Genomic DNA, 57,671 nt, shown 5'->3' with positions numbered 1-57,671 from the left:
CGCAGTCAACGCGGAGGTGTGCGCAGGCTGCGGGCAATGTGCGGCCGCCTGCCCCACCGGAGCGGCATCCTACGCGCTGCCACCCGCCGATACCCAGTTGCAGATCCTCCGCGCCATGTTGCGCGCCTATCGCGAGGCCGGCGGCACGCATCCGGTCCTGCTGCTGCATGACAGCCAGCACGGCACGCCGCTGATCGATGCGCTCGCCCGCCATGGCGACGGATTGCCGGCCAACGTGCTTCCCCTCGCCGTCAACGAGCTGACGCAGGTCGGCCTGGAAGCCATCATCGGCGCCTTCGCCTATGGCGCGGCTGCCGTGCGGCTCCTGCTGCGCGCCAAGCCACGACACGACGTGACCGGATCGTTGCTGACGATCCGGATGGCCGAGACCATTCTCGCCGGACTCGGATTTGACGGCCGCCGCGTGAGCACGATCGAAACCGACGATCCCGACACTCTGGCCGAGCAACTGACGGGGATTGGCCCCCTCGCCGGCCTCGAAAATCCCGCGACTTTCCTGACGGTCGGCAAACGCGGCGATCTGCTTCGCTTCGGCTTGAGCGAACTGCATCGCCTCGCCCCCAAGCCGGTTGACGTGATCGCCTTGCCCGAGGGTGCACCGATCGGTGCGATCACCGTCGACGTCGGCGGTTGCACGCTGTGCCTGTCCTGCGTTTCGGCCTGCCCAACCGGCGCGCTCCGCGCCGATCCAGACCGCCCCGTCCTCAAATTCGTGGAGGACGCCTGCGTGCAGTGCGGTTTGTGTCAGAGCACCTGTCCTGAAAAAGTCATCAGGCTCACCCCGCAGATCGATTTCCGGGCAAGACGCGCGCCGGCGCGGGTGATCAAGGAAGAAGAACCTGCCCTGTGTATTCGCTGTGGCACGCCGTTCGGCGTCAAGAGCACGATCGATCGGATCGCGACCAAACTCGAGGGACGGCATTGGATGTACCCTGCCGGGGACCGCCGGACCGAGGCCTTGCGGATGTGCGCCGATTGCCGGGTCATCGTCATGAGCGAACAGCAGTTCGATCCGATCCAGGACGTGCCGGAACGCGCGCCGCCACGAACGACGGATGACTACCTGCGTCAACGCGAGAACAAGGACTAGCCGCATGCCTCGATTCATGAAGGTTCTGTCGACGTGCCTTGTCACCACTGCCCTTGGCGGCACAGCGGTCGAGGCCGCCGCCCTTACCAAAGCAGAAAAGGTTGCACTCAAGCAGGCGGTCGTCGCCTGCAAGGCCGAGGCGAAGGGCAAGAAGATCAAGTGGCTGTCACGCCGCAAATACGTCAACCAGTGCGTCGTGGCGGCGCTCAAGGAGCATCCCAGCATTAATATCGCCCGCATGCTCAAGGAGAACCCGGAGCTGACGAAAATTCCAGTGGAGCAATGGCCGGGGTATTAAAGCCTCATATCTTCGCTTGAGGACGCCGCGAGGCGGCTAGCGCCAACGCGGGCTATTTCGACGTCGCACGCGCCAGGAAGTCCGTGAGCGCGCGGCGATCTTCGGCCGAGCCGATCTGCTGCTCCGGCATCTTCGTGCCGGGCGTATAGGCGTTCGGCCCGATCTCGAACAATTTTGAGACGGTCTCCGGCGTCCAGACGATGTCCATCGTCTTGAGTGCGTCGGAGAAGCGATAGCCCGGCAGCGAGGCGATCTTCCGACCGAACAGTCCGGCAAGGGTCGGACCGGCACGCTGCACCTCCGTCTCCGACAATGTGTGGCAGGCGACGCAAGCCCTGAAGACTTCGGCGCCGTGATCGCCGCCATAAGCGGCGAGCGGGTCCCCCGGCGTGCCCTCCACGTTCGATCCGGCCGCCGCGCCGGTCAGTGCGTTCCAGCGTCTGATCTTGCCGTCGGCGCCGCCGGTCAGAAGCGTCACGCCATCGGGCAGGAATGCAACCGACCAAACCGGCCCGCCCAGCCCGGCGAGCGTGCGCAGCACGCTGCGCGCCTTGCGATCGACGATCGCCACCGTGCCGTCAATAGCCGCCGCGGCGATCAAGGCGCCGTCATGCGAGACCGCCAAGGCGACGATCGGCGTGGCACCGGCCATGACCTCGCCGCTTGCCTTGCCGTCGGCCGACATCATGCGCAGCTTGCCGTCCGCTGCGCCAGTGACGATTTCGCCATCAGGCGAGATCGCCACGGCATTCAGCGGCGACGGCACCGTGACGACCTCGGCGCTGCCGTCCGGCAGGCGCCAGATCCGCACCGTCAGATCGTAGCCCACGCTCACCAGCGATTGTCCGTCGGGGGCAAAGGCCACGCCATTCACGTTTTGCGAGTGACCTTGCAGCACGCGCGAGCCCCCGTCGGACAACGACGAGAGCCGCACGGTGTGGTCCCACGAGGCGGATGCGAGCTTCGATGCATCCGGCGAGACGGCGAGCCCGACAATGGGTCCCGCATGGTCCGCGAAGACCCGGTCCGGCTGCGACTGGCCCGACGTCCAGATCGCAATCCGGCCATCCGCACCGGCCGTTGCCATTCTTCCATCGCCGAGGAACGCGACCGCATTCACCGCACCCGAATGGAAGCGAAGGACCTGCTCCGCAGACTCGGTTGCCAGCGACCATCGGATCGCCGCAGTGTCGAAGCTGCCCGACAGAACCGTTCTGCCATCGCCTGAAACGGCGATCGCGCGGACAGGTCCGCCGTGTCCGGCCAATTGCGCTTGCGCGGGTTGCAGCGCAAGAAGCAACGATGCCGTCACAAGGAGCGTGGCGAGGCGCAAAATCAAATCCATGGCCGTCGGAGACTCTCGCAGCGAAGCCCCCAAGCCATTCTGCCCGTTTTTGCTGCCCGGCCAAAGTGCTCCCCTGGCGTCCATCGGCCCCGCCGGCGATCATTCTGGAAATCTGGCGTGTCCATGGGCGACGGGCTTGGCCCTTGGCAACAACGTGCCCATTTCACCAGTAATCAACAAGGGAGCTCGTATTCGGTTTGGGGTGCGACAAGCGGCGCCTTGAAGAGCGGCCCACGCGGTCGCAGTCTTGGTAAAGGCGCCTCACAATCGAGGTCGAACATGCAAATACATCCGAAAGCATATCTGCAGTTCATCTCGCGCATTTGGCATTCTCGCGTGTTGCCGCCGCGGGATCGCAATCCCACCAGCCGGGACGCGTCTCCACTGCTGATCTACATCGCTGCGGTGTTGGCGCTGCTACTGGCAATTCTGATAGTCGATCGCCACGGTGCGCCGTTTCAATTCCCGGAACATGTCGGCGATCCCGCTGAGATCAACCCGATCTTCATGAGTTTTTGAAACACAGCGCGCGACGGGGGCTGCGTCAGCGAACAAGCCGCCGACGCGTCGCGCTGTTCAACGCCAGACGATTTCCAGCCCGCTCATCCCGAACCGAATGCGTTCGGATGCGACGGCACTATTCTCTCTATTGCTGAGTTCCCCTCGGAAACACCAGCGATCGATCGTCGAAATCTTCAACCGGCAGCTTGTCTTGTTCTTGCACAGCGGGCATCCCTGCCACTGATGTGTGGCTCACGGACGATGGATGCGATCTCGGGACATTCGTTGCAGCCAGAAAAAGCGCGAGGGCGGTCAGGCCGGCGATCATCAGGAGCTTCATGCGAACCTCCGTTGGTTCTGAGAGATTCCTGACTAGTGCAGGACTCGACGTCCCCCTGTGAGATCGCTCACAACTCTCCTTTTGTTGATCAGCGCTGGAGCCGATGCGCTCCGGCTCCAGCCCCTTCCCAACCCGCCTATGGCAAATCTTTCGGGCGCGGCCACAAGCCGCCTTCGGACCAGGATTCGGATTCATCGGGCGACAACGGATCCGCGCCACCGCCGGTTCGTGCGGGATCGACGTTGAGCCATCGGCGCAATTCGAGCTTGCCGATCTGGTTGCGGTGGACCTCGTCGGGGCCATCGGCCAGTCGCAACAAGCGAGTCGTTGCGAGTGCTGCCGAAAGGAAATGGTCGTTATTGGTGCCGCCTCCCCCGAACGCCTGGATCGCCCAGTCAACAATGGTCTGCGCCATGTTCGGCGCGACGACCTTGATCATCGCGATTTCCTGCCGCGCGGCCTTGTTGCCGACCGTGTCCATCATGTAGGCAGCTCTGAGCGTCAGGAGCCGCGCCTGGTCGATCTTCATGCGCGCTTCGGCCACCCGCTCGAGCGTCACGGTTTGCTCGGCGAGAGGCTTGCCGAAGGCGACACGTTTCAGCGCGCGCCGGCACATGCGCTCGAGCACGCGCTCGGAGAGGCCGATCAACCGCATGCAATGATGAATGCGTCCGGGCCCGAGCCGACCCTGCGCGATCTCGAACCCCCGCCCCTCGCCGAGCAGCATGTTGGCGGCCGGCACGCGTACATTGGTGAATATCACCTCGGATGCACGATCCGGTACGCCGTAGAAGCCGAGCACGGGCAGCGAACGGACGACATGCACGCCGGGCGTCTCCTTCGGCACGAGGATCATCGACTGACGCTTGTGACGATCCGGATTCTGCGGATCGGTCTGCCCCATGAAGATGATGATCTTGCATCGCGGATCGGTGGCGCCGGTGGTGTACCATTTGCGACCGTTGATCACGTAATCGTCGCCGTCACGGACGATCGAGCTGGCCACATTGGTCGCGTCGGACGAGGCAACGTCGGGCTCCGTCATCGCAAAGGAAGAACGGATCTCGCCGGCCAGCAAGGGCTTCAGCCAGCGTTCCTTCTGCGCCTCCGTACCGTAGCGCAGGATGGTCTCCATGTTGCCCGTGTCAGGGGCGCTACAATTGAAGACCTCGGGAGCAAGATGCGAGCGCCCCATGATCTCGCAAAGCGGGGCATATTCGAGATTGGTCAGCCCGTCCTCGTGAGCGGGCAGAAACAGGTTCCACAGGCCGGCCTGTTGTGCGCGCGGCTTCAGTTCCTCGACAACCGGGTGCACAGCCCAGGGCCCGAGCCGCTCGGCCTCCTGATAATATCGGCGCTCATTCGGATAGATGTGCTCCATCATGAAGCGCTGGAGACGCGCGGCCAGTTGCTGGCTGCGCTCGCTTTGGGTGATATCCACGTAGATTCTCCTTACCGGCCGCGCAGGCCGTCCCTGAGCGTGTTTCGGGTGATTTTTCCGGATTCCGTCTTCGGCAGATCGTCCAGCACGCGAATGTCGACCGGGCACTTGTAGGCCGCCAGTCGCTCGCGGCAGAAGCGCGAGAGCGCGGCGATGTCGATCACGGTGCCGGGTTGAGCGGAGACGAAGGCGACCACCGTCTCGCCGCGATAGGGATCGGCGGCGCCGACGACGGCTGCCTCGCGCACGCCCGGAAAGCCATAGATCACGTCTTCGACTTCGCGCGGCCAGACCTTGAAGCCGGAGGCGGAGATCATGTCCTTCTTGCGGTCCACGAGGTAGAACCAGCCGCTCTCGTCAAAGAAGCCGACGTCGCCGCTATGCAGCCAGCCGTTGGTCAGCACCTCGTCGGTTTCCGCCGGCTTTCTCCAGTAGCCGGCCATCACGCCTGAGCCACGCACAACCACCTCGCCATGCGCGCCGGGTCCGAGCGGGCGGCGCTCGTCGTCGACGACGATCGCATCGACGCCCGAAGTCGGCCTGCCGATCGACAGCGCGCCTGAGTCGGGATCGACCGGAATCCGACCTTCGTTGGGCGCAAGATGGCTTGCAGAGGTCAGTTCGGTCATTCCATAGGAACTGCGGATCGCCCGTCCAAACCGTTTCGCAAAGGCATCGATGACCGAGGGCGCGATCGGCGCGCCGCCGGAATAGATATGTACGAAGCTCTCGAAATGCCGGCTCGTTGCGTCAGCCTGGTTCATCAGCGCGATGTACGCGGTGATGGCACCGACGATGAATGTCGGCCGCCATTCAAGGAAGGCATCGAGCGCGACCTGGGGCTGGAAGCGATAGGTCAGCACCATCGCTGCACGCGCGGCAAACGCCGCGACCATCTGGATTTCGAAGCCGGTGATGTGGAACAGCGGCGCGACTCCAAAGATGCGCGACGTGCCGTTCAATTCGAAATGATCGCAACAGATCAACGCGGTCGCCACCAGATTGCGATGCGTGAGCATGGCGCCCTTTGGAACGCCCGTGGTTCCGGAGGTATACAAGAGAAGGGCGATGTCGTCGGAAGTCAGAACCGGCGCCGGTGGTGCGGCTGCATTTTCGGCGAAAACCGTCGCCAGCGCCCGGGCCTGCGGAGCTGCGCCCGGCACCGGCAGCACCCGGACATCGTTTCGCAGCTGGAATTCCCGAGCGCCGGTCCAGAACACCAGCTCGGAATCGACCGAACCGGCGGCCAGGAAAACGTTCTCCCATTGATCGTCGTGGCAGATCACCGCCTTCGGCTCGCAATCCCCGAACAGCTTGCGAAGCTCCGGCGTGCGGTACATCGGGTTGAGGCTGACGACGATGGCCCCGACCTTCCAGGCCGCTACGCTGACGATGACGAACTGCGGCACATTCTGAAGAATGACGGCGACCCGATCGCCGCGCCCGACTCCTTTTTGCGCGAAGCGGGCAGCGAGCCGGTCGCTGAATCGATCGATATCGGCATAGGTCTGCGTCGCATCGAAATAGAACACCGCCGGGGCCTCGCGCGGCGCGGCACGAAACAGATCGAGCGCCGTCCGCCTTCCGGGATCGGGCGGCTCGACCGACGATTCCCCGAGCCGCGCGCGCAGCCGGCCCGCGGCTTCATCGTAAGCGTGCGCACGCGACACGGAATCCAGGCCGACAGTCATCGCCGCTTGCCACCAGTGTCGTAACGATGGCAGCCTCGTCCGGCCCGGCGGCCGCTATAGCGCGCCGCCACCTGGCGCCGCAGGAACCGTGGCGAAAGGCGTTCGCCGCCACTACTCATTGGCACTTTTTCCTCGATAGACCGAGCCGAGACGCGCATGCGGTGGCGCGGCACGGCTTGCGAAGGGCGGTTGGGCCGCCCCACTCTCTTTTGCTTGAATGACAACGCGCGTGCGCCGGATGTGGAGGCGCACCAGCACCTGTGCAGCTTCGACATCGCGCGCCCGGATCGCGTCCATGATCAGGACATGCTGAGGATCGGAGAACGGAAACCCGTCCTTGGCGTAGGTCTCGCTCACAAACTGTCGCCGGAAATGCTGCGTGCTGTTCCAGAAGCGTTCGACCATCGCCAGCAGTTGCGGCATCCGCGCCCGCGAATAGGTGCGCAGATGAAACTCCCGGTCAAGCTGGATGTATTCCTCGAGGGTGGTGACCTGCTCAAGTTCGCGCACAATGCGGTCAAGCGTCTCGATATCCTCGTCGGTCAGATTTGGAACGCTTTCGCCGATGGCGAGCGGCTCGACCGCTTCACGGATCTTGTAGATCTCGATCGATTCTTCCGAATTGACGTCCGCAATCCAGGCGCCACGGTTCGGCGCCATCACGACGAGCCCCTCGTTCTCGAGTTGCTTCAGCGCCTCGCGCACGGGAATGCGGCTGGCCCCAAAATGAGCCGCAAGGAGTTCCTGCCGAATCCGCGTGCCCGGCCGCATCTCGCCGCTCAGCACCGCGCTGCGAATCTCGCTTGCGATCCTCTCGCTCATCAGGCGACGGGACTCCGGATCGTCCTCATTGCCGTCCCGCGTCATGTCCTTCCAATGGGGAGGCCGCTGATAAGGACTCATGAAAGGCCCTCCTTCAATGAATGGCCGCGTACATGATCTTGTCCTCGGTCGCATCGGCCCGTGCCATTTCCTCGACGATACGTCCGCCACGAGCGACAAGGATCCGATCCGAGATAGCCAGAATCTCCGGCAGATAGGAAGAAATAACGACAACCGCCTTGTTCTCGCGCGCCAGCCTGCGAATCGCCTCGTGAATTTGTGGAATGGCGCTCACATCGACGCCTCGCGTCGGTTCGTCGAAGATGACCACCGTAGGCTCCTGGGCCAGAGACTTTCCCACCACGACTTTCTGCTGGTTGCCGCCGGAATATTCGACAATTTTCAGCGTCCGCTTCAATGCGGAGATCGAGAGCGCCGAGATCCATTGATCGGCGATCCGCTTCATCTCGCGCGTAGAGTAAAGGAACCGCTTGACGCGCGGCGACGACAGATAGCCAAGATAGATATTCTGATCCACCGTCATCGTCTCGAAGAAGCCGTCGACCTTGCGGTCCTCGGTGATATAGGCGATTCCGTCGCGCACCGCCTGCCGCGGCACCCGGTAGCGGATCGGCTTGTCCCGCAGATAGATCATCCCGCCGCGCAGGAAGTTGCGCTTGCGGGCGCCGCTGACGATCTGCGCGATCTCGGAGCGTCCTGCCCCGACCAGCCCGAAGATGCCGACGACTTCTCCATTGAACACCGAGAACGACATGTTCTTGACGATGCTGCCCATCGTCACGTTTTCGACCGAAAGCACCTTCTCACCGCGGGAGGCATGCGGCTTCGGCGCATCCGGATCAGCCCCGTGGGTCGCGTACTGCGCTGCCGTTTCCTCACGGCCAACCATCATCCGCACCAGGGCGTCACGCGTGACGTCCTTCGCCGGTACAGTGGCGACCAGCTTGCCATCGCGCAGCACGGTGATGCGATCGGCAATGTTCAATGCTTCTTCCAGCGCATGCGAGATGAAGATGATCCCGGCGCCCTTCTCCTTCAGGGTGTTGAGAAGATGGAACAGATGCTGGGTCTCTTCAGGGGTCAGCGATGCGGTCGGCTCATCGAAGATGAAGACCTGGGCGTTGTGGCGAACCGCACGCACGATCTCGACCATCTGCCGCTTGGCGGTTCCGAGATTCTCCACCAGCACCAGCGGGTCGACGTTGAAGTTCATCGATTGCAGCGACTGGGTCGCCGCGATGTTGATCTTGCTGTAGACCGTGACCCACTTCTCCATGCCGAGCTCAAGGTTCTGCGCCACCGTCATCGAGGGGACCAGGCTGGATTCCTGGTAGACCATCGCGACCCCACCCTCGAGCGCTTCCTTCGGCGACGCGAACGAAACCTTGCGTCCCTGGATCAGGTAGTCGCCGGAGGTCAGCACGATCGCACCGGCAATCGCCTTGCAGAGCGTCGATTTCCCTGCGCCGTTCTCCCCCAGCAGCGCGTGGATTTCGCCCGGCCGCAGATCGAAATTGACGCCATCGATCGCGTGCAGACCGCCATAGACCTTGCTGCCATTGACGATCCGCAGCAGCGGGGTCCCTGCCTGTTGTTCCGCCGGCATAGCGTTCATCCTTCCTGCATGCCGCGACCAGGCGGCAGTTCGACGAGGCAATCGCGTCCCTTGGACACCGCCAGCACGCGCGAGCCGATCGGGCGGACGGCGGTTATTCCATGAACCCGACCATCGACGCGGCTGTGCAGCGTCTCGGTCGCCGCGCCCCTGGCGTCGAGCCGGGCGACGAGGCCATAGGAACGCGGCGGCGCCCACGGCTTCTGGATGCCGAGTTTCTTAATGCGGCCGATCTGGGTCGGTTCGCGCGGATTGAGGCGGCCATCCAGCGCCGGCCCGATCCAAAGCTCCGGTGGCACCGTCCGCATCATCTCTTCGCAGAATGCCCGCTCGCGCAGGACGAATTCGGTCAATTGCGTGCGCAGCGCGAGGAAGGCCATCCAGACCTCACCATTCTCGCCTCGGGCAAGACGCGCCGGGTAGCCGGTATGATTCTTGACGATCACGCGCCTGTCGTCACCCGTGCGTGAAAAAGCGGTCAGGCGGTGGGTCCAGGATTCGGCGACCCAGACCTCCTTGCCGTCGCCGGATACGACCAAGCCGAGCGGCCATGCGAGCTTGTCCGCACGCACGCTCGCACTGCCGAGCGAGGAATTGCAGGCGATGAGCCGGCCCGAGGGGGCGCGGTTCTGCATCAGGTCGGTCAGCCAATGCTCTGGCCGATTGTTTCGCGAGCCGTCGGTCAGGTAGATCGCCCCGTCCGGCGCGACCGTCACCGACAGCGGACAGGCAATCTTCTCACCACCGACGCTTTCGAGCTTGCCGATGATCTCTCCAGCCGGCGAAAGCGCCACCAGCCCCACGCCGGAGACGCAGGCGAGCAGCCGGCCGTCCGGCGTGCAGGCAAGCCCGCCGACCGGGCCGTCGAGCGTCGCGAACTCCGTGCGCGTGTTGAAGTCGTCTCCCGTGCAACGCAGGACGTGGTTGCCGGTCGAGACGTAGAGCGCACCGTCCTGCCCGAGCGCAATGTCGTCCGGTCGCTCGATCTCGTCGCCGAGCTGTCGGGCCTGATCGAGCCGCTGGTTCGGGGAGAAGGCGCCGTCGAGCACCGGAATGCCGTGAATTTCCCGGTTCGGGGACAGCACGCGATCGATGATATCGCCAAGCAGAGACATGGCTCAGGCCCTTCCCCAATAGGACTTGTGCGCTTCCCAGGTCGGGTCGGCGTCCTGCAGGCGGATGCGGCCGATGCGGTTGTTCTCCAGACCCCCGATATAGAGATAGCCCTTGTGTTCACGGACCGACGTGATGGTCGGATGCGAAAGCCCGCCCGGATCCCAGAGCGATTCCGTCACCACGCCGTTGTCGTCGAACTTGACCACGCAGCCGTAGTTGATGCCCGGACACAGCCATTCGTCCGGCGGGATCTGCTTGACCATGCGGGTGCGGAAAACAGGGTTGCGCATCGCAAGGTCGTAGACCGGCGTGCGCAGGCCGACGAAGGCGAGCCAGTACTTGCCGTCGGAGGCGCGGTTGATGTTGTCGCAATAGCCCGGAAGGTTGTCGATCAGGATTTCGCTGGTGCCCGCCTTCGGGCCGGCGATCCAGAAGCGATTGATCTGGCATAGCCAGGTGCTGGCCCACAGCACCGACTGACCGTCATGCGAAATGCAGATGCCGTTCGGGAACGTCAAGTTCTTGAGGACCGTCCTGGTGGTGCCGGTCTTCGGATCGTGGCAGATCAGCCGGCCGTTGCCGCGCCCCTCAAAGCCGTCGAGCGCCCAGTCGGTCAGTTCATAGCGGGTCGAGGCCTCGCTGAAATAGATCTTGCCGTCGGGCGCGACGTCGAGGTCGTCAGCGAGATAGAGCCGCGAATCGTCCTTGAGGCGTGTACGCGTGCGCGTGGTGCGGTCGGTGACCTTGAAGACTGAACGATCGGGCTTCACACCGTAAACGCCCATGCCCGCGATGCAGACGAGCAGGTTCTGATCCCGATCGAACGCTAACCCGAGGGGCCGGCCGCCGATGCGTGCGAATTCCTCGCGCACGGTATAGTCAGGCGCGAGAAAGCGGATGATCGAACCGTTGCGGTTGACGGTGTAGAGGTTGTCCTTGCGGTCAAGGATGATGTCTTCCGGGCCTTCGATCATGTTGAGCGCGATCGCTTCCGCGTTCTTCAGGCGATCGTTCTCCGCGAACGGCGTGCCGCTGCCCCGCTCGACCGACGGCGGCGGCTCGAAATCAACCCAGCTTGGGGTGACGTAGACCTTTTGCAGCACCTTGCCCTTGTTCTTGACCCACTTCACGTTGAAGCCGACCGCAAGCAGCAGGATGATGCCGATGATGGCGGTCGTCAGGTTGCCGGAGATGCCGAGCCGGACCATGCCGCTGGTCAGCACGAAGATGATCGCCGCGCCCATGACGGCGCGCGCGATGGTGCCGCGGCCGCCGGCCAGGCTGATGCCGCCGAGAACCACCGCGGCCAGCGCGTTGATCTCCCAGCCGACGCCGGTGTCGGTGCCCGAGCTGCTCTGCCGCGCGGCATAGAGGATCCCCGCCGGCGCCGCGATCGCGCCCGACATCACATAGGCGGAGAACAGCACGCGCTTGACGTTGACGCCGGCGTGGCGGGCCGCCTTGCGGCTCGACCCGACCGCCATGATGTGGACGCCGGGCTTGACGCGCGTGAGGAAGAAGTGGGTTCCGACCGCAAGCAGGATCAGCACCAGCATGTTGAAGGGAATGCCGAGAACCCTCCCCGAGCCCATGAAGTCCCACGTACGGGACCCGCTGTCGATGCTCGCGAGTTCGTTCGTGAACGCGACCGTCACCTTGTTGTAGGCGGCGCGGACGATGATGAGGACGACGAGGGTCGTCAGGAACGGCCGGGTCTTGCCGTAGGCAATCAGGCCGCCGTTGATCGCGCCCATCGCCGCGCCGAACAGGACGACAAGCACGATGGTCACGGGCAGCGGCAGCCCGAGGATGAGGTACAGATAGAGCGCGAGGAAGTTCGACATCGCGAACACCGCGCCGACCGACAGGTCGATGCCGCCCGACAGCACGGAGAAGGCCATCGCGACCGCGACCATGCCCTGCTCCGCGAAATTCCGCATCAGTTCCTGCAGGCTGCCCGCCGTCAGGTAGCGCGGGATCATGATCGCGAAGGCCAGGAAAACCGCGATCGTCAGCGTGAATGGAATGATCGGCTCCATCCAGCGCTTCTCAAGCAGTTCGCCCAGGAACAACTGGGGCGAATGGCGGTGCCAGGCTCGTTGCAGGCTCTTCATCAACAGACTCCGGCGGGCTCGGCTCGGAAGCGGCCGAACGGCGGGACGACGCAGGGGATTGGGATCGACAGCTCCGGCCTGCCCGCGCCGCAGTGGGCGCGGGCGCCGGAACGACTTACTTCGCGCCCTTCGGGATGCTGAAGCAGTACATGCGATCGTCCTTCGACTTCACCCAGGCGGGAGTCGTGTAATAGGCGATGTTCTTCGCGCCCGGCTTGTCGCCGCTCTGCAACAGCGCAATCACCGCGTCGGCGATGGTCTGGCCCTGCACGTCGGCGCGATACGACAGGTTCGCGGAGAACGCGCCTTGCTCAAGCAGATCGCAATCGGCAGGCTGGCCGTCGCTGGCGACGAACACCTTCACCTTGTCGCCCATGTTGGCCGCCTTGATCGCCTGCGCCGCGCCCGCGGTTTGCGGTCCCCAGACGCTGAGGATCCCGCACAGCTTGGGATGCTGCTGCAACACGGTTGTCGTGATGTCGCCGGCCTTGTTGGCGTCCCAGCTGGTCGGCTGCGACGATACGACCTTGATCGACGGGTCGGTCTTGAACACCTCCATCGCGCCATTCTTCATGTCGAGCGAATAGGCCGCGGTCGCCTCGCCTTCAAGGATCGCAACCTCGCCGGAGCCCTTGCCGCCGCCACACTGATTGATGACCTCGCGCCCGATCTTGGTGCCGAGATCCTTGGCATCGACGCCGACATAGGCATCGGTCAGGGTGTTCGACGCCATGTTGACCTGCACGACATAGATGCCGGCGTCCATCGCACGCTTGAGCTCCTTGGCGAGCAGCGTGACGTTCGGATTTTGCACCACGATCACGTCGGGCTTGTCGTTGATATAGTCGCTGACGGTCTGAAGTTGGATGTCGGACTTCATGTTGGCGTCGCGGGTGACGAGCTTGATGCCGTAATCGTCGAAACGATCCTTCATCACGCGCGTCCATTCGGATTCCAGAACGCCCATCCAGACCGGCGACCAGGCCACCGTCTTGCCCTTGAGCGACTTGTCGAATTTGTCGCGCAGCTGGTCGCGCGGCCCGGCCGCCTGCGATGGCGCCGCCACCAGCGCGGCGGTTGCCACCATCGCCGCCAGCCCGATGCCGGCAAACGCCCTTCTGTGCACAGCTTTCGTCATGTCAATTCCTCCCCTGTTATGTCGGCCGACTGTTGCGGCCCGTTGGTTGATGCAGAGCTTTAATCGCCCTGCTTCGACGTCTCCTCGTCGCGCGGATGCAGCCGGGAATCGAGCAGGATCGCGATCAGCAGCACGACACCCTTGACGATGTTCTGGGTCTGCACGTCCATGTCCATGATGGTCATGCCGTTCAGCAGCACGCCGATCAGCAGCGTTCCGGCGATGACGCTCATCACGTTGCCGCGGCCGCCGACGAGGCTGACGCCGCCGAGCACCACAACCATGATGACGTCGAAAATGATCGTCGATTCCGCGACCTGGAGATGCATCAGCGCCGTCTGCGCGACCATCACGACACCGCCGACATATCCGATCGCAGCGCACAGCGCGTACTCGATCATGGTCAGCGGGCGGGTCGGCAGACCGGTCTGACGCGCGGCGTCGGGATTGTCGCCATGGGCATAGACGAAGCGCCCGATCACGGTGCGCGACAGGAAAAGATGCACGACGACCGCGGTGGCCGCGAAGATCAGGATCGAGATCGGAACGCCGCCCCAGATGTTGCCGCCGAGCCGCAGGAATTCGTCATGCCCCTTGGAAAGATAGACGACATAGTGCTGCACCGCTGTGGTGCGCACGATCCCCAGCACCGCCAGGCTCGACGCCAGCGTCGTCAACAGCGGCGGCATCTCGATCACCGAGATCAGAAACCCGTTCAGAATGCCGATGGCGATCGCCATCACGAAGCCGATCAGCAGCGCGACCGGCGTCGCGTAGCCCGAGTTCATCAGGATGATCGCGATCGCGGTGGAAGCGGCAAAGGAGGCGACTTGCGACAGATCCAGTCCACGCCCGATCACGACCACGGCCATGCCGAGCGCGAGAATGCCGAGTATCGAAATGTTGCGCGCCAGCGCGAACAGATTGCCCAGCGTCAGGAAGCCCTTCAGGAAGATCGAAAAAATGACGATCAGGACCGCGCACATCACCAGCACGGCCGTCGTCTGCGTCAATTTCGCCCCGCGCGCGCCCGAACTGCCGGTCACCGGGTCCTCCCAGGATTGATTTTATTGTGGGCGGAAATTGAACATAATGTATCCAGAAGTCAACATCCGTATCCAAGATTTGGACAGTAGCTGGTTTGACCGGAGGAGATATTCACACCTGAAATCCTCCATAACTATCTCTATCTACATAGATAAATGTATATTCTGGCGGCCGCGATCGAAGCGCATTTTCCGAGCTCGATCGGTCCTCTTGAAGCCGACATTGCTATATTGGATACATTCGGCTTGAGAGCCTGTCCCTAAGGTCAACTGGTCCTCATAGCGCCGTCACCCGCGGCGACGGAACGAAGCCGACGACGTTGCGGCAATCGCTCCTGGCCAAGGCCTGAAGATCGTGGCGAAAGAGAATGCCGAGACCGAGCTTTGACGCCGCCTTTCGCCCATCGAAGCCGCGCCAGGTGGAAGCCCGAGCGAACTGACGGCCGGTTTGAATTCTGTCTCGGCGCGCCCATATGCGTGGCAGGTTCGCAATCACTGACGGCACCAGATTGTCCGAGCAACTGTCGATGTTCGATGCGCCCGCCGCAGGACCGGCGGGTCTACACTACGCGCCGGATTTCATCTCCAAAGCGACCGAGGGCGAACTCATCCGCCACATCCGGGCACTTCCGCTTGCCCCCTTCCAGTTCGGACAGTTCGAAGGCAAGCGCCGCGTGGCTTCGTTCGGCTACCGGTACGACTATGGGTCGCGCCGACTGGAATGTGCCGAACCGATCCCCTCCTGGTTAAGCGGCATCGTCGCCGCGATCCAATCCTTCGGCGGCGCGTCGACCGAGATCGGGCAGATCCTGTGCACCGAGTATGATTGCGGCGTCGGTATCGGCTGGCACCGCGACAAGCCGCATTTCGACAGGATTTTCGGACTGTCCCTGGGATCCGCATGCAAGTTCCGCTTCCGACGCCGGACGGAAAACGGATGGGAGCGGTTCACGCTCGATGCGGCGCCCCGATCACTCTACCTGATGGCCGGTGATGCACGGCAGATATGGGAGCACAGCATTCCGCCGGTCGAGGCCCCCAGATACTCGATCACCTTCCGAACCATGGTCGAAACGGTGCGGGGCGCCAAAGCGTCGCGATGACCTTGGATTGCCGGTTCCAGCGCTCCGCTGCGCATCGCCGCATCAACCCTGATCGAGCGCTACTTCGATCCGATCGGAAGACGCAATCATGAGCGGAAGGTGCGACCAACGCCGCGCGAATGGTTGATGGGACGGGGGCGGACGAACTTGGGAAGTTCGTCCGCCGAGAGATCGCGCGCCCCCGGAGTGTCGATCGCGGGGAACGCAGCGGGCGTCTCACGCCGCTTTCGCAGCAGCCTTGTCGGCCGGTGCCGTTTCCATGGCGCGCATATAGAGATCGAGCAGCGATTCGCGCTCGTCACGCTCATCCTGGTCCTGCTTTCGCAGTTTGACGATCTCCTTGAGGATTTTCACGTCGAAACCCTCGCCCTTGGCCTCCGAAAACACTTCCTTCTTCTGCTCGTTCAGTTCCTGCAGTTCAGCGTCCAGATTCTCGATCCGCTCGATGAAGGAACGAATTTTTCCGCCGGGAATGGTGATGTCAGACATGGTGCCTCTTTGTTGAATGAGGCGGTGAAAATGAAAGCAAAGTGATAACCAATGTCTTAAGCTCCATCGGTCCTGTAGCGCGTCTATTCCGCGGCTTGCCGCGGTATTTCAGACCGCGATCCAGCTGATCACGGCCGCGGCCGACGTCCAGAGCGTCCATCCAAGGCCAAGCAGGGACATCACCGCGGCCGCCATTGCTACGGCCAGCAGCAGACCATCTTCCTGCAGGTAAGCGATCGCGATCAGGACGACCACAATCCCGGGAATGACATTGACCAGAGGCAGGGGCCAGCCCGCCAACAGACCCAGCAGGAACACGACCAACCCAACAAGCCGGTCAGTCACGTCATGGCGCGCGTTCCAGCGCGGCCGGCTGATGTTCTCGATCGCGCGCAGCAGCGGGCCCGCCCTGACGGTGAACCGCTTGAATCGCTTGAAGTCGAACGGCCGCTTCGACAGGAAGCGAGGAAAAGATGGAGCACTGTGCCCCAACATCATCTCGACCGCCGGAAACAGGAGGGCCAGCGTCGCAATTGTGGCCACGCCGGGGACGATCACGAGCAGCCCCAGCAACAGCAGGAGCAACCCGAACGAGCGCCTGTCCAGATGGCTGAGGAGCCATTCGAGGTCGACGGGGCCGTCAGGTGCTTGCGCGACGAGTTCTTCGAGGAGCTGGGAAGTACGGGTAGGCGCTGAGAGGGGAGCGGGCAAATGAAGCATTACCCGGTAACATGGTCGAACTCCGTATCGATTGCAACGAATGCCAGAGGCGCCTAGGAAGCATTGATGGACAACGATTCCGACCAGGCGTGGCACGGCCATGCGCCGAACAGCCCCCTGCCCGCCGGTCGCCGCCGCTGGCCGTGGTTTCTTCTGATCGTCGTCGTCGCCCTTGTCGGCGCCGGCAGCGTCTACGCCTGGCCCGAAGTCGCGGCATTGGTCCCCGCCATCAGCCACGAATCGTCCGGCGAGGCGATGACGACGAGCGACAAGGAGGCGTTGCCAACTCTCCTCGCGGCCCAACAGAAGCTCGAGGAAGACCTCGCCGCACTCGATCGGTCGGTAGCCGACGGGCAGGCGCAGTTGAAGGCCATTACCGACCAGTTGGCGGTCCTGACCTCGAAGGTCGAGGAGTTGCAGCATCTGCCCCCGCCGGCAGCGCCGCCGCCACCTGTTACGGCCGAGGTGCCGCGTGCCCCGATCGCGCCAACTACCCCGCAGCCGAGAAAGCCGCCGCCTCGGGCCGTCAGCCCTTCAGGTCCCGTTTCGATTGGCGGCGCACCGCTCAATGTCGCGCCCGGCGGCATAGCCCGTTGAGTTCAGAAATGCCCCAAACCGCATTCCGATATTTGGCTTGGGGTTTGATCCTGGGCCTCTTCATCGTCACCGATACGACGATGGCATTTCGTCCCCACACGTTGATATCGCCAAACGCCGATCGCTTTGTCGCCCTATTCGTTGTCGGAGCCGTCTTTTCCCTCGCCTATCCGAAGCATGTCCTGCCAATCCTGCTGGCACTGCTCGCCGTCATTGTCGGCTTCGAACTCATTCAAAAGCTGCTCGCCGGCAGGCATGGCTACATAAAAGACATATTCGTCAAAGGTGCCGGCTGCTGCGCAGGCGTTGTCGCCGCCACTGCCCTGAGACGCGCGCTTTCAGCGATGTCCAAGCCGACAGGCACCTCCTGACGTCCTGCGCCGCCTTTGCCCTGTTCGACGTTGGCGCAGAGGCACGTGTCGGCAACCTTCGGTCCAATCCATCATCAAACCTGCCTTGGCACGGGCAAGTCCGCTATTCAAATTGGACCGGCTCGGATCCGGGATAGGAATGAGCGACGAACTCGCAGAACGCGCGAGCCGCCGGAGAAAGCTTCGCCTTGTCCTTCCAGGCAAGCCCGACATCCATGGTGTGGACATCGTCATCGAGCGTCTTGAGATCGATGCGATGTCCTTCGAGCGACCAGGGACGGTAGACCATGTCGGACAGGATTGTAATTCCCATGCCGGTTGCGACCATGCTGCGAACCGCTTCGACCGACAGGGTCCGGAAGATGACGTTCGGCACGTACGCGGTATGCTGCCAGTAACGCATCGCGGAGCGTTCGGCTTCATCGACGGTCAACATCAGATAGGGCTCGCTCGCCAGGTCTGCCAGCTTGATGCTGTCCTTGCGAAGCAGCGGATGATTGACGCAGGTCCACAAGCGACGCGGCGAGCGCAACAAGAGCCGCGAGCGAATGGAGTGCCGGTCATGCAAGTTTGCAACCAGCATGATGGCTGCATCGACGCTACCGCTGATCAAGCTCTGCTCGATCGCGTCGCGCGGAAACTCGTGAAGACGCACCGTGATGCCCGGGAATGACCGCCAGAAGCGCGACAACAAGGGCGGCAGGAAATATCCAGCGATGGTGTAGCTGACGGCGACATCGACGGTGCCGTCCACTTGCATTCCCCAGCGATGCGGCCCGCGTATCGCATCCGATACGCTGGCCTCGATCGCGCGGGCACGCTGCAAGAACTCCCGTCCGTCAAAGGTCAGCGTCACGCCGTTCGAGTGACGGTCGAACAGCTTGTGGCCGAGCTCGGCCTCGAGCGCCTTGATGGACGCGGTGACCGCAGACTGCGTCACGCTGAGCGCCGCCGCGGCCGCCGAAACGCGCCCGGTCTCGGCGGTTGCGATGAAATGCCGAACCTGACGGAACGTCAGAGACATAAAAATTTCCGATATCAGCGAACGATATTTCGAATTTTACAATCCCCCGGCGGACCGGAAAAATCAATCCATCGGTTCGCGAGTGAGAGGCATTGAGGTCATGTCCGATGGTTTGGAGTTGGTCGCTCGCGATATCAGCGTCCAATTCGAAGGCCTGAAGGCGCTGTCCAACGTGACCTTGACCGTACCGCGGGGACGTATCGCCGGACTGATCGGTCCGAACGGAGCCGGCAAGACCACCCTTATTAATGTGCTGACGGGTTTCCAGCCGGTTGGCGCCGGAACCGTGGAACTGGAAGGCGAGACGCTGAATGGCATTGCAGCGCACAAGCTGCGCCGCAAAGGCGTGGCGCGAACCTTCCAGTCGGGCCGACTTTTCCGCGACCTGCCGGTGATCGACAACCTTGAGGTCACCGGCGTCGGCCTGGGCCAATCCCGTCCGGAGGCGATCGGTGAAGCCGAGCGCGTCATGGCCTGGCTCGGCATTTCGCATCTGTCCAACACCATCGCCGGCGCCCTGCCCTATACCGACGAGCGCCGCGTCGCGATCGGCCGCGCCATTATGTGCACACCGCGCTATCTGCTGCTCGACGAACCGGCGGCAGGAATGTCGGAGCATGAGAGCCGCGAACTTGCCGCCATCATCCGGCGGATCGCCGGCGAGCTCAATGTCGGGGTGCTGCTGATCGAGCACAATATCGGCCTCGTGCTCGAGCTCTGCGAGCGGATCTACGTCCTCGATTCCGGCGAGGTCATCGAAGCCGGCCCGCCCGCTCAGATCCGTGACAGCGATGCGGTCAGGCACGCCTATATGGGTACGCAGCGCGACGAGCTGCTTCCGGTCGCCGCCGAAGAGGCCGTCGCGTCATGACGCTGCTTGCCGTCGACGACATCACCGTCAGCTATGGCCGCCTGACGGCTCTCCGCAGCCTGACGCTGAAGATCGATGAAGGCGAAATCCTGTTCGTGACCGGCCCGAACGGCGCCGGCAAGTCGACCTTGCTCAACGCCATCGCAGGCGTCGTGCCACCGGGCTCCGGGTCCATCATGATCGATGGCGCAAAGATCACGGGTGCCGCACCCGAAGACATCGCCCGGCGCGGATTCTCCCTGGTTCCGGAGGGACGCAATGTCTTTGGCGCGCTGACGATCGAGGAGAATCTGAAGGTCGGAACCGGCATGCGCGCCGACCGCAAGAAGATCGCCGACGACCTGGATCAGGTCTACGAGGAATTCCCGATGCTGGCCGAGCGCCGCCACACCCCGGCGGGCATGCTCTCCGGCGGCCAGCAGCAGATGCTCGTCATTGGCCGCGCCTTGATGGCCGCGCCCCGCATCATGGCGATCGACGAGCCGTCGCTCGGCCTTGCGCCAAAGATCATCGACCAGGTCTACGAGATCCTGGTGCGGCTGCGGACGCAGCGCAAGCTCACACTTCTAATCGTGGAGCAGAGCTCGACGCGCGCCATGATGACGGGCGGACGGATGGTCCTGATCCGCGGCGGCCGCATCGTGCTCGAGGGCCCTGCGGCCGATATGGTCAGGGATGATCGTCTGAAGCAGTCCTATTTCGGCTTCGGAGATCATTGAGATGCGCGAGCTGCTCCAGATCATCTTCGATGCCCTCAGCCTCGGCAGCCTCTACGCCCTTGGCGCGCTCGGCATCGCCCTGATCTTCGGCGTGATGCGGCTCGTCAACTTCGCCCACGGCGATTTCATCGCGTTTTGCGTCTTCGCCATGCTGTGGCCGTCGATCGATGCGGCGGCGATCGTCTTTGCCGGGCAGCTGCCGTTCTATCTGTTGATCCCGCTGCTGCTCTTGATCGGAGCCGCGCTGTCGATCCTGTCGGAGATCGTCGTCTTCCGCCGCTTCCGCAATGCCAATCCGGCGACGATGATGATCGCTTCCTTCGCGCTCGGCTTCGTGATCCGGCATCTCCTGCTGATGCTGTTTTCCAGCCGGCCGAAGTCGATCACGCTGTGGCCGAGCCTCGGCCTGCCGGTCGAATTCCTCGGCGCTCACATCCCGATGCTCCAGGTCGTGACCATCATCATCACGCTGGCCGTGCTGGTGGTCCTCGTCCTGTTCCTCAAGCGCACGCGCTACGGGCTCGAGATGCGCGCGGCCGCCGACAATTTCACCATGGCGCGCATGCTCGGGGTCCGCGCCAACGGCGTGATCCTGCTGGCCTTCGCCATCAGCGGCATGCTGGCGGCGGCGATCGGCCTGATCCTGGCGACCAATTCCGGCACCGCCGACATCGGCATGGGCGCCAATGTGATGCTGATCGCGTTCATCGCGACCGTGATCGGCGGCCTCGGCAGCATTCCCGGCGCCGTTGCCGCCGGCTTCCTGATCGGTGCGGCCAGCGTCGTGTTCCAGGCGACCCTGCCGCATGACGCCAGGGTATTCCGCGACGCCTTCGTCTACGGCGCCGTCATCGTCGTCCTTCTGGTGCGGCCGCAGGGCCTGTTCGCACCGAAATCCGCCAAGCAGAGGGTCTGATCGATGTCGCAGCGGCCGTCCGTCATCCGGCAAACGATCATCACGCCGATCGTGCTGATCGTGGCGCTGCTCATCATGGCGGCCCTCTCCTATCAATTCGGCAGCCGGGCCTTCAACCGCACCGTGGTCGAGATGTTCATCAACATCATGGTGGTGGTCGGGCTCTACGTCTTCGTCGGCAATTCGGGCCTGCTGTCGTTCGGCCATATCAGCTTCATGTGCCTCGGCGCCTACATGACCGCCTGGCTCACGATTCCGCCGGTGATGAAGTCGATCACGCTCAAGGGCCTGCCGGCATGGCTGCTCCACACCCAACTGCCGATGTGGGTGGCGACGCCGATATCCGGACTGATTGCGGCACTGTTCGCGCTGATCGTCGGGCGGGTCATCATGCGCCTGTCGGGCATTGCCGCCTCGATCGCGACCTTCGGCCTGCTCGGCGTCATCAACAATGTCTATTCGAACTGGGATTCGGTGACGGGCGGACAGGGTTCGATCGTCGGCATTCCGCCCACCATGAATGTCTGGACCGGATGGATCGGCGGCGCCGTGACCATCGCGATCGCCTATCTCTACTCGATCTCGCGCTCCGGACTGGCACTGCGCGCCACGCGAGACGAAGCGGTCGCGGCCAGCGCCTCCGGCATCGACATTGTCCGCGAACGGTTGATCGCCTTCGTCGTCAGCGCGTTCATCATCGGGCTCGCCGGCGCGCTGTACGCGCATTTCCTGAGCATCGTCAATCCCGGCGCATTCTATCTGCGGACGACGTTCATCACGCTGTCGATGCTGGTGGTTGGCGGCATGTACAGCCTCAGCGGAGCCGTCTCGGGCGTGGTCGCGATCTCCGTGTTGATCGAGCTGTTCCGCAATCTCGAGAAGGGCATCAGCCTCGGCGGTCACACCGTCGGCCTGCCGAACGGTGTCCAGGAGATCGCGATCGGCATCATCACCATCGCGATCCTGATGTATTTGCCGACGGGACTGACCCGCAACCAGGAATTCTCCTGGCGTCGATGGCCGTTGCAGCGCCGCCTGACGCCACCGGTCCAGACCGCGCTGAAGGAACTGCACTGACGCTTGTTTGTACAATTGGAGGAGTGGGGATATGCGCTTTACGACATTACTCAGCATCTTGGCCGGAGCATCCGCGCTCTGGTTCACGCCGGCCCGGGCAGCCAACGAGATCGTTGTTGGGTTTGCGACCGCGGCATCCGGATTCATGCAAGCCTACGACAAGCCGGCGCAGGACGCGGCGCTGATCCGGATCGAGGAGATCAACAAAGCCGGCGGCCTGCTCGGCAAGAAGATCAAGCCCGTCTTTGCCGACACCAAGACCGATCAGGCCGAGGGTGCCAAGGCCGGCCTTGCGGTGCTCGACCAGGGTGCCGACCTCGTCATCGTCTCCTGCGACTATGATTTCGGCGCGCCCGCGGCGCTGCAGGCGCAGGCCGCCGGCAAGGTTTCCTTCTTCCTCTGTGCCGAATCGATCAAGGCCGGCATCCCCGGCGTCGGCCCGTTCTCGTTCTCGGCCTCGGTGCTGGCGCCGGTGCAGGGAGCGACCATGTCCGAATGGGCTTACACCAAGAAGAACGCACGCAGCTTCTATCGGCTGCTCGACAGCTGGACCGTCTACAACAAGGGCATCTGCGACGGCTTCGACTGGATGCTGCCGCGCCTGAAGGAGGCCAAGCTGGTCGGCAGCGACACCTTCAAGAACGACGATGCCTCGATCGCCTCGCAGATCACGCGCATCAAGAGCCTGCCGAAGGAGCCTGACGCCATCATGCTCTGCACGATGATGCCGGGCGCTGTCTCCGCCATCAAGCAGATCCGCGCCGCCGGCATCAAGTCGATGATCCTCAACGGGTCAGGTGTCGACGGCAGCTACTGGATGAACGCCGTTCCTGACCTCTCGAACTTCTACGTCCCGGTGCAGGGCTCGGTCTATGGCGACGATCCGAACCCGAAGGTCAACGAGTTCAACAAGAAGTACAAGGAGGTCACCGGCGGTGACCCCTCCAGCCAGTACGTCTATCCGGGCTACGTCCTGATCGACGTCTGGGCCAAGGCGGTCGAACGCGCCAAATCGACCGATGCGGCAGCCGTCGTGGCCGAGCTCGAGAAGATGAACAACGAGTCCACGCTGTTCGGGCCGCGCACCTTCACCAAGGACATCCACCACCAGAACCAGGGTCGCTACCTGATCGTCGACACCGAGGCCGGCAAGCCGCAGGTGATCGACCAGTGGACGATCTCGGAAAAGATCCCGCTCGACTATCTGGTGTCCAAGTAACCCGGCAATGCGCCGCCCTGGGTGCGCCAATCATACCCGGGGTGGCCTTCGCCGGTCATATGCAAAGCCAGTTGGAAGGAAATCAGGAGATGGTCGTGATCAACTGCGACATGGGCGAGGCCTACGGCCTCTACAAGATGGGCGACGACAAGGCATTGATGCCTCATATCGACGTCGCGAACGTCGCCTGCGGCTTTCATGCCTCCGACTTCAATCACATGCGCAAGACCGTGCAGCTCGCCAAGCAATTCGGCGTCAAGGTCGGGGCGCACCCGTCGCTGCCCGATCTGCAGGGATTTGGTCGCCGGGAGATGAAGATCGACCGCGAGGAGCTAGCCAATTGCCTGCTCTATCAGATCGGCGCACTCAAGGCCTTCCTGGATGCCGAAGGCATGGCGCTCAATCACATCAAGCCGCACGGCGCACTTTACGGCATGGCATCGCGCAACGAGGAGATCGCCGAAGCCGTGGCTGATGCCGCCGACGTCTACAAGGTGCCGTTGCTCGGCATGAAGGGAACGTTGCACCAGAAGGTCTACGAGCGGCGCGGTCATGCCTTCGTCGCCGAATACTATGCCGACCTCGACTACAATGCCGACGGCAGCCTGATCATCACCCGTGAGCACGAGGCGAAGGATCCGGCCGACGCCGCCACCCGATGCGCAAGGGCGGTCAATGAAGGCAAGACGCGCACGGTGGCGGGAAACGACATCGTGGTCGGCTCCGATTCGATCTGCATCCACTCCGACACGCCGAACGCCGTCGCCATCGCCGAAGCCGTCCGCGAGGCGGTGCGCCCTTATCTCACCGCGCGCTGAACCGTCGCGGCAACGAACCAAAGACTCTCAAGAGGAAACAATGGCAACGCAGCAGATCTTCTCGCCGCTCCCAGGCATCTTTTATCGCAAGCCCGCACCTGACAAGCCGGTTTACAAGAACGACGGCGACGCCGTCGCCGAGAGCGACACGATCGGGCTTATTGAGGTGATGAAATCGTTCAACGAGGTGAAAGCCGGCATCGCCGGCAAGATCGTCCGCTTCCTGGCCGAGAATGAAGATGCCGTGATGGCCGGCCAGCCGATCGCCGAAATCGACGTTTAGGGCTCTCCGACCAGCCATGGCGATCAAGAAGCTCCTCATAGCCAATCGCGGCGAGATCGCGGTGCGCATCATCCGCGCGGCGCGCGATCTCGGCATTGCAACCGTGCAGGTCTACAGCAAGGCCGACCAGGATTCGCTCGCGGTCAGGCTCGCCGACGAAGCGGTCGATATCGGTCCGCCGCAGGCGTCGAAATCCTATCTCAACCAGGCGGCCATCCTCGCCGCGGCGCGGAACACTGGCGCCGACGCCATCCATCCCGGCTACGGCTTCCTGGCCGAGAACGCCGAGTTCGCCGCCGCTGTCGAAGCGGCGGGATTGATCTTTGTCGGTCCGACCGCGCAATCGATCCGGCTGATGGGCGACAAGGTCGCGGCACGCGAGGCCGCCGCCGCGGCCGGGGTGCCGACCGTCCCCGGCAGCCAGGGGCGGCTGGAGTCGGCGGACGCGGCCTTCGCGCTGGTCGAGAAAACCGGCTTCCCCGTGATGATCAAGGCTGCCGCCGGAGGCGGCGGACGCGGCATCCGCATCGCACGGTCGCCCGAGGAGTTTCAGCATCTGATGCCGCAGGCACAGGCCGAGGCGCTCGCGGCCTTTGGCGACGGCGGGCTTTACGTCGAAAAGCTGATCGAAGGCGCGCGGCATATCGAGGTGCAGGTGCTCGGCGACGGACACGCCGTGATCCATTGCTTCGAACGCGAATGCTCATTGCAGCGCCGCCGCCAGAAGGTCTGGGAAGAAGCCCCCTCGCCCTCGCTCAGCCAGGCTGTGCGGGAGAGGCTCTGCACCTCGGCCGTGGCACTCGCCAGAGCGGTCAATTATCGCGGCGCCGGGACGCTCGAATACCTCTACGACGACGCCACCGGCGAATTCTACTTCCTGGAGATGAACACCCGCATCCAGGTCGAGCATCCGGTCACGGAAATGATCACGGGCATCGACCTCGTCCGCGAGATGATCCAGATCGCCGGCGGCGAACGCTTGCGCATCGGCCAGAACGAGATGCGCGTCAGCGGCCATTCGATCGAGGTCCGAATCAACGCCGAGGATCCTGCCAGAAACTTCCTGCCGAACCCGGGCACGGTGAGCGCGCTCAGCCTGCCTGTCGGCGACGGCGTTCGCTTCGACAGCATGCTCTATCAGGGCTACACGGTGCCTCCCTTCTACGACAGCCTGCTCGGCAAGCTGATCGTGCACGACAAGGATCGGCCGAGCGCCATGAAGAAACTCGAGCGCGCCCTTGCCGAGCTCACCGTCGAAGGCATTTTCACGACGAAGCCCCTGCACCAGGCGCTGGCGCGCGACGCCGACGTCCAGGCTGGACGCTTCCACACGGCATGGCTCGAACCCTGGCTTGAGTCCCATGCCGCCACGCTTGCCACCGCTCAGCCGCCATCAGCTGCGAAGGTCGCCTCATGATGGCGAGAGAATCCGCCCCGTCAGCAACAGGAGGCCGCTAGCATGCAAACTCGATTTTCCTTCGGCGGCGATGAGCACATTTTCGCCGAGGTCGGCGAAGCGATGTCGCTCGAGGCCTTTTTCAAGAGCCTGTTCATCACCAATGCGGTGCGCGATGCCAGGATCAAGGGTGTCACCGAGATCTGTCCGGCGAACGCGTCCTATCAGGTCAAGTTCGATCCGGAGCGGATCAAGCCCGACGATCTCCTCGCCGAGCTGAAGCGGCTGGATTCCGCATCCGAGAAATCGGAACCGGTGATCAAGACGCGGATCATCGAGATTCCCGTGCTCTACAACGACCCCTGGACCCGTGAGACCTTGATGCGCTTCCGCGAGCGTCACCAGGATCCCGACGGCACCGACCTCGAATACGCCGCGCGGATCAACGGCCTCGACAGCGTCGATGCCTTCATCAAGGCGCATTCCAGCGCGCCCTGGTTCGTCTCGATGGTCGGCTTCGTCGCCGGCCTGCCTTTCCTCTACCAGATGGTCGAGCGCAAGCGGCAGCTTCAGGCCCCGAAATATCTGCGCCCGCGCACGGATACGCCGAAGCTCACCGTCGGACATGGCGGCTGTTTCAGCTGCATCTATTCGGTGCGCGGCGCCGGCGGTTACCAGATGTTCGGCATCACGCCGATGCCGATCTATGATCCCAACCAGACCATCAGCTATTTGCGCGACTTCATGTGCCTGTTCAAACCGGGCGACATCGTGAAATGGAAACCGATCGACCGGGCAGCCTATGACGCCGCGGTCGCCGACGTCGACGCCGGCCGGTTTGCGCCCGTGATCCGCGACGTCTCGTTCTCGCTGACCGAGTTCAACCGCGACATTGATGGCTACAACAGCAAGCTCGATGGAGTTCTCCATGGCCGTTAGGGTTTTGAAGCCGGGTCTTGCGACCACCGTCCAGGACCTCGGACGTCCCGGCTATTATCACATCGGCATCCCGCTCTCCGGCGGCATGGACCGTCACGCGCTGGTCGCCGCAAATCTGCTCGTCGGCAATGATGCAGGCGCAGCCGTGCTTGAGGCGGTGTTCATGGGGCCCGAGCTCGAATTCACCGAAGACGCCACGGTCGCCGTCACCGGCGCGGAGCTGCCGCCGAAACTCGACGGCGAGCCGCGCGAGACCTGGACCAGCTTCAAGGTGAAGCGTGGCCAGATTCTCTCCTTCGACTTCCTCAAGCGAGGCGCACGCGGCTACATCGCGGTCGCCGGTGGCATCGATGTGCCCGTGGTGCTCGGCTCGCGATCGACCTACGCACTCGGTGCGCTCGGCGGCTTCAAGGGCCGCAAGCTCGAGGCCGGCGACGAATTGCCAGTCGGCCATGCCAGCGCAACGGTCAAGGACGGCCGCACCGTCGCCAACGATTTACGCGGACAACCGGCGGGAATGCCGACAGAGCTGCGCGCCATGCCCGGCCTCTATTGGCACCGCATCACCGAGGCCGCCGGCAACGGCTTCTTCTCCGACACCTGGAAGGTCGCGCCGGAAGCGGACCGCATCGGCTACCGCTTCAAGGGTGGCAAGGCGCTCGAATTCGTTCCGCGCGAACCGCCGTTCGGCGCCGGCTCCGATCCGTCCAACATCACCGATGCCTGCTATCCCTACGGCTCGATCCAGGTTCCCGGCGGCACCGAACCGATCGTGCTGCATCGCGACGCCGTATCCGGCGGCGGCTACTTCATGGTCGGCACCGTGATCGCCGCGGACATGGATCTGATCGGTCAGCTTCAGCCCAACACGCCGGTGAAGTTCGTCAAGGTCGACATGGATCAGGCGCTTGCGGCACGCAAGAGCCGGACCGAGCTGCTGGGCAAGCTTCGCAGCGCCATGGCGTAATCGCGAGGGCCCTGCCGCATCTGCCAACGGACCTCGGCCGCCGGCGCCGGAGCGATCGCGCATGGTCAAGTCTAAACCTGTGGCTGTCGATTGCGCGCTCGCACATCTGAGGTCTGTGCCACGGCGTGCTCTCCGCCGGACGGCACGAGAGTTGCAGCGGACAGATTCGGGCTGAGAAACACTGCTCATGAGTTGTGCAAACATCGGAACAACCGCGATGTCCGTTTCTCTGAAACAGATCCGCTACTTCGTCGCCGCCGCCGAGACCGGGCGGATCAGCCAGGCGGCCATCGATCTCAACGTCTCGCAATCCGCGGTCACCGCGGCGATCCAGCAGCTCGAGGCCACCGTATGCGCCCGCTTGCTGGAGCGCGCGCCGAACGGCGTAACCGTCACCATGGAGGGCAGCCGCTTCCTCTCCCAGGGCCGTCATATCCTCGCCGCCGTCGCCGAGGCGGTGCGCGACACGCAGATGTCCGCCGGCCCCCTGTTCGGGACGATCCGCGTCGGCGTCACCTACACCGTGTCGGGCTACTTTCTGCCGCGTCATCAGATGCGCTTCAAGGCGAGCTTCCCCGGAATCACGATCGAGCTGTTCGAGGCGCCGCGCGACGTGCTCGAACGCGCACTCGTCGATGGTGCGCTCGACCTCGCGGTGATGCTGGTCTCGAACCTGCGCGACAACGCCATGCTCACCAGCGAGACCTTGCTGCGATCGCCGCGCCGGCTGTGGCTTGCGCCCGAGCATCCCCTGACCCGTGCCGAGCGGGTCCACCTCGCTGACGTCGCGACCTATCCCTATGTCATGCTCACGGTCGACGAGGCCAAGCACACCTCGATGCGCTATTGGAACAATGCCTCACTCGAACCGAAGACGGTGTTCCGCACCTCCTCGGTCGAAGCCGTTCGCTCCATGGTCGCCGGCGGCATGGGGATCGCAATTCTGTCCGACCTGATCTACCGGCCCTGGTCGCTGGAGGGGCAGCGGATCGAGACCCGTGTCATCGAGGACGAGGTGCCCAGCATGGACATCGGTCTTGCCTGGCGTCGCGACACCAAGCCATCGGAGGCTGCGATGGCTTTCCGCGATTTCATGCGCTTTGCGGTTGCCGGCGTCGGGCCGGCCCGGCCCCCCGTCAGCATCGATCACCGGCACCAGGCCGAGGAGGCCATCGAAATCTAGAATATCAGTTTCCGTTTTATTCGACTTGACGCCGTCCGGCTGTCCTCGCCAAACTTTGCCCGGGGACACGACGACCGGAGGCACAGCCGGCGGCGGGAGTGAGACATGCAAGTCACCTACACGACCAACGACATCCCGCTGCAGACCCGCCGCCAGTACTGGCAGGAGGTCGTCTCGAAGACCTATTACTCGCTCGACCTGCGCTTCCCGAGCACGCGCGACTTCAATGCGCGCCTCGGCGCCTGGTCGATGGGCCCTGTCTCGGTGTCCCGCAACATCGCCAACGGCCTGCTGTACAAGCGGCATGAGCGGCATCTCCTGAGCGAGCGGGAGGAATCCTTCCTGATCACGGTGCCCGAACTCGCCGAAATCCGTTTCGAGCAGGACGGCAAGGTGGTGCATTGCCGCCCGGGCGCGTTCCTGATCGAGCGCAGCCACCTACCCTACGAGTTCAGCCATCAGGATCCGACGGCGCTGTGGTGTCTGAAGATCCCGAGCGCGGTGCTGCGCGCCCGCATTTCCCGGCCCGAGCGCCTTGCGACGCTGCAATTCGACGCCAGCCGCAGCGTCGGCGCGCTGTTCGTCGACACGCTGCGCCTGTCCGGTGAACGGATCGACGAAATGGACGAGACGGCGCGCACGATGATGGGCAAGCATCTGATCGAGCTGCTTGCGATGGCCATTGAATCCGACGACCGTGTGTTGACCGGTCACTCATCCTCCGTGCGCAACGGCCATTTGTTGCGTTGCGAGCAGTTCATCCGGGCCCGCCTCGACGATATGCGGCTGACGCCGCAGATGATCGCCGACGGCTGCGGCATTTCGCTGCGCTATTTGCACCAGATCTTCGAGGGCGAAGGCCTGACCGTCTGCGCCTATATCCGCAACCAGCGCCTTTCAATGTGCGACGCCCTGCTGCGCGATGCGAACTGCCGCAAGAGCATTTCGGAAATCGCCTATCAATGGGGCTTTGCCGACCAGGCGCAGTTCAGCCGCAATTATCGCGGCCGGTTCGGATGCACCCCGAGCGAGGCGCGCGCGATTTCGCGAACAGCCAACTCCTGAAGACTGGCCCTGCTGATCGATTCTTAGGCACACCGCCGCCGGTCTGGGCATGTAGGGGCACCGGCACGGTTCGCTCTCTCGCACAAATCTTCCTGCGCTCAGCGTCAAGAACGAAGGCCGCCGCTCTGCCTAAGATCGGCGAAACGCTCGTTCGAAAGGAAGAGGCATGGCGCAGAACCTTCGTGTGGCCGTCGATGTCGGTGGCACCTTCACCGACATCTGCATCATGGACGAGACGACCGGTCTCGTGCGCATCGAGAAGACCTCCTCCACGCGCGATCCGATCGAAGGGATCATGGGCGGCGTATCCAAGGCCGGCATCGACCTGTCCAAGGTGGCGCTGTTCTCGCACGGCACCACGATTGCCACGAACGCGCTGATCACCCGCCGCCTGCCGCGCACCGCGGTGGTCACGACCAAGGGGTTCCGCGACGTCATCGAGATCCGGCGCGCCAACAAGGAAGACCTCTGGGACACTTACAAGGACGTGGTCCGGCCCTATGTGCCACGGCGCGACCGCCTCACCGTGCCCGAACGCGTCGATGCTGCCGGCACGGTGATCGAACCGCTCGACGTCGAAGCCGCGCGCAGCGTCGCCCGCATCCTCAAGCGTCGCGGCGTCGCCGCAGTCGCGGTGTGCTTCATGAACGCTTATCTCAACGGCGCCAACGAGCGCGCCATGCGCGATATTCTGCTGGCCGAGATGCCCGATATTCCGGTCTCGATCTCCTCGCAGGTGCTTCCCGAAATCTTCGAGCACGAGCGGTTCTCGACGACGGTCGCCAATGCCGTGGTGAGCCCGGTCGTCGTCAACTACACCAGCCGGCTCGGCGAACGCCTCTCGGACGAGGGCTACACCCGCGATCTTCTGCTGCTGCACACCGGCGGCGGCGTGATGACGCCGGCGAGCGTGAAGGATTTTGCGGCGCGCCTTGCCGGCTCCGGCATCGCCGCCGGGGCCATCGCCAGCCGCCATATCGCCGGTCTTTGCGGTTTCCCCAATTCGATCGGCCTCGACATGGGCGGCACGTCGACCGACGTGTCGCTCGCCTATGAGGGCCAGTCGCGGATCACCAAGGACTGGCACATCGAGTTCGGCTATCCGATCCGCTTCGCATCGATCGAGGTGCTCACCATCGGTGCCGGCGGCGGCTCGCTGGCCTGGACCGATCCGGCCGGCTCGCTGCGCAACGGCCCGCAATCGGCCGGCGCCTATCCGGGACCGGCCTGCTACGGCAACGGCAATACGCAGCCGACCAACACCGATGCCAATGTGACGCTCGGCCGGCTTGGTACCGATCTCGCCGGCGGCAAAGTCAAGCTCGACCCCGAGCTGGCGCGGCAAGCGGTCGAGGGCGGCGTCGCCAAGCCGTTCGGCCTCGGCCTGCATGAAGCCGCAGACGCAATCGTCAAGGTCGCCAATGCCAACATGTCGGATGCGGTGCGCCTGATCTCGATCAGTCGCGGCTACGATCCACGCGATTTTGCGCTGGTGGCGTTCGGCGGCGCCGGTGCCCTGCATGGGGTCGACGTCGCACGTGAGCTGGCGATTCCCGTCGTGATCGTACCGCCCAATCCCGGCGTGACCTCGGCACTCGGTTGCCTGCTCGTCGACATGCAGCACGACTTTTCGCAGAGCTGCATGGCCGACGCCGCCGAGGCCGACGCCACCGAGATCGAGGCGCAGTTCGCCGAGCTCGAGAAAGCCGCGCTCACGCGGTTGACCCATGAGGGCGTCGCGCAGCAGGACATCGTGCTGCAGCGCTCGATCGACATGATGTATCGCGGCCAGTGGCGTTCGCTTGCCGTCAACGCGCCGCGGCCAATCGGCGCGATCGCCGATCTGGTGCAGAGCTTCCATGCCGAGCATCAGCGCGAATACAATTTCCGCCGCGACAGCGCACCGGTCAGCTTCTTCCGTCTCAATCTGAAGGCAGTGGGGGTGGTCCCTAAGGCCGAGTTTGCCGTCCACGAGCCGACCGGCGCTAGCCCCGAGCCGGTCAGCCGCCGCAGGGTCTGGTTCGAGGGCAGCGGGCTCGATACACCCGTCTATCGGCGCGACGACCTGCCCTGCGGCTTCTCCTTTCAAGGCCCCGCGATCATCGAGCAGGTCGATGCCACCACCGTCGTCCCGCCCGGCGCCGCCGCTGAGGTCGACAGATATCTCAACATCATCATCCGCGTGAAGGAGTGAACCATGGCCGGAGCTCTCCCGCTCGATCCCGTGACCTTCGAGGTTCTGAAGAACTCCTTCATCACCAGCGTCGACCAGATGGGCGAGCAGGTCTTGAGGACCTGCTACTCCTTCGTCATCTACAATCGCGACTTCTCGAGCGCGCTGCATGACGCCAACGGCGAATGTGCCGCGCAGGGCAACCAGGATATTGCCGTCCACGTCGGCACGCTGCATTTCACCTGCAAGGATGTCATGCGCCATTTCGAAGGCGACATGCATGAGGGCGACGTTTTCGCCATCAACGATCCCTATGCCGGCGGCACGCACTTCTCCGACGTGCGGCTGATCCGTCCGATCTTCGCCGACGGCAAGATCATCGCCTTCAGCCAGTCCAACGGACACTGGTCCGACGTCGGCGGCAGCGTGCCGGGATCGTTCGACGTCGCCGCCCGCGAGATGTTCCGCGAGGGCCTGCGCATCACGCCGGTCCGGCTGTTCGATAAGAACGGCCTGCGCAAGGACGTCGCGCATCTGATCGCCTCGAACACGCGCGACCCGGCCTCGATCATCGGCGACATCCAGGCACAGGCCGAAGCCACCGCCGTCTGCGAACGCGAGATCCTGCGACTGGTCGGCAAATATGGCCGTGATACCGTCGAGACCGGGCTTGCCGCCGTCCAGGACTATGTGGAGCGTTCGGCGCGCCAGCGCATCGCGGCGCTCCCCGACGGCGAATGGGAAACCGTCGACTTCATCGACCGCGATCCGGCCGGCGGCGAAGGCATGATCCCGATCCGCATCAAGATGACGATCAAGGGCGATCGCGCGATCTACGACTTCACCGGCAGCCATCCAACCATCGGCTCCATCTACAACTCGGCGTTCGGTGCAACCTTCTCTGCCGTTGCCGCCGGCATGAAGACTTTCTTCCCCGACCTGCCGCTCAATTCCGGTTTCTACCGCTGCTTCGAGATCATCGCCCCCGAAGGATCGATCGTCGACGCCAAATGGCCGATCGCGGTCACCGGCTTTCTGATGCCGTTCGAGAAGATCATGAACTCGATCTACGAAATGTGGTCGAAGCTGATGCCGAAGCGCGCGCTCGCTTGCGCGTTCAATCTCGAATATCTGCTCACCGGCGGGCTCGATGCCCGCAGCTCCGACAAGCCGATCTTCATGTTCTATGACTGGCTGCCCGGCGGCTGGGGCGGGCGCAACGGCAAGGATGGCAGCAATGTCACGACCGCCTGCTTCGGCACCGGCTTGATGTCGCAGCCGGTCGAAGGCCAGGAGCGCGCCAACCCGATCCTGACCACCGAATGCGAGATCCTCAAGGACTCGCCCGGCCCCGGCAAGTGGCGCGGCGGCGCCGGCGTGGTGAAGACGTCGCGGATGCTGCAGGCCGAGAAAACCGTGATCTCCTATATCTGCGACCGCGAGCGCGCGATCGTGTGGGGCATCGAGGGCGGCCTGCCGTCGATGCCGCACGGCCTGACCCTGAAGCGCGCCGGCAGCACGGCCGCGGAGCGGCTCGGCTCGATCTTCTCGGACGTCCCGATCGGCGAAGGCGACACTTTCTCGCGTCCGACCGCCGGCGGCGGCGGATTTGGCGATCCGCTGGAGCGCGATCCGAACCTCGTCGTCGAGGATATCAAGGACGACTATGTCTCGGTCGAGCGTGCCGCCAAGGACTATGGCGTCGTGGTGCACACCATCGACGCCGAGCTCTGTAACTACGAGGTCGACAAGGTCGCGACCGAGGCGCTCCGTGCGAAGATCCGCTCCGAGCGCGTTGCCAATGTTCGGCTCGATCCGGAGCTGGTGGCGCAACGCTATCGCAGCGGGGCAATCGACGCGCTCGACGCGATCCGCAAGCACGCGGTGATCCTCGATTGGGGCACCGGTGCCTTGCTTCCCGAATCCACGCGCCAGTTCCGCGAGGTGTTTGAGCGGCGCTCGGTCGCGATGTGGAAAGCGGGCTGATTGTCATCGGCATCCGCGCCGCCGGCAGACGGTGCGCTCTATCAACAAGAGGATTAAAAGCCGCCCCCTGCACTTTCATTCAAACCATGAGGATTGCGCTATGACGATCACGACGTGCCTGTCTTCCCACCGACTGTCGCCGATCCGCTCCGTGCTCGGCATGGCCGCGGCCCTCGCGCTTGCCGGCACTGCTACTCCGGCGACGGCGGGAGCCGAGACGCCGTGGTTTCCGATGAAGGTCTACGACGCGTCGTCCGGCACGCCGAAGCCGGCCGAGTACACGCCGCTGCCGAAGGCCGAGAAGCCCTACAGGCTCTGCGTGCTGTTTCCGCACATGAAGGACAGTTTCTGGGTCGCCGTCGCCTATGGCATCGTCAAACAGGCCGAGGCGATGAACGTCAACATGAACCTCTACGAGGCCGGAGGTTACGAGAATCTGCCGAAACAGCTGTCGCAATTCGATGACTGCATGGCGAGCGGACCGGATGCCATCATCGTCGGCGCCATCTCCGGCGCAGGCCTCAGCAAGAAGTTCGAGGAAGCCAAGGCCAAGGGCGTGCCGGTCGTCGGCGTCACCAACCCGCTGCCGCCGAACGCGCTGCCCGCGGCCAACTACGTCGATTTCGTCGCCATGGGCGAAGTCACCGGCGACGGCCTGCTGGCGCAATCCAAGCCCGGCGACAAGCTCAACATCGTGACGTTCCCCGGTCCGGCCGGCTCTGGCTGGGCGGAGTCGTTCAACGAAGGCTTCAAGAAGGCCGTTGCCAAGAACCCGAATGCCAAGATTCTGGCCGAGAAATTCGGCGACTCCGGCGTCGCCGTGCAGCTTCAGCTCATTCAGGACGCCTTGCAGGCCTATCCCGGCATGAACGTGATCTGGGGCACCGCCCCCACCGCTGAAGCCGCCATCGGCGCCGTTGCCGAGGCCGGCCGAAGCGACCTGAAGATCGTATCGTCTTACGAAAACCAGGCCATGCTTGACGCGCTCAACCGCGGCGACATCCTCGCCTTCGCAACCCAGTATCCGGTCGGAGAAGGCGCCGTCGCGATCGATCAGGCAGTGCGTCTCATCGAGAAGAAGCCGGTCATGAGCCTTGTCCAGCCGATCGCCGCTGTCATCGACAAGACCACCGTACCGAAATTGCAGATGGACCTCGTGCTGGCTCCGGCGAGTTGGACACCGGTCTATTCGGTCAAGGCCAAGTAAGCCGCTCGCGAATGGTGCCGGGTGGGAGCACGTGCTCCCACCCGTCTTGCTCACGGCCCAACGGAGACGCGGATGGATGTCGAGATTGACCCGAAGCCTGCCGAGCCTCTGCTTCGATTGCGAGGGATATCAAAGCGCTTCACCGGCGTTCGCGCGCTCGACCGGGTCGACCTCGACGTTCGTGCCGGCGAGCTTCATGTCCTGTTCGGCGAGAACGGTGCCGGCAAATCGACCCTGATCAATGTCGTCTCGGGAACGTTTCCGCCGGACGAGGGCACGTTCCATTTTGGCGACGAGGAGATCCATCATCTCACGCCGCAGCGGGCCCGCACGATCGGCATCAGCCCGGTCTTTCAGGAGTTCTCGCTTATCCCGAGCCTCACGGTGGAAGAGAACCTGTTCCTTGGTCGCGAGGTCACGCATGGCGGCGTGCTGCGCTCGCGCGAGATGCGCAAGCGCGCCAGGGCGCTGATCGACGAGCTCGGCTTCGATCTCGATCCGGCGCAGCGGATCGACGACCTTTCCCGCGCGCACCAGCAGATGGCCGAAATCGCCAAGGCCCTGCTCGGCCGCGTCCGCCTTTTGATCCTTGACGAGCCGACCGCCTCGTTGACCGAGCGCGAGACCGGACGGCTGTTCGAGCTGATCGCGCGCCTAAAGAGCCAGAATGTCGGGCTGATCTATGTCTCGCATCGCATGCGCGAAATCCGTGCCCTCGCCGACCGTGTGACGGTGCTGCGCGACGGCCGCCACATCCAGACCCTCGACGCCGCCGGCTCGACCGACGGCGAGTTGGTAGAGCTGATGACCGGCCGCAGGATCGACCTGCTGTTCCCGGCCATCGGCCACCGGCCTGACAAGGTGATGGTCGACATCGAAAACCTGACGCTCGCGGACGGCAGCGTTCAGGAGGTGAATTTCCATGCCCGCGCCGGCGAGATCACCGGCATCGCCGGTCTCGTCGGCTGCGGCAAATCGGAGCTGATCCGCGCGGTCTACGGCATCGAGCCCGCGGCATCAGGCGTGATCCGGATCGACGGCCTGCCTTACGAATTCCCGACCCCGAGGCAAAGCCTCAAGCGCGGCATCGCCTATTTCCCTGCCAATCGGGTTGCTGAAGGGCTCGCGCTGTCCCGTCCGATCCGCGAGAACGCATCCATGACGGTACTCGACCTGCCCGCGTTCGCGCGCTTCGGCGTGCTGCGGCAAGCCGCCGAACGCGCCACGATCGCGGACATCATGGAGCGGTTGCAGCTGAGGCCGCCGAACATCGAACGGAGCGCCGGCGCGCTGTCCGGCGGCAACCGTCAAAAAGTGATGCTGGCACGCGCGCTCACGCGTGAGCTGACCGTGTTCCTGTTCGACGAGCCGAGTGTCGGGATCGACGTCGGCGCCAAGCTCGAGGTCTACCAGTTCATGAAGCGCCTGGTCGAGGCCGGCGCCGCCGTGATCGTGGTGTCGTCGGAATTGCCGGAGGTTCTGGCGCTGTCGAACCGGCTCTACGTCATGCATCACGGCCGCGTCGCCGCCGAGCTGAGGGGCGCCGAGAAGACCGAGCAGAACGTGCTGTCCAGCTTCTTCCGCGACCATCTCGCCGCGGAGGTCGCGTGAACACCGCGCTGGTCACCGCAAACGCGCAAGGCGCGATCGGCTTGCGATCGATCGCAGGCCGTGTCGGGTTCCTGCCGGCCCTGCTGGTCTTGCTCGTCGCCGGCATGTCGGCGGTCGATCCGCAGTTCTACGGCATCATCAACATCCTCAACATCCTGCGCAACGCGTCGCTGCTCGCGATCGTCGCCTGCGGTCAGGCACTGGTCATCATCGCGGGCGGCTTCGATCTTTCGGTCGGCGCCGTCGTGGCGCTTGCGAGCGTCGTCACCGCCAAGACCATGGCCGCCGCAGCCACCGCGTTTCCCGGCAACAACGCCCTCATCATTGCCAGCGGGATGGCGGCCGGACTCGGCTCCGGGGCCGTGGTCGGGCTCGTCAACGGCTTCTGCGTGGCAAAGCTCAAGGTATCCGGCTTTGTGGTGACCCTGGGCACGATGTCGGCGACTGCGGGCGTCGGCCTGATGATCACCAACGGAATCCCGGTTTACGGCATGCCCGATATCTTCGTGAAGGGCTTTGGGCGCGCCCAGGCACTCGGCCTGCCGACCGCCGTCCACGTCGCGCTGGTCATCATCATCGTGATGGTGTTTGCGCAGCGGCGCACGCTGTTCGGCCGTTACGTCTACGCGATCGGCGGCAATGTCGATGCGGCCATCGTTTCGGGCGTATCGATCCAGCGCCACGTCGTCGGCACCTACGTTGTCTCGAGCATGCTCGCGGCATTGACGGGCATCCTGCTGACCGCGCAGGTCGGCTCCGGCCAGGCCAGCTTCGGCGGCGACCGGATGATGCTGCAATCGATCGCAGCCGCCGTGATCGGCGGCGTGAGCTTGCGCGGCGGCGTCGGGCGCATCGAAATCGTCGCCATCAGCGCCCTGTTCCTGACCATCCTGGGCAATGCGCTCAACCTCCTGCACGTCGACTCCCGGCTGCAGCCGGTCTTTCTCGGCGTCATCATGGTCGCGGCCGTGGCGCTGGACGAACTCAGCCGACGGAGCAAGGCTCGTGTCTGACCTCGAATTGTCCGTCGCCGCCAAGAACGCGGATCGCCCGAAATTGGCGCCGGGTCGCTGGCTCTGGAGCGCAGTGCTGCCGGTCGCATTGGTGGCCCTGTTGCTCGGCTTCGCCACGGTCGACCGCGGCGTGTTGTCGCCGGCCAACCTGCTCAACATCGCGCAACAGAGCAGCTATCTGGCGCTGTTCGCGATGGCCCAGACCGTGGTGATCCTGACGCGCGGCTTCGACCTCGCACTCGGCCCGACCGTATCGATGGTGAGCGTCGGCACCGCGCTGGCGATGGCCGGCGCGACGGCGTCGGGCCATGGTACAGGCGCCGTGCTGCTCGCCGGGCTCGCTGCCGGCTTCGTGCTCGGCACCGCGTGCGGGCTCTTCAACGGCGTGGTTATTGCGCTGCTCGGGGTCAACCCCTTCGTCGCAACGCTCGGCAGCTACAATATCGCGATCGGGGTTGCGACGACGCTCTCGTCGGGCCGGCCAGTGCAAGGCGTGCCGGCGCCGTTCTCGCAGATCTTCTACGGCGGCACCGTCTTCGGTATTCCGGCGGCCATCGCGATCACGGTCGGGGTCGGCGCCGGGCTCCATTGGACCCTGACGCGGACCGTGTTCGGCCGTTCGCTTTACCTCATCGGCACCAACCCGCGCGCAGCGGCGGTCGCCGGCCTGCCGGTAAAGCGCACTCTGATCGCGACTTATGTGCTGTGCTCCGGGCTTGCGGCGCTCGGCGCGATCATGATGACGGCGCGGACCGGATCGGGCGAGCCGAACCTCGGCGGGGCGCTTTCATTGCAGGCGATTGCCGGCGCCGTGGTCGGTGGAACAAGCCTGGCGGGCGGGCGCGGCGGGGTCGGCACCGCGGTGCTCGGCGCCCTGTTCATCACCATTCTGTCAAACGGCATGAATCTTACCCGGATCGACGGATACGTCCAGATGGTCGTGCTCGGCGCGATCGTCATCGTCGGCGTTCTGCTCGATCGCCTGCGACTGGAGCGGCGCCAATGACGACGGGTTCTCCCATGCAGAGCGCCGCGGGCGAGACGCACGACGCACCTGCCTCGATCTACGTCGCGCCCTCGCTCGCTTCCGCACTCGACGCATTGAGCGAATTCGGCGCGGCCGGCGCTGCCTTTGCCGGCGGCACATGGATCATGCGGTCACCGATCCGCCACGAGCGGTTGAAGCCGCACTATGTCGCGATCGGCAAGATCGCCGAGCTGACCGCGGTTCGTATCGGCAGCGATGCAATCGAGATCGGCGCGGCGGTTACGCATGCGGCACTCGCGGCGGCCCTGGCCGATCTTGCGGAATTCGCGGTCCTGGTCGACGCCGCCGGCCGCTCCGCCAATCCTGCGATCCGCGCGATGGCAACGATCGGCGGCAACCTTGCGACGTCGGAATTCGCCGCAGCGGATTGCGTGCCGGCGCTGCTCTGCCTCGATGCCCAGGTTGAAATGTCGGCCCGCGACGGCCGCGAGCGCATCGGCCTGGCGCATTTCCTGAAGATCCGATCGTCCCTTGCCCCCGGTCATCTGGTGACGCGGATCATCTTGCCGCGGGCGGCGCGCAGAAGCGCCCATGCCCGCCTGCCGCTGCGCAAATCGGGTGACTACCCGGTCGCCATCGTCAGCCTGTCGGTCAGCATCGATGCAGCGGGCCGTATCCAGGCGGCACGCGTCGCGGTCGGTTCAGTCGAGCCGGTGGCGCGCCGCTGGGAGCGGCTCGAGGCAGCTCTGATCGGACGCCCGCTCGATGCGGCGGAGGCGGCGCAGAGTGCGGCCGCGTTGGCGGACGAGTTCGTCGGCCGCGACAGCGTCGATACCCCGGCCTGGTATCGGGTCAGCGTGCTACCCGGTCTCGTCCGCCGCGCTGCGATCGCAGCGCTTGGCTCCTGAACTGGTGGGGATCGACATGGGATTCAACTTGACAGTGAACGGTGATCGCCTCTCTTCCGTGGCCGACCCCGCCACGCCGCTGATCGACATTCTGCGTGAGGAGATGCATCTGACCGGCGCGAAACCGGTCTGTCGCGAAGGCTTTTGCGGTGCCTGCATGGTGCTGGTCGACGGCGAGCCGACGCCATCGTGCCTGTTGCCCGCCGCGCTCGCCGATGGCCGCGAGATCCGCACCGTCGAAGGCCTTGCGCCTCACGGCGAACTGAACCGCATCCAGGCGGCCCTCGAGGCCAGCGATGCGGTCCAATGCGGCATGTGCTTTCCCGGCATGGTGGTGAGCCTGACGCATCTCTTGACGACCCGGCCTGACGCCACCCGTGACGATATCCGGGCGGCACTGACCGGGAACATCTGCCGCTGCACGGGATACGAACGCATCGTCGAGGCGACGCTGCTCGCCTTGGCCAACGCATAATCGGGAGGCGCAAGCATGTCCGACGTTTCCGCGACGATGGATTTGCGCCGGCGGGACGCCGCCGACAAGCTGCGTGGCCGCACGCGCTACACCATCGATCGATATCTGCCGGGCATGCTGCACGCCGCGGTGCTGCGCGCCGGCGTGCCATCGGGGCGGATCATTCGCCTCGACACGTCGAGGGCTGCCCGCATGCCGGGGGTACGTGCGATCGTGACGGCGTCGGACGCGCCCGGCATGATCGGCATCGGCATCGCCGATCACCCGCTGTTCGCCCGCGATGTCATTCGCTACGACGGCGAACCGCTTGCCGCGGTCGCAGCCGTCACGTTGGCGCAGGCGCAGGCCGCGCTCGCGGCGATCGACGTGGAGATCGAGCAACTCCCCGCAGTATTGACCATGGCGGATGCGCTGGCACCAGGTGCGCGGCTGGTTCATCCGGACTGGCGCAGCTATGAGGTCCTGGTCGAAGGCGGCGCGCGCGCGGGCAATGTCGCCTGGGAGGCGACCGTCGTTCGCGGCGACGTCGACGCCGCCTTTGCGCGGCCTGACGTCGAGATCGTCGAAAGTCTCTATCGCGTCGGCCGGCAGAACCACGTGGCCTTCGAGCCGCGTGCGGTCGTCGCAAGCTACGAGGACGGCCGCTTCCATATCGAGACGTCGACGCAGGTTCCCTGGAGCATCCGCAATGCAACCGCGCGCGCGTTGGGCGTGCCGGAATCGCAAGTGCGCGTCACTGTGCCGCCGGTCGGCGGCGGCTTCGGTCTCAAGTTCGATCTGGCGGTTGAGCCCTTCGCCGCCCTCCTCGCCCGCGCCAGCGGCCGGCCGGTTCGCCTCGTCAATTCTCGCGAGGACGAGATGCTGACCTGCCTGTTCCGCGAGAACGCCGATATCCGCATCCGCTCGGCGGCGACGCGCGAGGGAGAAATCGTAGGCCGCGAGGCGGTCGTGCTGATGGACTGCGGCGCCTATGGCGGCGAACAGATCTTCCTGACCACCATGACAGCGCACACGCTCGGCGGAAACTACAGGCTTGGCAGCGTGCGCATGGTCTCGCGCGCGGTCTATACCAACACGGCGCCGAACGGGGCGTTCCGCTGCTGCAACGGCGTCTACAACACCTTTGCGCTCGAGCGGCACACCGACGAGATCGCGGCGCGGATCGGAATGGATCCACTTGCTTTCCGGCGTCGCAATGTGCTCGGCGACAAGGATCTCGGCGCCACCGGCCAGGTATTCGAGGGCGACGTGCTCGGCCCGATGCTCGACCGGATGGATACGTTGCGCGATGCGGCAGCGCCACTGCCGGCACGCACCGACGGCAAGCTCCTTGGACGTGCGACCACCGTCGGCACCTGGTTCGTCTTCGTCGGCCCGTCGGCCGCGACGGTGAACATGAACGCCGACGGCACGGCGACCCTGGTCACGTCGGGTGTCGAGATCGGATCCGGCTCGATGATGCAGAGCCTGCCGCAGATCGTTGCCAGCACGCTCGGCATCGCGCCCGAGCAAGTGATCGTCCGCGCCGCCGATACCGATGCGGCCGGTTACGATGTCGGCGTCGGTGGCGGCCGCACCACCGTCTCGCTCGGCGCAGCCAGCCTGTCGGCGGCACAGGAGGTCCGCACGAAGCTTTTGAGGATCGCCTCCGAGATGATCGAGGCCGCGCCCGGCGATCTCGTCATGCGCGGTGGTCGGATCGAGATCGCGGGTGCGCCGGGCTCCGGCCGCACCGTCGCTGAGGTCGCGACCCGCGCTCAAGCGCAGGGCGGACCGGTCGCCGGCACCGGCGCCTTCACCGGCGCCGGTGTGCCGGCGATGCCCGGTTGCGTTGCCGGTCATTTTATCGACGCGATCGACATCCCCGTCTTCGCCGTCCACGACTGCGAGGTCGCCGTCGATCCGGAGACCGGGCATGTCGAGGTGCTAAGCTATCGCGTGGTCCAGGACGTCGGCCGTGCGCTGAATCCACGCGCAATCCACGGCCAGATCCAGGGCGGCGTCGTGCAGGGCCTGGGCTACGCCCTGCACGAGGAGGTGACGATCGGCAGCAATGGCCGTGTCAGTCAAAGCGGCTTTGAGACTTACCGCGTACCGCTTGCGCTCGACGTCGTACCGGTGGAGATCAGCCTCTATGAGGGCGCGCCGTCGGTGGGGCCGCTCGGCACCAAGGGCGCCGGCGAGGTGCCGATCCTCAATGTCGGCGCCACCGTCGCCTGCGCCGTTGCCAACGCGACAGGAAAGCGGGTGCAGGAATTACCCCTGACGCCGCCGCGCGTGCTCGAACTTCTGCTCGAGCGCAAGCCGGGTCTGGCGCTGTCTCACATTGCCGAGGTGTGGGCAGACAACCTTATTCGTCCTCACCAGTGGCCCTAGGAACATCAGAGAATGCCCAGCAAACAATCCGAACGCTGAGCGACCGACTTGGGCACCAGGCGCCTGATCCGTGGCGGGTAAGCGCTGCCGTCCCCGCGCCGACCAAGCCCACGACATTTTCGTCCATTCCCTTCCATGGAGCTCAGGCAGCCGCGACCTCGTGGCCTGCCATGACCTCCAGCGCTCTCAGAATAGCGGAATGGTCCCAGCTTTTGCCGCCGAGGGCGGTACAGGCGTTGAACAGCTGCTGGGCTGCGGCAGTGCCTGGCAGCGACAAGCCGAGCGCGCGCGCACCTTCCAGCGCGAGGTTGAGATCCTTCTGATGCAGCTCAATGCGGAAGCCCGGATCGAAATTGCGCTTCAGCATGCGATCGCCGTGCACTTCGAGGATCCGGGACGACGCGAAGCCGCCCATCAACGCCTGGCGCACCAATGCGGGGTCGGCCCCCGCCTTGGAGGCGAACAGCAACGCCTCGCTCACCGCCTCGATGGTCAGCGCCACGATGATCTGGTTCGCAACCTTGGTGGTCTGGCCGTCGCCATTGCCGCCGACATGCGTGACATTCTTCCCCATCGTCTCGAAGAGGGGCTTCATCGCATTGAACGCCCGCTCCCGCCCGCCAACCATGATGGTCAGGCTGGCCGCCTTTGCGCCAACTTCGCCGCCGGAGACCGGCGCGTCGAGATAGTCGGCCCCGAGCGCATCGATCCAGCGTGCAAACTCCTTCGTCGCCAGCGGAGAGATCGAGCTCATATCCGTCACGATCATGCCTTTGGAGATGCCCTCCGCGACGCCGCCTTGCCCGAACAGCACGGCTTCGACATGCGGAGTGTCCGGTACCATGATGATCACGGCGTCCGCTTCCTGCGCCACCTGCTTGGCGGACTCGCAGGCGATGCCGCCGGCCGCAATCAACTCGGGCGCAACAGGTACGACGTCGTGCAGGAACAGGCGATAGCCGGCAGCCAGGAGGTGGCCGGCCATCGGACGTCCCATGGTGCCAAGTCCGATGAATCCGATGTCTTTCATTGTCGTTGCTCCCTGTCAGCCGGATGAAGGCGTTTTTCCGGCGAGCGACTCTCGGCTCGCGTGAAGAAACCGCGTTAAATAAAACTCCAGAGCTCCGTCCCGATTCAATCGGAACGGAACAGGCTCTAGGTCACGAAAGTCTGTGCGGCGTGCCAGCCCAGGCTCTCGAGCGTGGTCGTCCGCGGCTTGTATTCGCACCCGATCCAGCCCCGATACCCGATGCTGTCGAGATGCTTGAATAGATAGGAGTAGTTGATTTCGCCGGTTCCCGGTTCATAACGGCCCGGATTGTCGGCGAGCTGGACATGCGCGATCCGGCCGAGATGCTTCTGCAGGGTCCGCGCGATATCACCTTCCATGATCTGCATGTGATAGATGTCGTACTGGATGAACAGATTGGATGAGCCAACCTCGGAAATGAGCTGCACCGCCTGTTCCGTACGGCTCAGGAAGAAGCCGGGAACATCGAGCGTGTTGATCGGTTCGACCAGGAGCTTGATGCCATGCTGGGCGAGCGCGCCTGCGGCAAAGCGCAGGTTGGACACGAGGACTTCCTGCAGGTCTGCCCTATCCGTATCGGCTGGAGCGATGCCGACCAGGCAGTTCAGCTGCCGGCAATCCAGCGCCTTTGCGTAGTCGATCGCGCGCACCACGCCGTCGCGAAATTCATCGACCCGATTGCGCAGGATCGCAATGCCACGCTCACCGGCGGCCCAGTTGCCGGCTGGAAGATTGTGCAGCACCTGGGTCAGCCCACAGCGCGCCAATTCCTCCCGCAACGCGCCCTTTTCGAAGTCATAAGGAAAAAGATACTCGACTGCGTTGAAGCCGGCCGCCTTGGCGGCCGCGAACCGATCGAGGAACGGCAGCTCGTTGAAGAGCATGGTGAGATTGGCGGCAAATTGAGGCACGGGTCGTATCTCCGCTTGAAGCGATGAAAGATGTGGTCAGGCCGGCAACAGCGTGCCGGATCGTGATGCGCTCGGCACGTCATCGAGCGGAAGATCGAGCACCTCTTCGAACTCGACGATGTTGTCGATCTCCGTTCCCATCGCGATATTGGTGACTCGCTCGAGAATGAACTCCACCACCACGGGCACGCGATGCTTCGCCATCAGCTCGCGTGCGGTCGCGAACGCCGCCTGCGCGTCGTTCGGATCGGTGACCCGGATCGCCTTGCAGCCCAAACCCTCTGCGACGGCCACATGGTCGACGCCGTAACCGCCGATCTCGGGCGCGTTGATGTTCTCGAACGAGAGCTGGACGTGATAGTCCATGTCGAAGCCGCGCTGCGCCTGCCGGATCAGGCCGAGATATGAATTGTTCACGACGACGTGGATGTAGGGCAGATTGAACTGCGCCCCGACCGCGAGCTCCTCGATCAGGAACTGGAAGTCGTAGTCACCCGACAGCGCGACGATGTCGCGGTCGGGATCGGCGGCACGCACGCCAAGCGCGGCCGGCAGTGTCCAGCCGAGAGGACCGGCCTGCCCGGCGTTGATCCAGTTGCGCGCATTGTAGACGTTGAGGAACTGGGCCCCAGCGATCTGCGACAATCCGATCACGGTCACGTAGCAGGTGTCGCGGCCAAAGGCCTTGTTCATTTCCTCGTAGACGCGCTGGGGCTTGATCGGGATGTTATCGAAGTGGCTCTTGCGCAGCATCGAACGCTTGCGGTCGCGACAGGCGGCGGGCCAGGCCTGCCGATCGCGCAGCCTCCCGGACTTCCGCCACTCCCTGGCGACGCTCACGAACATTTCCAGCGCGGCCTTGGCGTCGGAGACGATACCGAGGTCCGGATTGAAGACCCGTCCGATCTGCGTCGGCTCGATGTCGACATGCACGAATTTGCGGCCCTTCGTATAGGTCTCGATCGAGCCGGTATGCCGGTTGGCCCAGCGATTTCCGATGCCAAGCACGAAATCGGATTCGAGCATCGTGGCGTTGGCGTAGCGATGGCTGGTCTGCAAGCCGACCATGCCTGCCATCAGCGCATGATCGTCAGGAATAGCGCCCCATGCCATCAGCGTCGGGACGACCGGAACGTTGACCGCTTCGGCGAAGGCGACCAGCAGCTCGGATGCATCGGCGTTGATGACGCCGCCGCCGGCCACAATCAGCGGCCGCTCCGCGGCGTTCAGCATCTCGAGCGCCTTCTCGATCTGCTTGCGCGTCGCCGTCGGCTTGTAGACCGGCAGCGGTGAATAGGTCTCGTCGTCGAACTCGATCTCGGCCAGTTGCACGTCGAGCGGAAGGTCGATCAGCACCGGTCCCGGCCGCCCCGACCGCATGACATGGAAAGCCTGGCTGAACACGCGCGGCACCAGCGCCGGCTCGCGCACGGTGACGGCCCATTTCGTCACCGGCTTTGCGATCGCCTCGATGTCGACGGCCTGGAAGTCCTCCTTGTAGAGCCGCGCTCGCGGCGCCTGACCGGTGATGCAGAGGATCGGAATCGAATCAGCGATCGCCGAATAGAGGCCGGTGATCATATCGGTGCCGGCGGGACCCGATGTGCCGATGCAGACGCCGATATTGCCCGCCTTCGCCCTGGTGTAGCCTTCCGCCATATGCGAGGCGCCTTCGACGTGCCGCGCCAGGATATGACTGATCGAGCCGTTGCGCTTCAGTGCGGAGTAGAGCGGATTGATCGCCGCGCCGGGAACGCCGAATGCGCACGTGATCCCTTCGCGTTGGAGAATGCGCACCGCTGCATCGACTGCTCGCATCTTCATGTGATGATCCCGCTTCGCTATGAGTTGGCCTGAGCAGGATCATCAGGCCCGCGACCATCGATCTCAACGCAATCGATTGGAATTTCCGCGCTGTGGCAACGGTCGCGATTTCTTGCGCGTCTTCAAACGATTAGCGTCAGCGTAGAAATGGAAATTGTTGCGGACGGAATTGCGGCCCGCCTTACGCCTGCGCTTGCTGCGTGCGGTTCCCGCGAAGTTCGGCCGTGAGTTCGGCTGCGATCCGGTGCACGATCGTACCGATCTCCGGCAAGCGTTCGTTCGTCAGCCTGTCCGCCATGCCCGATACCGAGATCGCGGCATATGGCTCGTTGCAGTCGTTGAAGACGACCGCAGCTACGCAGCGCAGGCCGAGGCGCGCCTCTTCATCATCCACCGCATAACCCTGACGCCGCACGCTCTCCAATTCCTTGAACAACTCGCCGGGCCGCACGATCGATTTTTCCGTCAGCCGCGGCATGCCCTGACGGCGAATGATCGCATTCACGTCGGCATCGGAATAGGTAGCCAGCACCGCCTTCCCCACTCCGGAAGCAATCATTGCGACGCGCCCGCCCACCTTGGTCAGCGAGCGCATGATCTCGCGGCTTTCGATGCGGGACACGACGATGATGGATTCGTCATCGACCACCGCAAGGTTGGCCGTTTCCCTGGTCTGGTCGCGCAGCTTGCGCAGATAAGGCAGCGCCTGCGCGGCAAAATTCCGCCGGCGCACGAAGGTAGAGCCGACCACGAAGCTTTGCGCGCCGATGTGCCACTTGGACTCCTCGCGGTCGAACTGCACGAACCTGCGGTTCTCGAGCGTGGTCAGCAGACGATGAACGGTCGAGGGCGACAGGCCGGTACGGATCGCCAGATCGGTCAGCCGATAGCCTTCATCATCCTCTGCAAGTGTCTCCAGGATTTGCATGGCGCGATCAACGGACTGAACACCGCCGTCGCGTACGTCCTGCTCCGGCTGCGCGCGAAGATCGGGATCGGATGGCTTGCGCCTGATCGGCTCTCTTTTCATCACGACTTGCCCCTAACCGGTTGCGGTTCAGAACGAAATTGCTCGCCAAGAACGAGCGCCGGAATTGGCATATGGCATACCAAATAGTCTTAGAGTCAAGGCGACAGTATTCGCGAATAGGTCAGTATTTTTGTCATTGTTCTTCGCAAATGGCTCGATTCTTTTGTTTGACTTCTGGGATAATGTATACCACGATCATTTCATAGCGACCTAATCAGCAACCGGGAGGACGATGCCATGTACGTCGGGGACATCCTTCGCGCTAACAATGCGCACGTGGTGACGATCGGCTCGAACGAAACCGTAAGCATTGCGGCGAACCTGATGTACGCGAGCAATGTCGGCGCCCTCGTGGTCAGGAACGCCTCGCGCAGCAAGGACGCCGCCGTGATCGGAATGTTCAGCGAGCGCGACGTCGTCGCTGTGATCGCCGAGCGCGGCACCAATGGACTTGCCATGAAAGTCGCGCAGTTTATCTCGCCGCGGCCGCTGCTATCCTGCAATTCGCAAGATGCGCTCACGGATGTCGAGCGCCTCATGGCCCGTCATGGGATCCGCCATGTCCCCGTCATCGACAACGGCCGGCTCGTCAGCGTCGTGAGCATGCGGGACATCACCCTTGCTTACGAGGAAGCCGTCTGCGCGGCCTGACGGACTTTCCTAAGGCCATTGCCACGCTACTCGGTTCGAGCCGCTGCGGCTCCTGCTGTGTCCCCACTCTGCTTGCGAGGATCGAATGAGAATCTGCATCTACGGCGCCGGCGCGATCGGCGGCTATCTCGGTGTCGAATTGATGCGCGCTGGTGCCGACGTCAGCCTGGTCGCGCGGGGTGCGCATCTCGCCGCAATGCGGCAGAACGGCCTGAAGCTCCTGATCGGCGACGAGGAGCGCGTCGTGCATCCTCGCTGCACCGATAACCCCGCCGAACTCGGCGAGCAGGATTACGTCATCATTTGCCTCAAGGCGCATTCGATCACCGGCGTCATCGAACCCATGCAGCCCCTGCTGGGTCAGCGCACGCGCATCGTCACGGCCGTCAACGGCATTCCCTATTGGTATTTCCACAAGCACGGCGGACGGCACGAAGGATCGACGCTCGAGAGCATCGATCCCGGCGGTCGGCAGTGGAACGAGCTCGGCCCCGAACGCGCCATCGGCTGCGTGGTGTACCCCGCCACCGAAATCGAGGCGCCCGGCGTGATCCGCCATGTCTACGGCAACAACTTTCCGCTGGGCGAGCCCTCCGGCGAGATCACATCCGACGTCCAGAAACTTTCCGAGCTGTTCGTGGCCGCGGGCATGAAAGCGCCGGTCCTCGACCGTATCCGTGACGAGATCTGGCTCAAGCTGTGGGGCAACGTCTGTTTCAACCCGATCAGCGCCCTCACCCACGCGACGCTCGACGTGATCTGCAGCAATCCGGGCACGCGCGCGCTGTCCCGGGCGATCATGCTGGAGGCCCAGGCGATCGCGGAAAGCCTCGGCGTCAAGTTTCGGGTCGATGTCGAACGCCGCATCGAAGGTGCGCGCAAGGTCGGTGCGCACAAGACCTCGATGCTGCAGGATCTCGAGCGCGGACGTCCGGTCGAGATCGATCCGTTGATCACCGTGGTGCAGGAGATGGGCCGGATGACTGATATCGCGACGCCCGCCCTCGATGCGGTGCTGGCCCTGGTCGCGCAGCGCACCAGGCTGGCCGGCCTCTATGACGGGGCGGCCGGCGCCGCAGCAGCAGAAACGCTGGCGGTGGCGTGATCCCGATGGCCAATGTTACGCGCTGGGTCCGCTTCCGCCACCATGCCGAAATCGGCTTCGGGCAACTCACCCTGTCGGGCATCGCGGTGCACGACGGAGACATGTTCGGCGACATGCGAACGACTGGACAAACGCTGGCGCTGGACAACGTCGAGCTGCTCGCCCCGACGCAACCGAGCAAGGTCATCGCGCTCTGGAACAATTTTCACGCGCTTGCGGAGAAGCTGAAATCACCTGAGCCTGCCGAACCGCTGTACCTGTTGAAGGCGCCGACCAGCGTCACCGCGCCTGGTGCCGTCATCAGGCGTCCCTTGGGCTATGATGGCAAGACGACCTACGAAGGTGAACTCGGCATCGTCATCGGCAAGAGCTGCACGGCGGTCGCGCCCGAGCAGGCCGACGCCTTCATCTTCGGCTACACCTGCACCAACGACGTCACCGCCGCGGACATCCTCAATCGCGACCCGACCTTCCCGCAATGGGCGCGGGCCAAGGGCTTCGATGGATACGGCCCGTTCGGCCCCGTGATTGCGTCAGGCCTCGACCCCGCACGCCTCGTGGTGCGCACCATTCTGAACGGCGTCGAGCGCCAGAACTACCCGATCGCGGACATGATCTTCAGCGCACAGACGCTGGTCAGCAAGATCTCGCACGACATGACGCTGTTGCCGGGGGACCTAATCTGCTGCGGGACATCGATTGGCGTCGGGGTGATGAAGGAGCCCGTCAACACGGTCACCGTCGCGATCGACGGAATCGGCGAGTTGACCAACGAATTCCGTCAGTAGGCTGCGGCGGGACGACAACCCGACGCAGCCGGCCCAAACGACGATTATCTGCCTTAGGAGCGTACATGATCTCCACCAACCCGGCATCATCGCCCGGCGGCTTCCGCTGGCTGCAACTGGCGATCGGCATCGTCTGCATGGCGATGATCGCCAACCTGCAATATGGCTGGACGCTGTTCGTTGATCCGATCGACGCGAAGTTTCACTGGGGCCGTCCGGCCATCCAGCTCGCCTTCACGATTTTCGTGATGACGGAGACATGGCTTGTGCCGGTGGAGGCCTGGTTCGTGGACAAATACGGCCCCCGCATCGTCATCATGTTCGGCGGCCTGATGATCGGGTTGGCCTGGGTCATGAACTCATACGCCTCCTCTCTCGTCACGCTTTATGCGGCAGCTGTCGTCGCGGGCATCGGTGCCGGCGCCGTCTACGGCACTTGCGTCGGCAATGCCCTGAAATGGTTTCCGGACCGGCGCGGCCTGGCCGCAGGAGCAACCGCCGCCGGGTTTGGCGCCGGTGCGGCCCTCACCGTCGTACCGATTGCCAACATGATTGCCGCCAGCGGCTACCAGAGCACCTTCCTGACCTTCGGGATCGGACAAGGCCTCATCGTCATCCTGCTGGCCTGGTTCGTCCGGCCACCGCATGGCGTCGAAGCACCCAGGAAAAAGCGTCTCAATCTGCCGCAGAGTGCGATCGACTACACTCCGCCCCAGGTGTTGCGCACCCCGGTCTTCTGGGTCATGTACGTGGTGTTCGTCATGGTGGCTTCCGGCGGCTTGATGACCGCCGCGCAAATCGGGCCGATCGCCCATGACTTCAAGATCGCGGACACGCCGGTCACCCTGGCGGGCTTCCAGATGGCGGCACTGACGTTTGCCATCTCGCTCGATCGCGTCTTCGACGGTTTCGGCCGTCCGCTCTTTGGCTGGGTCTCCGACAATATCGGGCGCGAGCACACGATGTTCATCGCGTTCGCGACAGCGGCGCTGATGTTGCTGACGCTGTCCACCTACGGTCACATCCCGGTTGTCTTCGTGCTGGCCACGGCGATCTATTTCGGCGTCTTCGGCGAAATCTACAGCCTGTTTCCCGCGACATCGGGCGACACGTTCGGCGCCAAATATGCAACCACCAACAACGGCATGCTCTACACGGCGAAGGGCACGGCGGCGCTGCTCGTGCCGCTTGCGAGCATCATCTCTTCCCAGCTCGGCTGGCAGGCCGTGTTCATCGTCGCGGTTGCACTCAATGCGACCGCTGCCCTCACCGCGTTGTTCCTGATCAAGCCGATGCGGCGCGCGTTCATTCTCGGCAGTGAAGCGACGGCAAGTGCCGCAATCGCTCGCGCAAAGGTCTTTCCCGGTGAAGGCGGTCGACTTGAGGCACCCGTGTCTTACGACCGTCTCGAGAAGGCACCATAACAAGAGACCTATCGGCCGGAGCGCAAGCGATTGAACGACAGATGGACGGATGTGCGGGCTCGGTCCGCCCTGCGGCGAATCTTCGACGCCGCCATCGCGAGCGCCGATCCGAGGATCACGATTGCCGACGCCCTGCCGGCAAAGCCGAAGGGCAGATGCATCGTCGTCGGCGCGGGGAAGGCGTTGGCGGCAATGGCGGCGGGCCTCGACGCGGCATGGCCTGACGTCGAGCTTTCAGGTGTCGTCGTCACGCGCCACGGCCATTCGGTTCCAGCCGGCCGTATCGAAGTGCTCGAAGCGTCTCACCCTGTGCCGGATGACACGAGCAAGGCCGCGGCCCTTCGCATGCTGCACGCCGTCGAGGGGCTTTCAGCAGACGATCTCGTCATCGCCCTGATGTCCGGCGGTGGCTCGGCGCTGATGACCCTGCCAGCATCTCCGATGACTCTCGCCGACAAGCAGGCGGTCAACCGGGCACTCCTTGCAAGCGGCGCGACGATTGCCGAGATGAACGTCGTCCGCAAACATCTGTCCGCGATCAAGGGCGGTCGGCTGGCGCTGGCCGCCCGTCCCGCCCGCGTCACGACCCTTGTGATCTCAGACATTCCCGGCGACGATCCCGCGGCGATTGCCTCCGGTCCCTCGCTGCCGGACAGCAGCACAAAAGCCGATGCGCTGGAGATCGTTGGCCGGTTTGCCATCGACCTGCCGGAAGCGGCGCGGCTTGTGCTTGAACAAGCGGACGAGACACCCAAGCCCGGCGAGATTGATGCCGACGTTCGCATCCTTGCCGCTCCATTCCATGCGCTTGACGCCGCGGCCAGCGCCGCCCGGGACGAAGGCCTGACGCCGATCATCCTCGGCGACGCGATCGAGGGCGAGGCACGGGAACTCGGCACCGTGATGGCGGGCATCGCCCGGTCGGTCGCGGGGCATGCACAGCCGGGCCCTGCCCCCGCGGTGCTGCTGTCCGGGGGCGAGACGACGGTGACGATCGGGCGCGGTCCGGCGGGACGCGGCGGCCGCAACACCGAATTCCTGCTGGGGCTTGCCGTCGCCCTGTCCGGCGCATCCGATATCTGGGCCGTTGCGGGCGACAGCGATGGAATTGATGGAACGGAAGATGCGGCTGGCGCTTTGATCGGTCCGGATACGCTGCGGCGCGCCGCCGCGAATCTGCTTGACGCGCGGGCGCATCTGGCTGCCCATGACAGCTATACGTTCTTCGACCGCCTTGGAGACCTCGTGCGCACCGGGCCAACGCTTACGAACGTCAATGATATCCGTGCCGTGCTGATCGCAGCCGGCCAGCCACCGACGAGGTGATCCATGCGTCGTCATCGACGAGCCAAGATCGTTGCAACCGTTGGTCCAGCAAGCAGTTCCCCCGAGATGCTCGAGGCACTGCTGCTGGCTGGCGTCGATACGTTCCGCCTGAACTTCAGTCACGGAACACAGAGCGATCACGCACGCATTCACGCAGCGATCCGAAAGCTGGAACAGGACGTCGGCCGGCCGATCGGCATCCTGATGGACCTCCAGGGCCCGAAGATCCGCGTCGGCACCTTGCGCGATGGAAAGATCACCGCAGTGGCCGGAGAGACCATTCGGTTCGTCTTGTCCGGATCGGAAGGCGACCGAACCGCAATTCCCCTCCCGCATCGGGAGATCTTTGCCGCCGTTGCCCCCGGCCATGACCTTCTGATCGACGACGGCAGGGTCCGCGTTCGCGTTACCGGGCTCAGTGACGATTTCATCGAAGCCAAGGTGATCGTCGGTGGCACGATCTCGAATCACAAGGGCGTCAATCTGCCGGGGACGGTCCTCGATCTTTCACCGCTGACCGCGAAGGATCGCCTCGATCTGGAGTTCGGCCTGAAACTTGGCGTGGATTGGGTTGCCCTGTCGTTCGTGCAGAAGCCCTCGGATATCATCGAAGCGAGAGGCCTCGTTGGGGACCGCGCCGGTCTGATGGCCAAGATCGAGAAGCCGGCAGCGCTCGAACGGATCGACGATATCATCCAGCTGTGCGACGCCATCATGGTTGCGCGGGGAGATCTCGGCGTCGAAATCCCGCATGAGGACGTGCCGGGGCGCCAGAAGGAGCTGGTGCGGGCCTGCCGTCTCGCGGTGAAGCCCGTGATCGTCGCCACGCAAATGCTGGACTCGATGGTCGCTGCCCCTACGCCGACGCGCGCGGAAGTCTCCGACGTTGCGACCGCCATCTATGACGGCGCAGACGCCGTGATGCTGTCGGCGGAGTCCGCGACAGGCCGATATCCGCGCGAGGCGGTCGAGATGATGGACCGCATCATCCGCAGCACCGAACAACACAAGATGTACCGCTCGATCGTCGAGGCGACCCAGCCCGGCGAAGAGCAGACGCCACCGCATGCCGTGGCCACGGCAGCGGCCGATCTCGCCTCCGTCGTTCACGCCGCGGCCATTGTGGCCTACACCTCGAGCGGCACCACGGCCGCACGCGTCGCGCGCAAGCGGCCGAGCCGCCCGATCCTCGCCATCACCCCAAGCCGCGAAGTGTCCCGCCGCCTGTGCCTGCTTTGGGGCGCTCACAGCGTGCTTTCCGACGACGTTCAGAGCTATGAGGAGATGGTCGAGCGCGCAACTACATTCGCGCAAGCAGAGCAGTTTGCATCAAGCCGCGATCTGCTGGTCGTGGTCGCCGGCATTCCCTTTGGACAAGCGGGAACAACCAACAATCTACGGGTCGTATCGCTGCCCTGAGCGAACCGTCGGCCCGAGCGATTGCCTCATCGGCGCTCCGCGCGGCAAGGTGTGAGCGATGGCCGCACACATCCCGATCGCCTAGGTCAGCATCGAGATGATCGACTGAAGCTGATCGGATGCCGATGTCACGAGCCCGTCGAACGATGTCTGGCCGTGAGCTGCGGCTCGCAGGATGCATTCTGCAACAGCGGCCTTGAGACCGAACACGGATTGATCCGCCGGCACGCTTGCCATGACCGCATCCAACGCTTCGCGCATCGTCTGGATCAGTTCGGCGCTGTACTTCATGGCTGTCCCTCCGCGGGCTCAAAATAAGCCGGCCGTACAGGGTCGCCACTCACAAGCGCGCGATTCCAAATTGCCTTTTCTTAATGCAGTGACAGATACGTGAACCGGCGAACGCTAGAGATCTCTCTCGGCAAGCTTGCGAAACGCGTCGGGCACCGAATGAACCGCCTCCAGCGCCGCTGAACCATATCCGATCGCCTCCCAGCCAAAGCGATCGCGGATCCTGTCGATCGCACGGTCCGCCGCCCATCGGGCCATCCCTGTCGGACTTCCGGGCCGAAGCGCTTCGTCCTCCAGTCCGAGTGGAAGCTCCAATGCAAGATCCCAATGCTCCTCGAGATGCGACACCGAGATCGCTAGCAGCGAGATGATCTTCTCGCCGGGATGGTCGGCAAGAGCAGCGCGCACGAGATTCTCGGCGAGCCGGGCCAGGACGATGGTCGTGCACACCGGCGCATCGAGCGTCATCGAGCGCGTCACCGACTTCAGGTCGGCGAAGCGGACGCGCACCGTCACGGTTCGTCCAGGCCGTGACTTCGCCCGAAGCCGCGTGGCGACGCGGTCGGCGAGATGAAGCAGCGTGGGCCGAATGACTTGCACGATCGCAGGCTTTCGGCCAAGTGCCGATTGTGCTCCCGCCGATCGCGCGCGCCGGTGTGGCTTGAGCTGTCGCGGATCGCGATTCCAGGCCAGCGCGGCGAGTTTCTCGCCCGCTGCCGGACCGAGCAAATGCGTCAGCGACCGTTCCGACAGTTTGGCGAGCTGACCGATCGTCGCTACGCCGATCGCGTCCAACCGGGTCCTCGTGACCGGCCCTACTCCCCACATCAACTCAACCGGCAATTCGTGAAGGAAGCTCAGCTCGGCGTCGGGATCAACGACGACAAGTCCATCGGGCTTTGCGACCTGCGAGGCGATCTTCGCCAGATGCTTGGTGCGGGCGACGCCGACCGAGATCGGAAGGCCGAGCTCGCTGCCCACGCGCCACCGGATCGACGCGGCGATTTCGGCAGGCGTTCCGAACAGGTGAGTGCAGCCGGCAACATCCGCAAACGCCTCGTCGATCGAAATTCGCTCGACCAGCGGCGTGAAGTCGCCGATCACCTTGATGGCCGAGTCACCCAACCGCTGGTAATCGCTGAAATGGCCGCCGACGAAAACGAGCTGCGGGCACAGTTGGCGCGCTTCCCGCCCCGACATGCCGCCATGCACCCCGAAGGCCTTGGCCTCATAGGACGCCGCCAGCACAACCCCACCCCCGACGGCGATCGGCTTGCCGCGCAGCGACGGCTCGAGCAACTGCTCGACCGATGCGTAGAATGCATCGAGGTCCGCATGAAGGATGGTGGCTGCGGCTGCCATCTCGACCCGTTCATCCCTGACCTGACCGAAGCCGCCCGTCTCCGGACGTGGAAATTGACAATAGAACAAAATAGGAACATTCTGAAGTCGAGTCAATCCAGCATGTCATCGCGGCCGCTGGCGCCGCGAACGACGCCAGATCGTCAACGCGCGTTGCCACGCTGCGCGCTTGCCGCGCGAGGGCATCTGCCGGCGCTGCCTTCAGCCGGCTTCGCCCGTTCGCCCCCGATCTGCTGCGAGGCATGAACGCGAGGCACGTCGGCGGATCGTTCGAGATGCATGACGGCGGCCTCTGCGATGCACCACCGCACGCAGCTTGCGCGTATTGCCGCACCAGCTCACTCATCAGCCGGCTGACTTTGCCGCGCAGGGCTTTTTCGGGTAGATATTTTGCAATGACCGACCAATCCCATCAGGTGGACTTCCAAGCTGCGGCCCACCTTTACAAATGGCCTTCTCTCAACAACTCCAGGCGAGAGGATCGCGCGCCCTATATGGTCGTCAACGGAACGCTCGACCAATGCATTCGGGATTTCATGGGCAAGCCCGAGAAGACGCGACATCTTTACGAGATCCGGACCAAGTCGCAGCCTCCCCTCGTCCCCGACGTGCTGTCACCCGAGCATGTGATCGAGCTCTCCAGGCTTCGCGAGTTTCTCTGAGGCGCGCAGCGAAGGCGATCCCGACGCGTGTCGTTTGCGGGCCGACTTATCCATCTGTCGTAGGTCTCGTGCCGGATTGTTTGCCCCTTGGCGAGCCGGTACACTTGCTTGACTCCCTGACTGACCGACGTCCGTGCCGGCATGATTGATCCGCTTCGACCCCGCTGAGGCTCGCACGTCGCCTGCACGGGAGCGGAACGGCGGCACGGCCGGTTGATGGGGCATCGCGAGGCGCCGCATGAGGTTCAATCTGGCGATCCTGAGTGTGCTGGCCGCAAGGCCCGGGCAGCGGATCGCGATCGACGAGGTCAGCCGGGAGGTCAAGCGTATGATCGCGGCCGGCGATGAAGCCACGCAGCCGAAGCGGCCGTCCGAGCTTGGCGACGCCGACGTCTTCCAATCGGGATGGGCATCGATCAACGACGCGGGCCTGCAGATCACCGATTCGGGACTCTCGCTGTGGCGCTCGCTTGAAACCGCCCGCATCGAACAAGGACCCGATCGACAGGAAGCGGAGCGATTGGACGCCGCTACGGCCGACACGCGCCATTACGTTGCGGATACTGCGATCGACCGTCCCGACGACGTTGATCTCGAGCTCCCCGGTATGACGCGCGAGGACCACGACGACCGCCAGCCATCCGGCGCGGGCCGTTCGGCTACCGCTCCCGGCATCCCCTCGGCGCACTCTCCGATCGTCCCGGCGCCTGCATTCGGCGCCTTTCAAGAGACGAACCGCGTGGTGGCCGCGCGGC

General features: G+C 64.1%; 54 protein-coding genes (1 of these 54 running past the window's edge). 35 read left to right on the top strand and 19 right to left on the bottom strand.

The genetic code is table 11. From position 1 onward, the window contains the following. Together J6525_RS20730 and J6525_RS20725 are read left to right on the top strand one after the other, a co-directional pair. Positions 1-1,111, top strand: the 3' portion of a protein-coding gene (locus J6525_RS20730) for a 4Fe-4S binding protein (RefSeq protein WP_092084608.1). The gene continues 860 nt to the left of window position 1, outside the view; only the last 1,111 of its 1,971 coding nucleotides appear in the window; its start codon lies beyond the left edge, outside the window; its stop codon occupies positions 1,109-1,111. A gap of 4 nt (positions 1,112-1,115) precedes the next feature. Beyond that, positions 1,116-1,409 (top strand): hypothetical protein, encoded by a 294-nt coding sequence (locus J6525_RS20725; protein ID WP_225159402.1) that lies wholly within the window; start codon positions 1,116-1,118, stop codon positions 1,407-1,409. A gap of 52 nt (positions 1,410-1,461) precedes the next feature. Here J6525_RS20725 and J6525_RS20720 read toward each other — a convergent pair whose 3' ends face one another. Beyond that, a complete protein-coding gene (locus tag J6525_RS20720; protein ID WP_092084489.1) occupies positions 1,462-2,754 on the bottom strand; it encodes a c-type cytochrome in 1,293 nt (430 codons plus the stop codon). 117 nt (positions 2,755-2,871) lie between these two features. Here J6525_RS20720 and J6525_RS20715 point away from each other — a divergent pair, with 117 nt between their 5' ends. Beyond that, positions 2,872-3,273 (top strand): hypothetical protein, encoded by a 402-nt coding sequence (locus tag J6525_RS20715; protein WP_225646077.1) that lies wholly within the window; start codon positions 2,872-2,874, stop codon positions 3,271-3,273. Positions 3,274-3,400: 127 nt separating this feature from the next. Here the strand turns inward: J6525_RS20715 and J6525_RS20710 are convergent, their stop codons facing one another. The 9 genes from J6525_RS20710 to J6525_RS20670 form a co-directional block, all read right to left on the bottom strand. After that, the gene (locus J6525_RS20710) at positions 3,401-3,595 is read right to left on the bottom strand and encodes a hypothetical protein (protein ID WP_057017127.1); all 195 of its coding nucleotides are present in this window, start codon (positions 3,593-3,595) and stop codon (positions 3,401-3,403) included. A 136-nt stretch (positions 3,596-3,731) separates the two neighbouring features. Beyond that, complete coding sequence (locus tag J6525_RS20705) at positions 3,732-5,036, bottom strand: acyl-CoA dehydrogenase family protein (RefSeq protein ID WP_092084491.1); 1,305 nt, start codon at positions 5,034-5,036, stop codon at positions 3,732-3,734. An 11-nt stretch (positions 5,037-5,047) separates the two neighbouring features. Next, on the bottom strand, positions 5,048-6,727 hold the full coding sequence (locus J6525_RS20700; RefSeq protein ID WP_092084493.1) for an AMP-binding protein: 1,680 nt from the start codon (positions 6,725-6,727) through the stop codon (positions 5,048-5,050). 111 nt (positions 6,728-6,838) lie between these two features. Further along, entirely contained in the window at positions 6,839-7,594 is a 756-nt protein-coding gene (locus J6525_RS20695) for a GntR family transcriptional regulator (protein ID WP_225646076.1), read from the bottom strand. Positions 7,595-7,643: 49 nt separating this feature from the next. Beyond that, entirely contained in the window at positions 7,644-9,185 is a 1,542-nt protein-coding gene (locus J6525_RS20690) for a sugar ABC transporter ATP-binding protein (protein ID WP_225646075.1), read from the bottom strand. Beyond that, complete coding sequence (locus J6525_RS20685; protein ID WP_225646074.1) at positions 9,182-10,300, bottom strand: SMP-30/gluconolactonase/LRE family protein; 1,119 nt, start codon at positions 10,298-10,300, stop codon at positions 9,182-9,184. The genes J6525_RS20690 and J6525_RS20685 overlap by 4 nt, the downstream gene beginning before the upstream one ends. Positions 10,301-10,303: 3 nt before the next feature. After that, positions 10,304-12,415, bottom strand: coding sequence for an ABC transporter permease (locus tag J6525_RS20680; RefSeq protein ID WP_225646073.1), 2,112 nt, complete (start codon positions 12,413-12,415; stop codon positions 10,304-10,306). Between the two features lie 115 nt (positions 12,416-12,530). Further along, positions 12,531-13,553: a sugar ABC transporter substrate-binding protein gene (locus J6525_RS20675; RefSeq protein WP_225646072.1), complete on the bottom strand. Its 1,023-nt coding sequence runs from the start codon at positions 13,551-13,553 to the stop codon at positions 12,531-12,533. Between the two features lie 59 nt (positions 13,554-13,612). Further along, a complete protein-coding gene (locus tag J6525_RS20670; protein ID WP_057017121.1) occupies positions 13,613-14,599 on the bottom strand; it encodes an ABC transporter permease in 987 nt (328 codons plus the stop codon). Between the two features lie 527 nt (positions 14,600-15,126). Between J6525_RS20670 and J6525_RS20665 the strand changes: the two genes are divergently transcribed. Beyond that, the gene (locus tag J6525_RS20665) at positions 15,127-15,702 is read left to right on the top strand and encodes an alpha-ketoglutarate-dependent dioxygenase AlkB (protein ID WP_225646136.1); all 576 of its coding nucleotides are present in this window, start codon (positions 15,127-15,129) and stop codon (positions 15,700-15,702) included. A gap of 216 nt (positions 15,703-15,918) precedes the next feature. Here the strand turns inward: J6525_RS20665 and J6525_RS20660 are convergent, their stop codons facing one another. Together J6525_RS20660 and J6525_RS20655 are read right to left on the bottom strand one after the other, a co-directional pair. Then, on the bottom strand, positions 15,919-16,191 hold the full coding sequence (locus J6525_RS20660; RefSeq protein WP_016842183.1) for a DUF2312 domain-containing protein: 273 nt from the start codon (positions 16,189-16,191) through the stop codon (positions 15,919-15,921). A gap of 108 nt (positions 16,192-16,299) precedes the next feature. Further along, positions 16,300-16,911, bottom strand: a complete 612-nt coding sequence (locus J6525_RS20655) for an exopolysaccharide biosynthesis protein (protein WP_225646071.1) — start codon at positions 16,909-16,911, stop codon at positions 16,300-16,302. Positions 16,912-16,977: 66 nt separating this feature from the next. Here J6525_RS20655 and J6525_RS20650 point away from each other — a divergent pair, with 66 nt between their 5' ends. Further along, a complete protein-coding gene (locus J6525_RS20650) occupies positions 16,978-17,508 on the top strand; it encodes a hypothetical protein (RefSeq protein WP_225646070.1) in 531 nt (176 codons plus the stop codon). A gap of 8 nt (positions 17,509-17,516) precedes the next feature. Beyond that, positions 17,517-17,879, top strand: a complete 363-nt coding sequence (locus tag J6525_RS20645) for a hypothetical protein (protein WP_225646069.1) — start codon at positions 17,517-17,519, stop codon at positions 17,877-17,879. A gap of 103 nt (positions 17,880-17,982) precedes the next feature. Here the strand turns inward: J6525_RS20645 and J6525_RS20640 are convergent, their stop codons facing one another. Continuing rightward, complete coding sequence (locus tag J6525_RS20640; RefSeq protein ID WP_076826285.1) at positions 17,983-18,903, bottom strand: LysR substrate-binding domain-containing protein; 921 nt, start codon at positions 18,901-18,903, stop codon at positions 17,983-17,985. A gap of 100 nt (positions 18,904-19,003) precedes the next feature. Here J6525_RS20640 and J6525_RS20635 point away from each other — a divergent pair, with 100 nt between their 5' ends. The 21 genes from J6525_RS20635 to J6525_RS20535 all read left to right on the top strand — a co-directional run bounded on the left by J6525_RS20635 (position 19,004) and on the right by J6525_RS20535 (position 43,093). Continuing rightward, the gene (locus J6525_RS20635; RefSeq protein WP_225646068.1) at positions 19,004-19,774 is read left to right on the top strand and encodes an ABC transporter ATP-binding protein; all 771 of its coding nucleotides are present in this window, start codon (positions 19,004-19,006) and stop codon (positions 19,772-19,774) included. Beyond that, positions 19,771-20,493 carry an ABC transporter ATP-binding protein gene (locus J6525_RS20630; RefSeq protein ID WP_225646067.1) on the top strand — a complete coding sequence of 241 codons (723 nt, stop codon included), beginning with the start codon at positions 19,771-19,773 and terminating at the stop codon, positions 20,491-20,493. Before J6525_RS20635 ends, J6525_RS20630 begins: the two co-directional genes overlap by 4 nt. A gap of 1 nt (position 20,494) precedes the next feature. Further along, positions 20,495-21,409, top strand: coding sequence for a branched-chain amino acid ABC transporter permease (locus J6525_RS20625; protein ID WP_057017115.1), 915 nt, complete (start codon positions 20,495-20,497; stop codon positions 21,407-21,409). Positions 21,410-21,412: 3 nt separating this feature from the next. Further along, positions 21,413-22,486 carry a branched-chain amino acid ABC transporter permease gene (locus J6525_RS20620; RefSeq protein ID WP_225646066.1) on the top strand — a complete coding sequence of 358 codons (1,074 nt, stop codon included), beginning with the start codon at positions 21,413-21,415 and terminating at the stop codon, positions 22,484-22,486. Between the two features lie 31 nt (positions 22,487-22,517). Further along, positions 22,518-23,705 (top strand): ABC transporter substrate-binding protein, encoded by a 1,188-nt coding sequence (locus J6525_RS20615; RefSeq protein ID WP_028345052.1) that lies wholly within the window; start codon positions 22,518-22,520, stop codon positions 23,703-23,705. Positions 23,706-23,794: 89 nt separating this feature from the next. After that, on the top strand, positions 23,795-24,523 hold the full coding sequence (pxpA, locus tag J6525_RS20610; RefSeq protein ID WP_028345053.1) for a 5-oxoprolinase subunit PxpA: 729 nt from the start codon (positions 23,795-23,797) through the stop codon (positions 24,521-24,523). 40 nt (positions 24,524-24,563) lie between these two features. After that, positions 24,564-24,806: an acetyl-CoA carboxylase gene (locus J6525_RS20605; protein WP_018270951.1), complete on the top strand. Its 243-nt coding sequence runs from the start codon at positions 24,564-24,566 to the stop codon at positions 24,804-24,806. A gap of 16 nt (positions 24,807-24,822) precedes the next feature. After that, positions 24,823-26,223 (top strand): acetyl-CoA carboxylase biotin carboxylase subunit, encoded by a 1,401-nt coding sequence (locus J6525_RS20600; protein ID WP_225646065.1) that lies wholly within the window; start codon positions 24,823-24,825, stop codon positions 26,221-26,223. A gap of 42 nt (positions 26,224-26,265) precedes the next feature. Beyond that, the gene (locus J6525_RS20595; protein ID WP_225646064.1) at positions 26,266-27,141 is read left to right on the top strand and encodes a 5-oxoprolinase subunit B family protein; all 876 of its coding nucleotides are present in this window, start codon (positions 26,266-26,268) and stop codon (positions 27,139-27,141) included. Further along, a complete protein-coding gene (locus J6525_RS20590) occupies positions 27,131-28,108 on the top strand; it encodes a 5-oxoprolinase subunit C family protein (RefSeq protein WP_225646063.1) in 978 nt (325 codons plus the stop codon). Before J6525_RS20595 ends, J6525_RS20590 begins: the two co-directional genes overlap by 11 nt. Before the next feature lie 217 nt (positions 28,109-28,325). Continuing rightward, on the top strand, positions 28,326-29,291 hold the full coding sequence (locus J6525_RS20585) for a LysR family transcriptional regulator (RefSeq protein ID WP_225646062.1): 966 nt from the start codon (positions 28,326-28,328) through the stop codon (positions 29,289-29,291). A 105-nt stretch (positions 29,292-29,396) separates the two neighbouring features. Beyond that, a complete protein-coding gene (locus J6525_RS20580; protein WP_225646061.1) occupies positions 29,397-30,356 on the top strand; it encodes an AraC-like ligand-binding domain-containing protein in 960 nt (319 codons plus the stop codon). Positions 30,357-30,522: 166 nt separating this feature from the next. Beyond that, entirely contained in the window at positions 30,523-32,550 is a 2,028-nt protein-coding gene (locus J6525_RS20575) for a hydantoinase/oxoprolinase family protein (protein WP_225646060.1), read from the top strand. Between the two features lie 3 nt (positions 32,551-32,553). Beyond that, positions 32,554-34,515 (top strand): hydantoinase B/oxoprolinase family protein, encoded by a 1,962-nt coding sequence (locus tag J6525_RS20570; RefSeq protein ID WP_225646059.1) that lies wholly within the window; start codon positions 32,554-32,556, stop codon positions 34,513-34,515. Positions 34,516-34,615: 100 nt separating this feature from the next. Beyond that, positions 34,616-35,722, top strand: coding sequence for a TMAO reductase system periplasmic protein TorT (gene torT, locus J6525_RS20565; protein ID WP_092084540.1), 1,107 nt, complete (start codon positions 34,616-34,618; stop codon positions 35,720-35,722). 72 nt (positions 35,723-35,794) lie between these two features. Then, positions 35,795-37,333: a sugar ABC transporter ATP-binding protein gene (locus tag J6525_RS20560; RefSeq protein WP_225646058.1), complete on the top strand. Its 1,539-nt coding sequence runs from the start codon at positions 35,795-35,797 to the stop codon at positions 37,331-37,333. Continuing rightward, complete coding sequence (locus tag J6525_RS20555) at positions 37,330-38,346, top strand: ABC transporter permease (RefSeq protein WP_225646057.1); 1,017 nt, start codon at positions 37,330-37,332, stop codon at positions 38,344-38,346. Before J6525_RS20560 ends, J6525_RS20555 begins: the two co-directional genes overlap by 4 nt. Then, a complete protein-coding gene (locus J6525_RS20550; RefSeq protein WP_225646056.1) occupies positions 38,339-39,352 on the top strand; it encodes an ABC transporter permease in 1,014 nt (337 codons plus the stop codon). The genes J6525_RS20555 and J6525_RS20550 overlap by 8 nt, the downstream gene beginning before the upstream one ends. Continuing rightward, a complete protein-coding gene (locus J6525_RS20545) occupies positions 39,349-40,242 on the top strand; it encodes an FAD binding domain-containing protein (protein ID WP_225646055.1) in 894 nt (297 codons plus the stop codon). Before J6525_RS20550 ends, J6525_RS20545 begins: the two co-directional genes overlap by 4 nt. Before the next feature lie 16 nt (positions 40,243-40,258). After that, positions 40,259-40,717 (top strand): (2Fe-2S)-binding protein, encoded by a 459-nt coding sequence (locus tag J6525_RS20540; protein WP_076826263.1) that lies wholly within the window; start codon positions 40,259-40,261, stop codon positions 40,715-40,717. A 15-nt stretch (positions 40,718-40,732) separates the two neighbouring features. Further along, positions 40,733-43,093 carry a xanthine dehydrogenase family protein molybdopterin-binding subunit gene (locus J6525_RS20535; RefSeq protein ID WP_225646054.1) on the top strand — a complete coding sequence of 787 codons (2,361 nt, stop codon included), beginning with the start codon at positions 40,733-40,735 and terminating at the stop codon, positions 43,091-43,093. A gap of 142 nt (positions 43,094-43,235) precedes the next feature. Here J6525_RS20535 and J6525_RS20530 read toward each other — a convergent pair whose 3' ends face one another. The 4 genes from J6525_RS20530 to J6525_RS20515 all read right to left on the bottom strand — a co-directional run bounded on the left by J6525_RS20530 (position 43,236) and on the right by J6525_RS20515 (position 47,888). After that, a complete protein-coding gene (locus J6525_RS20530; protein WP_092084555.1) occupies positions 43,236-44,123 on the bottom strand; it encodes a 2-hydroxy-3-oxopropionate reductase in 888 nt (295 codons plus the stop codon). Positions 44,124-44,248: 125 nt separating this feature from the next. Continuing rightward, a complete protein-coding gene (hyi, locus tag J6525_RS20525) occupies positions 44,249-45,034 on the bottom strand; it encodes a hydroxypyruvate isomerase (RefSeq protein ID WP_225646053.1) in 786 nt (261 codons plus the stop codon). A gap of 36 nt (positions 45,035-45,070) precedes the next feature. Next, on the bottom strand, positions 45,071-46,858 hold the full coding sequence (gene gcl / locus J6525_RS20520) for a glyoxylate carboligase (RefSeq protein WP_225646052.1): 1,788 nt from the start codon (positions 46,856-46,858) through the stop codon (positions 45,071-45,073). Positions 46,859-47,039: 181 nt separating this feature from the next. After that, complete coding sequence (locus tag J6525_RS20515; RefSeq protein WP_225646051.1) at positions 47,040-47,888, bottom strand: IclR family transcriptional regulator; 849 nt, start codon at positions 47,886-47,888, stop codon at positions 47,040-47,042. Between the two features lie 237 nt (positions 47,889-48,125). Between J6525_RS20515 and J6525_RS20510 the strand changes: the two genes are divergently transcribed. The 6 genes from J6525_RS20510 to pyk all read left to right on the top strand — a co-directional run bounded on the left by J6525_RS20510 (position 48,126) and on the right by pyk (position 54,601). Then, positions 48,126-48,539, top strand: coding sequence for a CBS domain-containing protein (locus J6525_RS20510; protein ID WP_225646050.1), 414 nt, complete (start codon positions 48,126-48,128; stop codon positions 48,537-48,539). An 85-nt stretch (positions 48,540-48,624) separates the two neighbouring features. After that, on the top strand, positions 48,625-49,644 hold the full coding sequence (locus J6525_RS20505) for a 2-dehydropantoate 2-reductase (RefSeq protein ID WP_225646049.1): 1,020 nt from the start codon (positions 48,625-48,627) through the stop codon (positions 49,642-49,644). Positions 49,645-49,649: 5 nt separating this feature from the next. Continuing rightward, complete coding sequence (locus J6525_RS20500; protein WP_225646048.1) at positions 49,650-50,432, top strand: fumarylacetoacetate hydrolase family protein; 783 nt, start codon at positions 49,650-49,652, stop codon at positions 50,430-50,432. A gap of 65 nt (positions 50,433-50,497) precedes the next feature. Further along, positions 50,498-51,856 (top strand): oxalate/formate MFS antiporter, encoded by a 1,359-nt coding sequence (oxlT, locus tag J6525_RS20495; RefSeq protein WP_225646047.1) that lies wholly within the window; start codon positions 50,498-50,500, stop codon positions 51,854-51,856. A gap of 30 nt (positions 51,857-51,886) precedes the next feature. Further along, on the top strand, positions 51,887-53,182 hold the full coding sequence (locus J6525_RS20490; protein ID WP_225646046.1) for a glycerate kinase type-2 family protein: 1,296 nt from the start codon (positions 51,887-51,889) through the stop codon (positions 53,180-53,182). Between the two features lie 3 nt (positions 53,183-53,185). Then, positions 53,186-54,601 (top strand): pyruvate kinase, encoded by a 1,416-nt coding sequence (gene pyk, locus J6525_RS20485; protein ID WP_225646045.1) that lies wholly within the window; start codon positions 53,186-53,188, stop codon positions 54,599-54,601. An 81-nt stretch (positions 54,602-54,682) separates the two neighbouring features. Here the strand turns inward: pyk and J6525_RS20480 are convergent, their stop codons facing one another. Next, complete coding sequence (locus J6525_RS20480; protein WP_057017092.1) at positions 54,683-54,892, bottom strand: hypothetical protein; 210 nt, start codon at positions 54,890-54,892, stop codon at positions 54,683-54,685. A gap of 114 nt (positions 54,893-55,006) precedes the next feature. Further along, the gene (gene dinB / locus J6525_RS20475) at positions 55,007-56,254 is read right to left on the bottom strand and encodes a DNA polymerase IV (protein ID WP_225646044.1); all 1,248 of its coding nucleotides are present in this window, start codon (positions 56,252-56,254) and stop codon (positions 55,007-55,009) included. A 395-nt stretch (positions 56,255-56,649) separates the two neighbouring features. Here dinB and J6525_RS20470 point away from each other — a divergent pair, with 395 nt between their 5' ends. Together J6525_RS20470 and J6525_RS20465 are read left to right on the top strand one after the other, a co-directional pair. Next, positions 56,650-56,916, top strand: a complete 267-nt coding sequence (locus tag J6525_RS20470) for a hypothetical protein (RefSeq protein ID WP_016846025.1) — start codon at positions 56,650-56,652, stop codon at positions 56,914-56,916. A gap of 265 nt (positions 56,917-57,181) precedes the next feature. Next, positions 57,182-57,671: hypothetical protein (locus J6525_RS20465; RefSeq protein WP_225646043.1), on the top strand; the 490-nt coding region annotated here is incomplete at its 3' end.

Source organism: Bradyrhizobium australafricanum (assembly GCF_020329495.1).
GTDB lineage: Bacteria > Pseudomonadota > Alphaproteobacteria > Rhizobiales > Xanthobacteraceae > Bradyrhizobium > Bradyrhizobium australafricanum.
Note: the sequence above shows the minus strand (reverse complement) of the source record. Positions and strands in the feature narration are given on the sequence as shown.

Excerpts from the sequence above, each read along its gene's own strand:
- J6525_RS20725 (WP_225159402.1), top strand. The coding sequence starts at position 1,116 with ATGCCTCGATTCATGAAGGTTCTGTCGACGTGCCTTGTCACCACTGCC.
- J6525_RS20605 (WP_018270951.1), top strand. The coding sequence starts at position 24,564 with ATGGCAACGCAGCAGATCTTCTCGCCGCTCCCAGGCATCTTTTATCGC.
- J6525_RS20590 (WP_225646063.1), top strand. The coding sequence starts at position 27,131 with ATGGCCGTTAGGGTTTTGAAGCCGGGTCTTGCGACCACCGTCCAGGAC.
- J6525_RS20685 (WP_225646074.1), bottom strand. The coding sequence starts at position 10,300 with ATGTCTCTGCTTGGCGATATCATCGATCGCGTGCTGTCCCCGAACCGG.
- J6525_RS20540 (WP_076826263.1), top strand. The coding sequence starts at position 40,259 with ATGGGATTCAACTTGACAGTGAACGGTGATCGCCTCTCTTCCGTGGCC.
- J6525_RS20645 (WP_225646069.1), top strand. The coding sequence starts at position 17,517 with ATGCCCCAAACCGCATTCCGATATTTGGCTTGGGGTTTGATCCTGGGC.
- J6525_RS20580 (WP_225646061.1), top strand. The coding sequence starts at position 29,397 with ATGCAAGTCACCTACACGACCAACGACATCCCGCTGCAGACCCGCCGC.
- J6525_RS20510 (WP_225646050.1), top strand. The coding sequence starts at position 48,126 with ATGTACGTCGGGGACATCCTTCGCGCTAACAATGCGCACGTGGTGACG.
- J6525_RS20680 (WP_225646073.1), bottom strand. The coding sequence starts at position 12,415 with ATGAAGAGCCTGCAACGAGCCTGGCACCGCCATTCGCCCCAGTTGTTC.
- pxpA (WP_028345053.1), top strand. The coding sequence starts at position 23,795 with ATGGTCGTGATCAACTGCGACATGGGCGAGGCCTACGGCCTCTACAAG.
- J6525_RS20690 (WP_225646075.1), bottom strand. The coding sequence starts at position 9,185 with ATGAACGCTATGCCGGCGGAACAACAGGCAGGGACCCCGCTGCTGCGG.
- J6525_RS20640 (WP_076826285.1), bottom strand. The coding sequence starts at position 18,903 with ATGTCTCTGACGTTCCGTCAGGTTCGGCATTTCATCGCAACCGCCGAG.
- J6525_RS20570 (WP_225646059.1), top strand. The coding sequence starts at position 32,554 with ATGGCCGGAGCTCTCCCGCTCGATCCCGTGACCTTCGAGGTTCTGAAG.
- J6525_RS20505 (WP_225646049.1), top strand. The coding sequence starts at position 48,625 with ATGAGAATCTGCATCTACGGCGCCGGCGCGATCGGCGGCTATCTCGGT.
- J6525_RS20700 (WP_092084493.1), bottom strand. The coding sequence starts at position 6,727 with ATGACTGTCGGCCTGGATTCCGTGTCGCGTGCGCACGCTTACGATGAA.
- J6525_RS20635 (WP_225646068.1), top strand. The coding sequence starts at position 19,004 with ATGTCCGATGGTTTGGAGTTGGTCGCTCGCGATATCAGCGTCCAATTC.
- J6525_RS20515 (WP_225646051.1), bottom strand. The coding sequence starts at position 47,888 with ATGAAAAGAGAGCCGATCAGGCGCAAGCCATCCGATCCCGATCTTCGC.
- J6525_RS20480 (WP_057017092.1), bottom strand. The coding sequence starts at position 54,892 with ATGAAGTACAGCGCCGAACTGATCCAGACGATGCGCGAAGCGTTGGAT.
- J6525_RS20710 (WP_057017127.1), bottom strand. The coding sequence starts at position 3,595 with ATGAAGCTCCTGATGATCGCCGGCCTGACCGCCCTCGCGCTTTTTCTG.
- J6525_RS20535 (WP_225646054.1), top strand. The coding sequence starts at position 40,733 with ATGTCCGACGTTTCCGCGACGATGGATTTGCGCCGGCGGGACGCCGCC.
- J6525_RS20545 (WP_225646055.1), top strand. The coding sequence starts at position 39,349 with ATGACGACGGGTTCTCCCATGCAGAGCGCCGCGGGCGAGACGCACGAC.
- J6525_RS20500 (WP_225646048.1), top strand. The coding sequence starts at position 49,650 with ATGGCCAATGTTACGCGCTGGGTCCGCTTCCGCCACCATGCCGAAATC.
- J6525_RS20660 (WP_016842183.1), bottom strand. The coding sequence starts at position 16,191 with ATGTCTGACATCACCATTCCCGGCGGAAAAATTCGTTCCTTCATCGAG.
- J6525_RS20625 (WP_057017115.1), top strand. The coding sequence starts at position 20,495 with ATGCGCGAGCTGCTCCAGATCATCTTCGATGCCCTCAGCCTCGGCAGC.
- J6525_RS20600 (WP_225646065.1), top strand. The coding sequence starts at position 24,823 with ATGGCGATCAAGAAGCTCCTCATAGCCAATCGCGGCGAGATCGCGGTG.
- torT (WP_092084540.1), top strand. The coding sequence starts at position 34,616 with ATGACGATCACGACGTGCCTGTCTTCCCACCGACTGTCGCCGATCCGC.
- oxlT (WP_225646047.1), top strand. The coding sequence starts at position 50,498 with ATGATCTCCACCAACCCGGCATCATCGCCCGGCGGCTTCCGCTGGCTG.
- J6525_RS20560 (WP_225646058.1), top strand. The coding sequence starts at position 35,795 with ATGGATGTCGAGATTGACCCGAAGCCTGCCGAGCCTCTGCTTCGATTG.
- pyk (WP_225646045.1), top strand. The coding sequence starts at position 53,186 with ATGCGTCGTCATCGACGAGCCAAGATCGTTGCAACCGTTGGTCCAGCA.
- J6525_RS20650 (WP_225646070.1), top strand. The coding sequence starts at position 16,978 with ATGGACAACGATTCCGACCAGGCGTGGCACGGCCATGCGCCGAACAGC.
- J6525_RS20665 (WP_225646136.1), top strand. The coding sequence starts at position 15,127 with ATGTTCGATGCGCCCGCCGCAGGACCGGCGGGTCTACACTACGCGCCG.
- J6525_RS20470 (WP_016846025.1), top strand. The coding sequence starts at position 56,650 with ATGACCGACCAATCCCATCAGGTGGACTTCCAAGCTGCGGCCCACCTT.
- J6525_RS20530 (WP_092084555.1), bottom strand. The coding sequence starts at position 44,123 with ATGAAAGACATCGGATTCATCGGACTTGGCACCATGGGACGTCCGATG.
- J6525_RS20620 (WP_225646066.1), top strand. The coding sequence starts at position 21,413 with ATGTCGCAGCGGCCGTCCGTCATCCGGCAAACGATCATCACGCCGATC.
- J6525_RS20675 (WP_225646072.1), bottom strand. The coding sequence starts at position 13,553 with ATGACGAAAGCTGTGCACAGAAGGGCGTTTGCCGGCATCGGGCTGGCG.
- J6525_RS20595 (WP_225646064.1), top strand. The coding sequence starts at position 26,266 with ATGCAAACTCGATTTTCCTTCGGCGGCGATGAGCACATTTTCGCCGAG.
- dinB (WP_225646044.1), bottom strand. The coding sequence starts at position 56,254 with ATGGCAGCCGCAGCCACCATCCTTCATGCGGACCTCGATGCATTCTAC.
- J6525_RS20585 (WP_225646062.1), top strand. The coding sequence starts at position 28,326 with ATGTCCGTTTCTCTGAAACAGATCCGCTACTTCGTCGCCGCCGCCGAG.
- J6525_RS20695 (WP_225646076.1), bottom strand. The coding sequence starts at position 7,594 with ATGACGCGGGACGGCAATGAGGACGATCCGGAGTCCCGTCGCCTGATG.
- J6525_RS20615 (WP_028345052.1), top strand. The coding sequence starts at position 22,518 with ATGCGCTTTACGACATTACTCAGCATCTTGGCCGGAGCATCCGCGCTC.
- gcl (WP_225646052.1), bottom strand. The coding sequence starts at position 46,858 with ATGAAGATGCGAGCAGTCGATGCAGCGGTGCGCATTCTCCAACGCGAA.
- J6525_RS20720 (WP_092084489.1), bottom strand. The coding sequence starts at position 2,754 with ATGGATTTGATTTTGCGCCTCGCCACGCTCCTTGTGACGGCATCGTTG.
- J6525_RS20630 (WP_225646067.1), top strand. The coding sequence starts at position 19,771 with ATGACGCTGCTTGCCGTCGACGACATCACCGTCAGCTATGGCCGCCTG.
- J6525_RS20655 (WP_225646071.1), bottom strand. The coding sequence starts at position 16,911 with ATGCTTCATTTGCCCGCTCCCCTCTCAGCGCCTACCCGTACTTCCCAG.
- J6525_RS20575 (WP_225646060.1), top strand. The coding sequence starts at position 30,523 with ATGGCGCAGAACCTTCGTGTGGCCGTCGATGTCGGTGGCACCTTCACC.